Raw genomic sequence first — 56,798 nt, forward strand, 5'->3', positions numbered from 1 at the left:
TACTCGACAGCGCCTACATGACCGGCATTACCGGTCATTGATCATCAAAATACCGCTCATGCCAATCCACCAGCGGCTGCGGTGAATTGAGCTTCTGCCCGTAGATCACCGAATAAGACAGCACGTTCTGCACATACTGGCGGGTTTCGTCGAACGGGATGCTTTCTACCCACACATCGAAGCTCAAGTGGTCGGCACCGCGCAGCCATCGACGCACACGGCCAGGGCCGGCGTTGTAGGCGGCGGAGGCGAGGACGCGGTTGCCGTTGAACTGGCTGTGCACCTGGCTCAGGTAGGCGGCGCCGAGCTGGATGTTTTTGTCCGGGTCCAACACCTGGGCCTGGGAGGCCAGGGGGATGCTGAACTTGCGCGCAGTTTCCTTGGCGGTGCCGGGCATCAGTTGCATTAGGCCGCTGGCGCCGACGCCGGAGCGGGCGTCATCCATGAAGGCGCTTTCCTGGCGAGTGATTGCGAATATCCAGCTCGAATGCAGGCCGCGTACCTTGGCCTCACGCACCAGGGTGTCGCGGTGGGCCATCGGGAAGCGGATGTCCAGGTCGTCCCAGTACTTCGCCTGGCTGATGGTACGGATGGCCGGGAAGTACCACTTCATGTCGTAGGCCAGCTTGGCCTGGGCGACCATCTCGTCACGGTTGAAGTGACGGGTGACGTGGTACCACTCGCGGCGGCCATCGACGATCTGGCCGCGCGCATAGAACTCCAACGCACGGCGCACGCCAGGCGTGTTGCGCACCTTGTTGACCAGCGCCTTGCTCATCACCAGTGGCTTGTTGTTCAGCTGGTAGGGCGCCTTGGAGCGGTCAGCGGCGAGAAAACCGTAGAAATCGCGCTCCCGCGACAGGTTCTTGTACAAGACCAGTGCTTGGGGGTTTTTCGGCTCGGCCAGCTCCAGGCTACGGGCCTGCCAGTAGCGCCAGCGGTTGGTGGTCGCCAGGTCTTGTGGGAGTTTGCGAGTCAACTGATAGGCATCTTCCCAGCGGGCCAGGCGCAACAGTAGGCGCAGGCGCCATTCGGAGACGGTGTTGTCGCGCAACTCAGGGTCGTACTTGGTCATTACTTCAAGCGCACGTGGGTCGAAGCGCTTGGCAAGGGTCAGGCCGATCTCTCGAGCGATCGACACTTTTTCGTCACGGGAGAAGTGCATGCTGCTGGCGTAGCCGTCGAGCAGGGCCATGGCCTTGTCCGGATCCTTGCGTGCCAGGCGTCGCAGGCCCAGCCCCACGGCGTCAGACATGGCCTCGGTGGCCGGCAGGAAGCGTGATGGGTCGCTGAGCATGTCGGGCTTTTGCGCCACATCCACCATCAAGCGGCCTTGGACGCCGAGGGTTGGCAGGGTTTTCACCAGGCTGTTGGCGAGTGCGTAGTTGCGCGCTTCGGCGGCGAGCTTGGCGCGGGCCCAGATTTTCTGTTCGGTAAGTTGGCCGTCAGCCGCCCATTGCCCGAAGGTGACATCGCAGGCCGCCGGTCGGGACTTGCCGGTCATCCAGAGTTTTTCGGCAGTCTTGTAGCCTTCTGCTTTCAGATTGTGAGTGAGCTGGTACTGGCCATGCAGGCAGTCCAGTTCGACAAAATTGAGCTTGGCGTCGTAATACTTTTCAAACGTCTGCCAGTCGTCACGTTCGGCCAGCCAACGCAACCAGCGCAGCTTCATCCAGTTGGCCTGGGGCAGGTCGCCGTTTTTGGCGAGGAACTGTTCGATCTCCTGGTTACTCGCGTTTTTCAGGCGGGCGGTCAGTTCGTCGTAGGCCAGGTAGGGCGTCAGCGGATAGTCCGCCAGGGCCTGGCTGTATTGCATGTAGGGTCCGGTATCGCCCTTGGCCAGGGCGCGTTTGGCTTCATCGTAATATTGACGTTGGGTGGTGAGGTCCACGGCCTGGGCGGATTGAGCGGCGGTGGCGGAAAGAAGCAGACAAGATAAAAAGTTGAAAAGGCGGCTGCGCATGAGACGTCCGTGCAGAGAAATCACGACTAGCACCGGCATCGCCGACACTGATTGCCCCTAGCTTAGCCTTTTGCCCGCGACCGGTGAAAGCTTTGCAGGCCGGTTGGTTCAAGTTCGTTGGAAATGTCCTACAGAACGTGTCGGCAGCGAAAATGCCAGCCGCATCCCACCCTCAACTCAGGTAGAATGCGCGCCCAGTTTTTGGAGAAGCGTATGACCCTGCTCAAATTCAGCGATGTGTCCCTTGCTTTCGGCGCTATGCCGTTGTTGGACAAGGTGTCCTGGCAGATCGCCCGTGGTGAGCGGGTGTGCATCATCGGCCGCAACGGCACCGGCAAATCCAGCATGATGAAGCTGGTAAAAGGCGACCAGAAGCCCGATGACGGCTCTGTTTGGCGCGCTCCGGGCCTCAAGATTGGCGAATTGCCGCAAGAATTGCCGGTGGCCGACGGACGGACAGTGTTCGACGTGGTTGCCGAAGGCCTGGATGGCGTGGGCGAGTTGCTCGCGCAATACCATCACCTGGCGCAGAACTGTGTCACCGAAGAAGACCTGGACAAGCTGATGCACGTCCAGCAAGACCTCGAAGCCCGTGACGGCTGGCGCTTGCAGCAACTGGTCGACAGCACCTTGAGCCGCCTGCAACTGCCGGCCGACAAGACCCTCGCCGAGTTGTCCGGCGGCTGGCGTCGTCGCGTGTTGCTGGCCCAGGCTCTGGTGTCCGAGCCGGACCTGCTACTGCTCGACGAACCGACCAACCACCTGGACATCGGCGCCATCGCCTGGCTGGAAGAAGCCATCAAGGATTTCCAGGGCGCTGTGCTGTTTATCACGCACGACCGTGCCTTCCTGCAAAGTCTGGCCACGCGCATCCTCGAACTGGACCGTGGCGGCCTGATCGACTGGAACGGCGACTACGCCAGCTTCCTGGTGCACAAAGAGGCCTCTCTGGCGGCTGAAGAAACCGCCAACGCGCTGTTCGACAAAAAACTGGCCCAGGAAGAAGTCTGGATCCGCCAAGGCATCAAGGCGCGGCGCACCCGTAACGAAGGCCGCGTACGCGCCCTCAAAGCCCTGCGCGTTGAGCGCAGCGAGCGTCGTGAGCGCACCGGCAAGGCCAACATCCAGCTGGACACCGCCGACAAGTCGGGCAAGCAGGTAATGGTCCTCGATAACGTGAGCTTCGCGCACCCGGGCGGCCCGTTCCTGATCAAGGACTTCTCGATGGTCCTGGCGCGCGGCGACCGTATCGGTCTGCTGGGTGCCAACGGTACCGGCAAGACCACCTTGCTCAAGCTGATGCTCAATGGTCTGCAGCCGACCAGCGGCAGCGTGGAAGAAGGCACGCGCATCGACGTGGCCTACTTCGACCAGTTGCGCCATCAGTTGGACCTGGAAAAGACCGTGATCGACAACGTCGCCGAAGGTCGCGACTTTATTGACATCGACGGCCAGAGCCGGCACGTACTCAGTTACCTGGGCGACTTCCTGTTCAGCCCGCAACGTGCGCGTACACCCGTGAAAGCCTTGTCCGGTGGCGAGCGTGCGCGCCTGCTGCTGGCCAAGCTGTTCAGCAAGCCGGCCAACCTGCTGGTACTCGACGAACCGACCAACGACCTCGACGTGGAGACCCTCGAGCTGTTGGAAGAAGTCCTGCTGACCTTCAACGGCACTGTGCTGATGGTGAGCCACGACCGGGCATTCCTCGACAACGTGGTCACCAGCACCCTGGTCTTCGAAGGTGAAGGCAAGGTGCGTGAATACGTCGGGGGTTACCAGGATTGGCTGCGCCAGGGCGGCTCGCCGCGTCTGTTGGGCGTGACCGAGAGCAAGTCCGGCAAGGCCGACTTGACCTCTGCCGTCGTTGCCCCGGTGGCCGCTGCTGCACCCGCTCAGGAAGCCGCACCGGCTGCCAAGAAAAAACTCAGCTACAAACTGCAGCGTGAGTTGGAAGCCTTGCCAGCGGATATCGAAGCCAAGGAAAAGCAGATTGCGGCAGTAGAAGCAGACATGGCTGACGCGGGTTTCTACCTGCGTCCGGCGGCGGAAACTGCCAAGGTCATCGCTTCCCTGGAAACCTTGAACCAAGAGCTGGAAGTGTTGGTTGAGCGTTGGGCTGAGCTGGATGCCTGAGTGATTCCAATGCATTAAAAAACCCGGTGTTCACTTAGGTGAGCACCGGGTTTTTTATAGGGGAATACAGTTAAATGTGGACGCTGGCTTGCCTGCGATAGCAGTCTGTCAGTTGATACACCTGGCGACTGACACACCGCTATCGCAGGCAAGCCAGCTCCCACAGTTGATTTTCAGTGGTATTAGGAGCTCTTCACCAGTTTCACCGCCAATACATCGCACGGCGCGCCGTGCAGGACATCATTGGCAGTAGAACCCAGCAACAACGCCAAACCGTGCCGGCCATGGCTGCCCACCACGATCAAGTCGCAAGCCTTTTCCTTGGCCAAGTGGTGGATTTCCTGGCGCGGTTGGCCGTATGTCAGGTGGCAGTCTTCCTTTTTCAGGTGCGGGTATTTGAGAATCAAACGGTCCAGGCGCTCCTTGGCCTGGTCAAATTGTTGTTGCTGCAACTGGGAAAGGTCCATCGGCACGTCACCGCCAAAGGCCATGGCCATGGGCTCGACGATATGCACCAGCGACAGTATGGCGCCATTGGCCAACGCAGATTCCTGCGCGCGCTTGATCACCGGATCGCACTCTTCGGTCAGATCGACAGCGACCAGAATATGTTTGTAGGGCATGAGGCGTTCCTCCAAGGGGCTGCAATAAATTCAGTATGGCTGCTTTCAAGCGGATGCGGTTGCGTCAGGTCAAATCCGCTCATCGAAATTCGGGAGTACACATATGACGGTCTGGATAGTGGTGTCAATCCTTGTGGTGGTTCTGAGCCCTCTGGCATGGCTGCGCCCGTCGCGCCATCAGAGCGGGCGCATGGCCCTGCGCATGGAGGCGCGCCGCATCGGCCTGGCCATGCAACTGTCGCCCCAGGCGTGGCCGCACTGGCTCAAGCATGAGCCGCCGAGCCCGTGCGCGCAGTATTGCCGGCCACGGCGCGGCAGCACGCCGGCGCTCTGGAGCTATTGGCAGTTGGAACCAGGGGTATGGGTGAATCAGTGGCGTGAAGTGTGCGTCGATGAAAAGTTGTTGCCGTATTTTGCGAAGCTGCCGGACAACGTCTACAAGATCGAGGCCGACAAGCAAATGATCGCCCTGTATTGGGGCGAGAAGGGCGACGCGAGCGTCCTGAAGGAGATTGATACGCTGCTTAAAGCCCTGGCCTGATAAACAGCCGGCCATAAAAAGCCCGACATCTCATCGGGCTGGAGTTGGCCAGGCAGGCCGGTAATCTGTGTTTTCCGCGTCGGATGTTCATCCAGGCGCGTTACGGTTGTCGCTAGCCTAGCGGCATATCCCATTCTGTGCAGCCTTTTCCCGTATGTTTTCTATTATTGATTGAGTGAATAGCTGAATATTGACGGGTTGCGGGTCTATGACTCGGGTTCTGAAATGACTGGAAAGTCGCGTTTTTCCTAGCCTTTCGAGCGATTGACAATTGCCCGGAATTGGATGAAGGTGGCATACCCAAATCAAACGGGCGTATGAATTGAGCGTTTGTCTGTCAGACGACTCATACAGAATCCCGACTATCGCATTGGCGGGTGTGCCTGGCGGATGGGCTTTAACATTGACGAAATCATCAATGCTCACGCCGTTTCGCCAGCGTTCAATGTGTACTGTTCAGCTTCCATATCGTGGAGATCAGTTGATGATTTACGAAGGTAAAGCCATCACGGTTAAGGCTCTTGAAAGTGGCATCGTCGAATTGAAATTCGACCTCAAGGGTGAGTCCGTCAACAAGTTCAACCGTCTAACCCTGAATGAACTGCGTCAGGCCGTAGACGCCATCAAGGCTGATGCATCGATCAAAGGTGTGATCGTCTCCAGCGGCAAGGACGTGTTTATCGTCGGCGCTGACATCACCGAATTCGTCGAGAACTTCAAGCTGCCCGATGCCGAGCTGGTGGCTGGCAACCTCGAAGCCAACAAGATTTTCAGTGATTTCGAAGACCTCAACGTACCGACCGTCGCCGCGATCAATGGCATCGCGTTGGGCGGTGGCCTGGAAATGTGCCTGGCAGCGGACTTCCGCGTCATGTCGGCCACTGCCAAAATCGGCCTGCCTGAAGTCAAACTGGGCATCTACCCAGGTTTCGGCGGCACCGTACGCTTGCCGCGCCTGATCGGTGCCGACAACGCCATCGAGTGGATCGCTGCCGGCAAGGAAAACCGTGCTGAAGACGCGCTGAAAGTCGGTGCCGTCGACGCCGTGGTTGCCCCGGACAAACTGGCCGAAGCGGCACTGAGCCTGATCAAGGGCGCCATCAGTGGCGAGTTTGACTACAAGGCCAAGCGTCAGCCGAAGCTGGAAAAGCTCAAGCTCAACGCCATCGAACAAATGATGTCGTTCGAAACCGCCAAAGGTTTTGTGGCTGGCCAGGCCGGCCCGAACTACCCGGCGCCGGTTGAAGCGATCAAGACCATCCAGAAGGCCGCGAACTTCGGTCGCGACAAAGCCCTGGAAGTGGAAGCGGCAGGCTTCGTCAAACTGGCGAAAACCTCGGCGGCCCAGAGCCTGATCGGCCTGTTCCTGAACGACCAGGAGTTGAAGAAAAAGGCCAAGGCCTACGACGAAATCGCCAAGGACGTGAACCAGGCTGCCGTACTCGGCGCCGGTATCATGGGCGGCGGTATCGCCTATCAATCGGCGTCCAAAGGCACGCCGATCCTGATGAAAGACATCAACGAACATGGCATCGAGCAAGGCCTGGCGGAAGCCGCCAAGCTGCTGGTCGGCCGCGTGGACAAAGGTCGCATGACCGCCGCGAAGATGGCTGAAGTGCTTAACGGCATTCGTCCTACGCTGTCCTATGGCGATTTCGGCCACGTCGACCTGGTGGTTGAAGCGGTTGTCGAGAACCCGAAGGTCAAGCAAGCCGTACTGGCAGAAGTGGAAGCCCAGGTTAAGGACGACACCATCCTGGCCTCGAACACCTCGACTATTTCCATCAGCTTGTTGGCCAAGGCCCTCAAGCGTCCGGAAAACTTCGTGGGCATGCACTTCTTCAACCCGGTGCACATGATGCCGCTGGTGGAAGTGATCCGTGGCGAGAAATCCAGCGAGCAGGCTGTTGCCACCACCGTTGCCTACGCCAAGAAAATGGGTAAGAACCCGATCGTAGTCAATGACTGCCCGGGCTTCCTGGTCAACCGCGTGCTGTTCCCGTACTTCGGCGGTTTCGCCAAGTTGGTCAGCGCCGGTGTGGACTTTGTGCGCATTGACAAAGTCATGGAAAAATTCGGCTGGCCAATGGGCCCGGCGTACCTGATGGACGTGGTCGGCATCGACACTGGCCACCACGGTCGTGACGTAATGGCTGAAGGCTTCCCGGACCGCATGAAAGACGACCGCCGTTCGGCGATCGACGCGCTCTACGACGCCAAGCGCCTGGGCCAGAAGAACGGCAAGGGCTTCTACGCCTACGAGGCCGACAAGAAGGGCAAGCAGAAGAAAGTGGCCGACCCGTCGGTGCACGAAGTGCTGGCTCCGGTCATCTACGAACAGCGTGAGGTGTCGGACGAAGACATTATCAACTGGATGATGATCGCCCTGTGCCTGGAAACCGTGCGCTGCCTGGAAGATGGCATCGTCGAAACCGCCGCCGAAGCCGATATGGGCCTGGTGTACGGTATTGGTTTCCCTCCATTCCGTGGTGGTGCGCTGCGTTACATCGACTCGATCGGTGTGGCCGAGTTCGTTGCCCTGGCTGATCAGTACGCTGATTTGGGCCCGCTGTACCACCCGACCGAGAAGCTGCGTGAAATGGCCAAAAATGGCCAGAGCTTCTTCGGTTAAGCGCCCAGACGACTAGAGCGAGAATATTTATGAGCTTGAATCCAAGAGACGTGGTGATTGTCGACTTCGGTCGCACGCCGATGGGCCGCTCCAAGGGCGGCATGCACCGCAATACCCGTGCCGAAGACATGTCGGCGCACCTGATCAGCAAATTGCTGGAACGTAACGTCAAGGTTGACCCGAACGAAGTCGAAGACGTGATCTGGGGCTGTGTCAACCAGACGCTGGAGCAGGGCTGGAACATCGCGCGCATGGCGTCGCTGATGACCCAGATCCCGCACACCGCGGCCGGCCAGACCGTGAGCCGCCTGTGTGGCTCGTCGATGAGCGCGCTGCACACTGCCGCCCAGGCAATCATGACCGGCAACGGTGATGTGTTCGTGGTCGGTGGCGTGGAGCATATGGGCCACGTCAGCATGATGCACGGCGTCGACCCTAACCCGCACATGTCGCTGTACGCAGCCAAAGCCTCGGGCATGATGGGTTTGACTGCGGAAATGCTTGGCAAAATGCACGGCATTACCCGTGAAGCCCAGGACGCGTTCGGCGTGCGCTCCCACCAACTCGCTCACAAGGCGACCGTGGAAGGCAAGTTCAAGGATGAAATCATCCCGATGAACGGCTACGACGAGAACGGTTTCCTGAAATTGTTCGACTATGACGAAACCATTCGTCCGGACACCACCCTGGAAAGCCTGGCGGCCCTCAAGCCTGCCTTCAATCCAAAGGGCGGCACCGTGACAGCCGGTACGTCGTCGCAAATCACCGACGGTGCTTCGTGCATGATCGTGATGTCGGCGCAGCGTGCCCAGGACCTGGGTATTCAGCCGCTGGCCGTGATCCGTTCGATGGCCGTGGCGGGTGTGGACCCGGCGATCATGGGCTATGGTCCAGTACCGGCCACACAAAAAGCCTTGAAGCGCGCAGGCCTGACTATCTCCGATATCGACTTCTTCGAGCTCAACGAAGCTTTCGCCGCACAGGCCCTGCCAGTGCTGAAAGATTTGAAAGTGCTCGACAAGATGAACGAGAAGGTTAACCTGCATGGCGGTGCGATTGCCCTGGGCCACCCGTTCGGTTGCTCCGGTGCGCGTATCTCCGGCACTTTGCTTAACGTGATGAAGCAAAATGGCGGCAACCTCGGGGTTGCAACCATGTGCATTGGTCTCGGCCAAGGCATTTCGACCGTCTTCGAACGCGTTTAAGCGTTGGGTTGACGGAAGCCGGGGCCCAGTGCCCCGGTTTTTGTTTTTTGGAATTTTTAATATTTTTTTTCAACACATTTTGTAAGAGGGCCAGAGCATGAAAGTCGAACCAGGGCTCTACCAACATTATAAAGGTCCGCAGTACCGTGTTTTTAATGTGGCACGGCATTCCGAGACTGAAGAAGAAGTGGTGTTTTACCAAGCACTGTATGGCGATTACGGCTTTTGGGTGCGCCCATTGAGCATGTTCCTGGAGAGCGTCGAAGTTGACGGCGAGCAGGTCCCGCGCTTTGCTCTGGTCCAGGCCGAACCGAGTCTTTTTTTCGGGCAATAACGGCAGGTCGCGCAGAATGCTGCGCTTGACCTCACCTTGTTGCCACTATATATAGCGTTGCCGCGACAGGCGCCAACTGCCTTTCTCTTCTCGAATTCAGGAATTTTCCGATCCATGGGCAAATCGCTGGTCATTGTGGAATCCCCGGCTAAGGCCAAGACCATCAACAAGTACTTGGGCAACGAGTACGTGGTGAAGTCGAGTATCGGCCATATCCGAGACCTGCCCACCAGCGGTTCGGCTAGCGCCAGCAAGGAGCCTGCCGCCAAGCGCGGCAAGGCGGCCGCGGGCGAAGGTCCGGTGCTCACGCCTAAAGAGAAAGCGCGCAAGCAACTGGTCTCGCGCATGGGTGTGGACCCGGATCATGGCTGGAAGGCCAAGTACGAAATCCTTCCAGGCAAGGAAAAGGTCATTGAGGAGCTGCGCCGGCTCGCCAAGGATGCTGACACCATCTATCTCGCGACGGACTTGGACCGCGAAGGGGAAGCCATTGCCTGGCACCTGCGGGAAGCCATCGGCGGTGATGACAGCCGCTACAAGCGTGTGGTGTTCAACGAAATCACCAAGAAAGCCATCCAGGAAGCCTTCTCCAAGCCGGGCGAGCTGGATATCGACCGCGTCAACGCCCAGCAGGCCCGGCGTTTCCTCGACCGCGTCGTGGGCTATATGGTCTCGCCGCTGCTGTGGGCGAAGATCGCCCGTGGCTTGTCCGCTGGCCGTGTGCAATCGGTTGCGGTAAAGCTGGTGGTGGAGCGTGAGCGCGAAATCCGTGCGTTCAACCCCGAAGAATATTGGGAAGTCCACGCCGACCTCGGCACTGCCAAGGGCGCCAATGTGCGCTTTGAAGTGGCCCGTGAGAAAGGCGAGGCCTTCAAGCCGCTGAACGAAGCCCAGGCCATGGCCGCGCTGGAAAAGCTCAATGCTTCCAGCTACAGCATCGTCAAGCGTGAAGACAAACCGACCAGCAGCAAGCCGTCGGCACCGTTCATCACCTCCACCCTGCAGCAGGCCGCGAGCAACCGCCTGGGCTTTGGTGTGAAGAAAACCATGATGATGGCCCAGCGTCTTTACGAGGCCGGCTACATCACTTATATGCGTACTGACTCCACCAACCTGTCGCAAGACGCGGTGGCGATGGCGCGTACTTATATTGAAACCGAGTTCGGCGAGAAGTACCTGCCGGAGAAGCCGAACGTCTACAGCAGCAAGGAAGGCGCACAGGAGGCTCACGAAGCGATTCGTCCTTCCGACGCCAACACTGAGCCGAGCAAGCTGAGCGGCATGGAGCGCGACGCTGAGCGCCTCTACGAGCTGATCTGGCGCCAGTTCCTGGCGTGCCAGATGCTGCCGGCGCAATACCTGTCCACCACCGTGAGCGTGGGCGCTGGTGACTTCGAGCTGCGTGCCAAGGGGCGTATCCTCAAGTTCGACGGCTATACCCGTGTGATGCCGCAGATCGCCAAGCCTGGCGATGACGACGTGCTGCCGGATATGGCTCAGGGCGATACGCTGAAGCTGATCAAGCTCGACCCGTCCCAGCATTTCACCAAACCGCCGGCGCGTTATTCTGAAGCCAGCCTGGTGAAAGAGATGGAGAAGCGCGGTATCGGTCGTCCTTCGACCTATGCAGCGATCATCTCGACCATCCAGGATCGTGGCTACGTTGCGCTGCATAACCGTCGTTTCTACTCGGAAAAGATGGGCGATATCGTCACTGAGCGCCTGTCCGAGAGCTTCTCTAACCTCATGGACTACGGCTTCACCGCCGGCATGGAAGAGAACCTCGATGACGTGGCCCAGGGCGAACGCGACTGGAAAAATGTGCTGGACGAGTTTTACGGCGACTTCAAGAAGAAGCTCGAAGTAGCAGAAAGCCCTGAGAGCGGCATGCGCGCCAACCAGCCTGTGATGACCGACATCCCGTGCCTGACCTGCGGCCGCCCGATGCAAATTCGTACGGCGTCCACTGGCGTGTTCCTCGGTTGCTCGGGCTACAGCCTGCCGCCGAAAGAACGCTGCAAGGCCACCGTTAACCTGGTGCCAGGTGATGAAATCGCGGCCGACGATGAGGGTGAATCCGAGTCGCTGGTACTGCGTGGCAAGCACCGCTGCCCGATCTGCAGCACGGCGATGGACGCCTACCTGCTGGATGAGAAACACAAGCTGCACATCTGCGGTAACAACCCGGATTGCAACGGCTACGAGATCGAAGAGGGCACTTATCGCATCAAGGGCTACGAGGGTCCGAGCCTGGAATGCGATAAGTGCGGCAGTGAAATGCAGCTCAAGACCGGCCGTTTCGGCAAGTTCTTCGGTTGCACTAACCCGACCTGTAAGAACACCCGCAAACTGCTGAAAAGCGGTGACGCGGCGCCGCCGAAGATGGACCCGGTGAAGATGCCTGAACTCAAGTGCGAGAAGGTCAACGACACCTACATCCTGCGTGACGGCGCTTCGGGGCTGTTCCTGGCTGCCAGCCAGTTCCCGAAAAACCGCGAGACCCGTGCGCCGCTGGTGCTTGAGATCGTGCCGCACAAGGATGAGATCGACCCTAAGTACCACTTCCTGTGTGAAGCGCCGAAGAAGGACCCGGATGGTCGCCCAGCCGTGATCCGCTATAGCCGCAAGACCAAGGAGCAGTACGTGCAGTCGGAAGTGGACGGCAAGCCTACCGGCTGGAAAGCGTTCTACGACGGCGGCAAGTGGAAGGTCGAAGACAAGCGCCAGGGCGCTTGATCGACTGATCCGCTAAATACAAAGGCCGCCTGCACAGGCGGCCTTTTTTTGCGCTTGCAGTGCGCTCGGCTGATCCGTAACACTGTTAAGCCAGCATCACGCTTATTCGTTGTGGAGACTGCCGCATGGCCAACGAACTCTATACCCGTACCAATCAGAAAATTTACTTCGCGGGTTTGTCCCTGGAAGCCCTTGGCCGCGCCGAGGAAGGGAAAGAGATGAATGCCATTGCGCTCGTCCAGGCGGGGCGTGAAGCCGCGTTGTTCCACCTGTACGGTGCCTTGTTGGGTCTGTGCCATGAAATCGCCGGGTTTTACCGTCTGCCGCAGGCCGGTTCGCCGCGCGCAGAAATGATCATTAGCCGCGACGTGCTCGACACAATGGCGATCCCGGAACTGGCCGAGCTGGTGGAAATGGCGCAAAGCCCCGACAGCTGGATCGCGCGCTTGCTCAAGGCGCATGCCGACATGTTCCAGCCGCCGCGTGTTCCCCACGTGCCCAAGGGTGACGTGACCCAGCCGCTGATCGTGGCGGTGGCAGTTGAAGAGGACGAACCCAAGCCGTTGAGCCGGGAAGAGTTGGAAGGCTGGCGCCAGGAGCTGAAAAAACTGGCGCTGCGCTATCGCGAAGGTCTGAGCGAGTGCTGAGAGGGCTCGATTAAAATATGGGAGGGTTGAACTGCCGCTCCCACATTCGAATCGAGTCAGCTCTGCACCGTTCATCAAGCCGTAAAGAAACCTGTCCAGATCGTCAGCGGGGTTGGGTGGATGACTGATATAATTCCCGTCTTTCGTGGAGAACAGACTTTTATGCCGACGTCCTTTCTGGAAATTGTTGAGTTGCCTGACGGCCGAATCGAGCTGCGCCGGGCTGAGGACGAAGGTTCTCTGGTTATTCTGGATTTTTCCGAGGACGCCAAGGTGTTCCTGCAGGGCCAGCACGTGGAAGTGGCTAAAGCCATGTTGAGCGTGGGTGTACAGATGGCAGGTCGCTTGGCTGAAGGCGAACCGGAGAAAGAAGATGGGCCGCGGGTGCTTCACTGAGTCCCGGCGTTGTAGTGAGCGAGCTTGCTCACGCAGGGCTGCGAAGCGGTCCAAAAACCGACCACCGTAGAATATCTGATATATCGCATCAATCTATTCAGGGCCGCTTCGCAGCCGATCGCGGGCGGTGCGACGATTCGACAAGCCCGCTCACTACACACGCCCTTCTATCAAAGGGCTGCGCAACATTTATCCCAATCGAATATTCAAGCTCTGCGCATCGCCAACGCGTGCCGCACTGATCAACTGTTGCTTGGCGGTAGCGTTCAACGGATTCAACCAGCTCACCACCGTATGGCTACGGCCCAGGCGCAAGGCTTCGCAGGTCAACTGCTGGGCACTTTGCGCACCGCGCGGTTGCAGTAACAGGATGCGCTCGCGGTTGAGGCCGGCGTCCCGCAACCAGGTCTGGGTCAGGCTGGCCGGCGGAGCGATCAGCGTCAGCCAGCGGGCGTCCTGCTCTTCGCTCAATTCGCGCAGGATCGGCGCCAGCAGGCTCAGGCAACTCCCCGCCGCACCGCGCAACGACAATTCACTGAACGCCTCAGGCTCGGCGCTCCAAGGCGCCTCGACCGTTTCCTTGAGGATGGGCGCAAGGGGTTGGGCCATGAAGGCCTCGAACAGCGACAGTTGTGTGTGTTGTGGGGTATGGGTGAGCTGCATGATGCCTCCTTTAGCGGCGAATGACGCCGACGCTCAAGCCTTCAATCACCAGGTCCTGATCTTTCAGGTTCACTTCAATCGGGGCGAACTCAGGGTTCTCGGCCAGGAGCCAGACCTTGCTGCCTTCGCGCTTGAAGCGTTTGACGGTGACTTCATCGCCGATACGGGCGACGACGATCTGGCCATTACGGGCTTCGCGGGTGGTGTGAACGGCCAGCAGGTCGCCGTCGAAGATGCCCACGTCCTTCATGCTCATGCCATGGACCCGCAACAAGTAATCGGCGCGAGGATGGAAGAAGGTCGGGTTGATGTTGCAAGATTCCTCGACGTGCTGCTGCGCCAGGATTGGCGCGCCGGCGGCGACGCGACCGATGATCGGCAGGGTCGATTCGTCGGCCTTGGCTTCGAAGCCAGGGATGCGAATACCGCGTGATGCACCTGGGGTCATCTCGATCGCGCCTTTGCGAGCGAGGGCCTTAAGGTGTTCTTCGGCGGCGTTGGGGGACTTGAACCCCAGTTCCAGCGCAATTTCCGCTCGCGTCGGCGGGTAGCCGTTGTCATCGAGGCAGCGCTTGATAAAAGCCAGAATCTCAGCTTGGCGTGGCGTCAGTTTTAGCATGTTGATCGCTCTGTCTTTTTATACAGTGACTGGGATTATATACAGTGGACTGCGCTTGGCAATCATCCTTTTCTACCACTCCGCTGGACGGTCATCGGGCATGCTTCCCACAAGGCAGAGATAGCGCTGCCTACAGACCGTTAGGGATGTGATTAAATAGCGATGAACTACATAACTGCCCGGCCGGAAAGCGAACCCGCAGGCTTGACAAGACACAGTCTGAAACGTATGTTTCAAACAAGTGTTTGTCAGGCGGAGTAGCCATGGCCCAGTCGGAAACCGTTGAACGCATTCTCGATGCTGCCGAGCAATTGTTCGCGGAAAAAGGATTTGCTGAAACTTCATTGCGGCTGATCACCAGCAAGGCTGGGGTCAACCTTGCTGCAGTGAACTACCATTTCGGCTCGAAAAAGGCCCTGATCCAGGCGGTGTTCTCGCGCTTTCTGGGGCCGTTCTGCGCCAGCCTCGACCGTGAGTTGGAGCGCCGCCAGGCCAAGGCTGATCACAAGCCTACCCTCGAAGACCTGCTGGAAATCCTGGTTGAACAAGCCCTGGTGGTTCAACCGCGCAGCGGCAACGACCTGTCGATCTTCATGCGGCTGCTGGGCCTGGCGTTCAGCCAGAGCCAGGGTCACTTGCGACGTTATCTGGAAGACATGTACGGCAAGGTATTTCGTCGCTATATGTTGCTGGTCAACGAAGCCGCCCCGCGCATTCCGCCCATCGAACTGTTCTGGCGCGTGCACTTCATGCTCGGTGCCGCAGCGTTCAGCATGTCCGGGATCAAGGCATTGCGGGCTATTGCCGAGACCGATTTCGGCGTCAACACCTCCATCGAACAGGTCATGCGCCTCATGGTGCCATTCCTCGCCGCCGGCATGCGTGCCGAAACCGGCGTGGCCGACCCGACCATGGCCGCCGCCCAATTGCGTCCGCGCAGTAAAACCACGCCGGCTGTCGCCAAGGTTTGACCGCCCCGGGTGTGCGAGGCCACTTGCATCCGCTAAGCTAGCCGCCATGCCGATTTCAGCTATTTATTCGCAACCCGTTGTGCTCACCGCGCCATTCGCGCCGCGTGAGGGCAACGGGTTGCGTGCGTTATTTAAGGAAGGTTTATGACTGCTGCCCTGCAAGGTTCTTTGATGGTCGACGTTGCCGGTACCTGGCTGACGGCCGAGGACCGCCATCTGCTGCGCCAGCCTGAAGTGGGCGGCCTGATCATTTTCGCACGCAATATCGAGCACCCGCGCCAGGTGCGTGAATTGAGCGCGGCAATTCGTGCCGTACGCCCGGATCTGCTGCTGGCTGTCGATCAGGAAGGCGGTCGTGTACAGCGCCTGCGCCAGGGTTTTGTGCGCCTGCCGGCCATGCGTGCGCTGGCGGATAACCCGAATGCCGAGTACTTGGCCGAGCAGTGCGGTTGGGTCATGGCGACTGAAGTGCTGGCCGTGGGCCTCGACCTGAGCTTCGCCCCGGTGCTCGACCTGGACTATCAACGCAGCGCAGTCGTCGGCACCCGTTCCTTCGAAGGCGACCCCGAGCGCGCCGCCGTGCTGGCCGGTGCCTTTATCCGTGGCATGAACAGCGCCGGCATGGCTGCTACAGGCAAACACTTCCCGGGCCACGGTTGGGCTGAGGCTGATTCCCACGTGGCGATTCCCAATGACGAACGTAGCCTGGAAGAGATTCGCACGAATGACCTGGTGCCGTTCGCGCGCCTGAGCAAGCAGTTGGCGGCGGTGATGCCGGCGCATGTTATTTACCCGCAGGTTGACGCTCAGCCAGCTGGCTTTTCGCGTCGATGGTTGCAGGATATTTTGCGCGGCGAATTGCAGTTTGATGGGGTGATTTTCAGCGATGACCTGTCGATGGCCGGTGCACATGTGGTCGGTGACGCGGCCAGCCGGATTGAAGCCGCGTTGACGGCTGGTTGTGATATGGGGCTGGTGTGCAATGATCGGGCGGCGGCTGAGTTGGCACTGACGGCCGCTCAGCGGATGAAGGTCACCCCATCGGCGCGCATTGCGCGGATGCGGGGGCAGGCGATTGCTTCGACGGATTACAAGCAGGATCCGCGGTGGTTGGCGGCGCTTACCGCGTTGCGGGATGCTCAGTTGATCGGCTGAGAACCGCGTCGTGGCTATCGCAGGCAAGCCAGCTCCCACATGGGATTGCATTCCAAAGGTGGGAGCTGGCTTGCCTGCGATAGCGGTCTAACCGTCAACGCTTCTCTTGCTTGTGGGGCAACGGCGCAAACAACGCTTCAATATCCTCATTGCCCAACTGCCAATCCCCGGTCGTGCGCCCATCCAGCACACCCGCCGCCAAGTCTGACTTTTCCTTCTGCAGGTGCTGGATTTTTTCCTCCACCGTACCCCGCGCAATCATCTTGTAGACGAACACCGGCTTTTCCTGCCCGATCCGGTACGCCCTGTCAGTCGCCTGATTCTCCGTAGCGGGGTTCCACCAAGGGTCGTAATGGATCACCGTGTCGGCTTCGGTCAGGTTCAGGCCTACACCGCCGGCCTTCAGGCTGATCAGAAAAACCTGCAGCTTGCCACTCTGAAAGTCCTTCACCGGCGTACGCCGATCGCGGGTCTGGCCGGTCAACAGCGCGTAGGCCACGCCACGCTTTTTAAGCTCCGCTTCGATCAGGCTCAGCATCGAGGTGAACTGGGAGAACAGCAAAATTCGCCGTCCTTCGGCAAACAGTTCTTCGAGCATGTCCATCAAGCTATCGAGCTTGCCCGAGCTACTGCCCCGTGCGGGCAGGGCGGCGTCGTTGACCAAGCGTAAATCGCAGCACACCTGACGCAACTTCAACAGCGCTTCAAGAATGATGATCTGGCTGCGCGCCACGCCCTTGCGGGTAATCTCGTCTCGCACCTTCTTGTCCATGGCCAGGCGCATGGTTTCGTACACATCGCGCTGCGCCTCGTTGAGGTCGACCCAGTGGATGATCTCGGTCTTGGGCGGCAACTCCGTGGCCACCTGTTCCTTGGTGCGTCGCAGCAAGAAGGGTTTGATCCGACCGTTCAGGTGCTGCAATCGCACATCGCTGGCGCGCTTTTCGATGGGCACGCGGTAATCGCGGTTGAAACTTTTTACTTCGCCCAGCCAGCCCGGCAACAGGAAGTGGAACAGCGACCACAGTTCACCCAAGTGGTTTTCCAGCGGCGTACCACTCAGGCACAAGCGCTGCCGCGCATTCAGCTCGCGCGCCGCCTGGGCGGCTTTGCTATTAGGGTTCTTGATGTACTGCGCTTCATCGAGGATCAGTACATGCAGGGGCAGGGCGGCGAGCTGTTCGATGTCCTTGGGCAGCAGCGCGTAGGTGGTCAGCAGCAGGTCATAGTCCTGCAGGTTGGCGAAGTGTTTCTTGCGCGTTGCGCCATACAGCGCCAACACCTTGAGCTGTGGCGTGAAGTGCGCTGCTTCATCAAGCCAGTTGGGAATCAGGCTGGTGGGCATCACGACCATGCACGGCCGGTCCAGGCGCCCGGCGGCTTTCTCAGTGAGAATATGCGCCAGGGTCTGCAGGGTTTTGCCCAGGCCCATGTCATCCGCAAGTATCCCGCCAACGTCCAGCTGACGCAGCGACTGCATCCAACTCAAGCCTTCCAGTTGATACGGGCGCAAGGTCGCGTTCAGCCCTTCGGGCGCCACGCTGGTGAAATCCTTGATATCCCGCAGGCGTTGGGCGAAGTTGCGGATCTTCTCGCCACCTTCCCATTGCAGTGGCAGGTCTTCCAGCGGGTTCAGGCGAATCGCATCAGCCTTGGCCAGGCGCAGCGTGGTGCTGCCGGCTTCTTGCAGGTAGAACTCGCCGAGGGTGGCCAGCACGGGTTTAAGCCGGCCGTAAGGCAAGGCCACTTGCAGCGGACCATGGCCATTGGGCAAGCCGGGAATGTTCACCAGGATCAGCTCATCATCGCGGCGTCGCGCGAGTTTTTCCGGATTCAGGATCTCGGTGTGTGAGCGCATCAGGTTCAGCAGGATCGGCAGCAGGCTCAGCCGTTCGCCATTGACGATAATCCCCAGCTCCAGGTCGAACCAGTCACGTTCCGGCCCTTCATCGACGGTGGCGTACCAGTCATCGACGGCGCTCAGATCGAACCCGAAATCTTCTTCGATCTGCAACTCCCAACCCTCGGCCCGCAAGGTCGGCGAGGCATTGAGGGTAAAGTTCAGCCAGGCGCTGTCATTGACCAGCTCGAACAGCTCGCCGGCGCTTTCCGGCAGGGCTTTGCTCTGACGCGTGGCGATCTTGAAACCGAGCAACCGAAGTTGCTCGCGATAGGGTTGCTCCAGCTCGGGATGCCGCTTGATGCGCAGGCTCTGGGTGTCCTGGCGCACGATGATGTCGGCGTTTTTCTGCCCGCTGACGTAATTGCCCAAGTAGTTGAAGGACAGTGCCGCGCGGTGCTGGATGTAGCGCTGCATCTTGCCGTTGCGCGGTTCAAATGCACTGAACTCGACACTGGCCAACCACAAACGCGGTACGGGCAGCACGTCTTCCATCACCACCTGCGGCAACGCCACGCGGTTTTCCAGCACGGCCTGGAGTTTTTCCAGCAACTCGGCATCCTGTGCGGCGGCCGGGTAGGCCAGGGTTTCCTGGACTTTAAGCAGCACCGCCGCGATGTGTTTGCAGTTGGTGTGCACCGGGCAGGTACAGCGGCTGTCCACCAGTATCAGCGTGCCTTTGGCCGATTCGCGCAGCGAGATGGTTTGCCGATAAACGTTGCTGCCCGAGCCTTCGCAGCTGGCGATGATGGTGCTGTCGCCGGACTCAACGATGCGCACCCGGTTCTCCAAGGCATAACGTCGCCCGCGCTCCAGGCTCTGCTCTTTGAAGCGATTGGCCCACGAAGGGGCCAGGGGTTTGGTCAGCGACGACGTCAGGGCCATGGCGCTGGATCAGTCCTGAATGTCAGGCGGTGGCGCGCTGGGTGGCTTGGCGGTGAGCGAGGTGATCTTGATCAGAAGCGCCAGGTGGCCGCCATCCAGGTAGTTGAGTTGGTTGTTCTTGGTGCGCACGTCGGTCTGGCTCAAGTGTTCGCTGGCGATCACACTGCCGTTGCTGTCGAACTGGTTGATCCAGAAGTTCGTATCGATATCGGTAAATCGGCCCAGTTGCAGGCTCAATACGCCTTCGATAGGAAACTGACCAAACTGCTCCTGGCCGTCGGAGATGGCGACGTTGACCGGCTGCTCCCCCAGGTTCTGTTCCCACGCCTTGTGTAGCAGCACCGTGTAGGAGGAGTCGGCGCGCAGCTTATCGACAATGTTGGACAAGCGCGGCGGGCTCAGTTTATCGCCCAGGCGGGCCGCCCCGGCATCCCAGTTTTCCGGGGCGGCGCGGCTGTTGAGCGGCGGCTCTGCGTTCTGGCGCACCAGGATCATTTCCACCAGGTACGGGCTATCGGCAAACGCCGCAGGTGCCACTGCCACCAACAACAAGCTCAAAATGCGGAACAGGCGCATTGGGCGTCCTTCAAGCAGATTTCGGGATGAGGCGCTCGAACAACGCCTCCAGTGTATTAAAGCGTTCTTCAGCGCGTTCCATCGGCACCATGAACTTGAACAGCGTAGCCCCTTCGAACTTGTAGCGGTTCGGCTGGCCCTGGATCAGCTTGATCAGCACCAATGGGTCCACCGGGGTCTGTGCTTCAAATTCGATGCGCCCTCCCTGCGGCCCGGCGTCGACTTTCTTGATGCCCAACTGCTCGGCCTGCAATTTGAGCAAGGTCAGGCGCACCAGGTTCTTGGTCGGTTCCGGCAGCAGGCCGAAGCGGTCGATCATCTCCACCTGCAGGTCCTTGAGGCCTTCTTCGTCGGTGGCCGAGGCGATGCGTTTGTACAGGATCAACCGCGCATGCACGTCCGGCAGGTAGTCTTCGGGAATCAACGCCGGCAAGCGCAGGTTGATTTCCGGACCGCCGCCCAAGGGTTGATCGAGGTTCGGTTGCTCGCCTTTGCGGATGGCTTTCACCGCGCGTTCAAGCATCTCCATATACAGGGTGAAACCCACCGCCTGGATCTGCCCGCTCTGGCCGTCGCCCAGCAGCTCGCCGGCGCCACGGATTTCCAGGTCGTTGGTGGCCAGTACAAAACCGGCGCCCAGGTCCTGAGTGTTGGCGATGGCTTCCAGGCGCTTTTCCGCGTCGGAAGTGATTTGCTGGCGCGGCGGCGTGAGCAAATAGGCATACGCCTGGTGGTGACTGCGACCCACCCGGCCGCGCAGCTGGTGCAGCTGCGCCAGGCCGAATTTGTCGGCGCGCTCGATGATGATGGTGTTAGCGCTCGGCACGTCGATACCGGTCTCGATGATGGTCGAGGCGATCAGCACGTTGAAGCGCTTGTGGTAGAAGTCGCTCATCACCTGTTCGAGTTCGCGTTCGCGCATCTGCCCGTGGCCGATGGCGATGCGCGCTTCCGGTACCAATTCGGCGAGGTCGGCAGCACATTTCTCGATGGTCTTCACATCGTTGTGCAAGTAGTAAACCTGCCCGCCGCGCAGCAATTCCCGTAGCAGCGCTTCCTTGACCGTGCTTTTGTTCTGCTCCATCACAAAGGTGCGTACCGACAAGCGCCGCGCCGGTGGCGTGGCGATGATCGACAGGTCGCGCATGCCCGACACCGCCATGTTCAGCGTGCGCGGAATCGGCGTGGCGGTGAGGGTGAGGATGTCGACTTCGCTGCGCAGGGCCTTGAGTTGTTCCTTCTGACGCACCCCAAAACGGTGTTCTTCGTCGATGATCACCAGGCCGAGGTTCTTGATCTTCACATCGTCCGACAACAGCTTGTGGGTGCCGATCACGATGTCGATCTTGCCTTCCGCCAGGTCAGCGATGGCGGCGTTCACTTCCTTGGCCGACTTGAAGCGGCTCATCACTTCCACGGTCACCGGCCAGTCGGCAAAGCGATCGCGGAAGCTGTTGTAGTGCTGCTGGGCGAGCAGGGTGGTCGGCACCAGGATCGCTACCTGGCGGCCGCCGTGCACGGCGATGAAGGCGGCGCGCATCGCCACTTCGGTCTTGCCGAAGCCCACGTCGCCACACACCAGGCGGTCCATCGGCTTGGGCGCGAGCATGTCGGCGCGCACCGCTTCGATGGTGGTTTGCTGGTCCGGGGTTTCTTCGAAAGCAAAGCCGGCGCTGAAGGTGGCGTAGTCGGCTTTCGGGTCGGCGAACGCGTAACCTTCGCGCGCTGCACGGCGGGCATAGATGTCGAGCAGTTCGGCGGCGACGTCGCGGACTTGTTCGGCGGCCTTGCGCTTGGCCTTCTGCCAGGTCTCGGAACCCAGGCGATGCAACGGCGCCAGGGCGTCGTCGCTGCCGGTGTAGCGGGCGATCAGGTGCAGGCTGGCCACCGGCACGTAGAGCTTGGCGCCCTCGGCGTATTCCATGGTGAGGAATTCGGCGGCCTGGTTGTCGATTTCCAGGGTTTGCAGGCCGAGGTAGCGGCCAACGCCGTGGTCGATATGCACCACCGGCGCGCCTTCGCGCAGCTCGGTGAGGTTTTTGATCACCGCGTCGTTGTTGGCGTCGGCGCGTTTTTCGCGGCGTCGACGTTGCATCACGCGCTGGCCGAACAGCGGGCTCTCGGCGATCAGCGCCAAGGCCGGGTCGTCCAGCAACAGGCCTTCGTCCAGCGGTGCGATGGTGATCGCCAGGCGTTCTTTGCTTTTTACAAAGTCCGGCCAGCTGTCGACGGTTTTCGGTCGCAGCTTCAGGCGTTCCAGCAGCTCCAGCAGGACTTCTCGACGCCCGGCGGACTCAGCGGTAAACAGCACTCGGCCAGGGAAGTCGCCCAGGAAGTTGGACAGCGCTTCCAGCGGTTGTGTGGCTTTAGCCTGGATCGCCAGATCCGGCAGTGTCCCCGCCGGGAAGCGCTCGCGGCCACTACCCGCGTCCACATCTTGTTGGCTGGCAACTACGCGTGGCCAGTTTTTCAAGCGCGCGAAGCAATCTTCTACCGGCAGGAACAGCTCGGCGGGCGGCAATAAAGGCCGGGACGGATCAACGCGGCGCTCTTCATAGCGGTTACGCACGTCGTTCCAGAAGTTTTCTGCCGCCTGCTCGATACCCGGCAGCGAGAATACTTGCGTGTCCTGGGGCAAGTAATCGAACAAGGTAGACGTTTCGTCGAAGAACAGCGGCAGGTAGTACTCGATCCCCGCGGGTGTAATCCCGCTGCTCAAGTCCTGAAAGATCGGGCAACGACGGAAGTCGACGTCGAAACGCTCACGGAAGCGCGCCTTGAAGCGCGTGACCGCGTCTTTTTGCAGCGGGAATTCCCGGGCCGGCAGCAGCTTGATCGAGTCGACTTTGTCGATGGAACGCTGGTTTTCCGGATCGAAGGTGCGCAGGGTCTCGATTTCGTCATCGAACAGGTCGATGCGATAGGGCAGTTTACTGCCCATCGGGAACAGGTCGATCAGCGCACCGCGCACCGCAAATTCACCGTGCTCGTACACCGTGTCGACGCAGCGGTAGCCGCTGGCCTCCAGGCGCGTGCGCATCTGTTCCACATCGAGCTTCTGGCCGATATCCAGGACCAGGCTGCTGCCCAGCAGGAACTTGGTCGGTGCCAGGCGATGCAGTGCCGTGGTGATCGGCACCACCAGCACACCGTGGGCCAGTTCCGGCAAGCGGTACAGGCTGGCGATGCGCTGCGAGATGATGTCCTGATGCGGCGAGAACAGGTCGTAGGGCAGGGTTTCCCAATCGGGAAAATGCAGCACCGGCAAATCAGGGGCGAAGAAGCTCAGCTCCTGCTCCAACCGTTCGGCACTTTGGCTGTCGGCGGTGAGCAGCAGGGTAAAGCGCTTGGCTGCGCTGGCAGCCTCGGCGATGGCCAGGCTAAGGGCGGCACCGGGCAGGTTGCCCCAGTGCTGTTTACCTGCCGCGGCAGGGAGAAGCGGTAGACGCAGAACGGGCACGGAAGGTTGAGCTCCAAGCGTTGCGACAAAGTCGGTAATTGTAACGGCCAGAGGTGCCGCCTGTCAGTTTCTGACTGAGCCTATTACGGTTTGTAGGAAATGTAGTGGCTAAGACAAACAATGGCGTGTTTTGACTCAATATGTAGTGCCGAAATACGCGATTGTTTTGGAGGGTTACGGACAAGTCGGCGTTGTTGCCCAAAGAGAGGTCTTCTGTAACCCGCGTATTTACTGGGCTCCAGCGGGGTGGCTTTTTTGCGCAAAGCTTTTTTGTTGTAGGACGCGCATTGCTCCAAGGGCAGTCGGGCGGCATAATGTAGCCCCTTTTTTCAGCCCCTACATGTGGAAGGTTCCCGTGACTCAGAAGCCCGACCAGTGTCTTGGTGAATGGATCGACCGTGAAGCACTCGCAGAAGCGATGATCCCGCTTATCGGTCAGCTGTACCGCAATAACAATGTGGTGAGCTCGATCTATGGCCGCAGCCTGATCAACCAGTCTGTCATCGCGATTCTCAAAGCTCACCGCTTTGCGCGTCACCGTTCCGCCGACGACAGCGAACTCTCCGTCCACGAAACATTCCCACTGCTCAAAGCCATGAGCGAGCTCAAGCTCGGCGCGGCTTCGGTAGACCTGGGCAAGCTGGCCTATAAATTCCGCAAAGAAGGCGCAGGCCGCAGCGCCGAGCAGTTCGTGCGTGAAGAAATGGCCGATGTGGTTGGCCAGCAGAGCGCCGCAGCCCGCAAAGGCACCGACGTTGTGCTGTACGGCTTTGGTCGTATCGGCCGCCTGTTGGCGCGCATCCTGATCGAAAAAACCGGTGGTGGCGACGGCCTGCGCCTGCGGGCCATCGTGGTGCGCAAAGGCGCCGAGAACGACCTGACCAAACGCGCCAGCCTGCTGCGCCGCGATTCGGTACACGGTTCGTTCAACGGCACCATCACCATCGACGAAGAAAACAACACCATCACCGCCAACGGTAACCTGATCCAGGTGATCTACGCGAAGAACCCGTCCGAGGTGGATTACACCCAGTACGGCATCAAGGACGCTCTTCTGGTGGACAACACCGGCGTATGGCGTGACGCCGAAGGCCTGGGCCAGCACCTGGCCTGCCCAGGTATCGACCGCGTTGTCCTGACCGCGCCTGGCAAGGGCAAGCTGAAGAACATCGTGCACGGCATCAACCACGCTGAAATCACGGCTGACGACAAGGTCGTGTCCGCCGCTTCCTGCACCACCAACGCCATCGTGCCGGTGCTGAAGGCGGTGAATGACAAGTTCGGTATCGTCAATGGCCACGTTGAGACGGTTCACTCGTACACCAACGACCAGAACCTGATCGACAACTTCCACAAGGGCGATCGCCGTGGCCGCAGCGCCGCGTTGAACATGGTGATCACCGAGACCGGTGCTGCCACTGCTGCTGCCAAGGCCCTGCCTGAGCTGGCCGGCAAGCTGACCGGTAACGCGATCCGTGTGCCGACGCCGAACGTGTCGATGGCGATTCTCAATCTGAACCTTGAGAAAGCCGCTACCCGTGAAGAGATGAACGAGTACCTGCGCTACATGGCGCTGCACTCCGACCTGCACAAGCAAATCGACTACGTCAACTCGCAGGAAGTGGTCTCCACTGACTTCGTTGGCTCGCGCCACGCCGGAGTGGTGGACGCTGAGGCGACCATTACCCAGGACAACCGCGTTGTACTGTATGTCTGGTACGACAACGAGTTCGGTTACAGCTGCCAAGTGGTTCGCGTGATGGAAGACATGGCTGGGGTCAACCCGCCTGCGTTTCCACGCTAAGCATTAGCGGTAAGTGAAAAAGCCCCGACTGGTTCGGGGCTTTTTCATGGCTGGGGGTTTTGTGTTGTCTGTGGGGCCGCTTCGTAGGCAAGCCAGGTCCCGCATTTGGACCGTGTACTCCCTGAAAAAACGCGGTCAAAATGTGGGCGCGGCGGTGCGGCGATTCGACGTGCCTCGCGAAGGCGGCAGTTCAGTCGGCGCAAATCCTCAATTCAGCAATTTGTTGCGCAACTCCTCGGACAACCCCTTGGGCGCCAACCAGATCCCCAGGTAGGCCCTCGCCAGCGCGTCATCGCGACTGCTGAACAGCACTTGCCCATTGATCTCCAGGTTCAAGCCACGCCCTGGTCGATAATCCAGGGCATATCGATCACCGGCTTGAATGTCACGAAAGCGGGCATGCAGTTTTTCCAGCTCAGGCTTCAAGCTCGCGCTTGCTTGTTGGCGTTCCAGGGTCGTATTGGCCGCCTTGATCACGTCATTGCGGTCGATGTCGCGAAAGTAATACAGCGTCAGGCGCAGCGCCTTTTTCTGCTCCCAGGCCTGTTTGGCGCTCAATTCCGAAGGGGTATACAGCGCGGCCGCGTACACGTCGGCCCAGAGGTAGGTGAGCACAGCCTGGTTTTTCAGGGGCAGTTCCTGTGACTGTGCCGGGAAGTTGGCCTGCTTTAGCCGTTCCGCCTCATTGGCGTGTGCTGTGATCGACAGCATCAGTAATAAACAGAAAACTATATGCCGCATAATGGCCCGTCCCGAAAAGATGCGTGACTACAGGGTAATTCATTTTCCGGCAGCGGCAGGGTTCAGGGATAATCTGCGCTGTGTAGTAAAGGCAATACTGGCCTACGACGCGACCAAGGGTTAATGTGCGCGGCGTTACGCCTTATATAGACTGTGCCCCGGTTCACACACTTGAGCCAAATTGTCCTTCATGACCGCTGGCCGCGGCATGATTTAGCCCGGCGTCCAACCGTACGCCTGGCCTGTTCTGAGGAGTACGCATGGCTGTCTACAACTACGACGTGGTGGTACTGGGTTCCGGCCCAGCTGGAGAAGGTGCGGCGATGAACGCCGCGAAGGCCGGGCGCAAGGTGGCGATGGTCGATAGCCGTCGCCAAGTCGGCGGTAACTGCACCCACCTGGGCACCATCCCGTCCAAGGCCTTGCGTCACTCGGTGCGCCAGATCATGCAGTTCAACACCAACCCGATGTTCCGGGCCATTGGTGAGCCGCGCTGGTTCTCGTTCCCGGACGTGCTGAAAAGCGCCGAGAAAGTCATCTCCAAGCAGGTTGCTTCGCGTACGGGCTACTACGCCCGTAACCGTGTCGACCTGTTCTTCGGCACTGGCAGCTTCGCCGACGAGCAAACCGTCGAAGTGGTCTGCCCCAACGGCGTGGTCGAGAAGCTAGTGGCCAAGCACATCATCATCGCCACCGGTTCACGCCCGTATCGTCCGGCGGATATCGATTTCCACCACCCGCGTATCTACGATAGCGACACCATCCTGAGCCTGGGCCACACCCCGCGCAAACTGATCATCTACGGTGCCGGCGTGATCGGCTGTGAATACGCCTCGATCTTCAGCGGCCTGGGTGTGCTGGTGGAGCTGGTCGACAACCGTGACCAGTTGCTGAGCTTCCTCGACTCGGAAATTTCCCAGGCGTTGAGCTACCACTTCAGCAACAACAACATTACCGTGCGCCATAACGAAGAGTATGAGCGGGTCGAAGGCCTGGATAACGGTGTGATCCTGCACCTCAAGTCCGGCAAGAAGATCAAGGCCGACGCCTTGCTGTGGTGCAACGGCCGTACCGGCAACACTGACAAGCTCGGCATGGAAAACATCGGGGTCAAGGTCAACAGTCGTGGTCAGATCGAGGTCGACGAAAACTACCGTACCTGCGTGACCAACATCTACGGCGCCGGTGACGTGATCGGCTGGCCGAGCCTGGCCAGTGCCGCCCATGACCAAGGCCGTTCGGCGGCGGGCAGCATCGTCGACAATGGCAGCTGGCGCTACGTGAACGACGTGCCGACCGGGATCTACACGATTCCCGAGATCAGCTCGATCGGCAAGAACGAGCACGAACTGACCAAGGCCAAGGTGCCCTACGAAGTGGGCAAGGCGTTCTTCAAGAGCATGGCGCGTGCGCAGATCGCCGGTGAGCCGCAAGGCATGCTGAAGATCCTGTTCCACCGTGAAACCCTGGAGGTGCTCGGCGTGCACTGCTTCGGCTACCAGGCTTCGGAGATCGTGCACATCGGCCAGGCGATCATGAACCAGCCGTGTGAACTCAATACCCTCAAGTATTTCGTCAACACCACGTTCAACTACCCGACCATGGCTGAAGCCTATCGGGTAGCTGCCTACGACGGCCTCAACCGGCTTTTTTGAGCGGCTCCGGCCGGTGGCCTGAGCCGGCCGGGGAGACCGATTTCAGTAATTCCCGAGGGTGGCAGTGGCCAAACCGGGAAAGTCTGTAATCAGGCTATCTACGCCGAAGTCGGCGAGCCTGCGCATCAGCGCAGGTTCGTTGACTGTCCACACGGATACGTGCAAACCCTGGCGCTGGGCTTTTTCCAGACGTTCAGGGGTGCACAGCGTCCAGTTCAACGCCAGATACTCACAGCCGTAGTTTTGCGCGACCTTCAGCGGGTCGAGCCAGGCGTACTCGGCCACCAGGCCGCGTGACAGGTCGGGGGTGAGGTCAACCGCTGCTTTTAATACTTCCCTTGAGCTTGAGGTGACGGTGACTTTGTCCATCAGGCCAAAGCGCACGGCCATCTCGCGGATCGCCAGCACCGTGGTGGCGGCGCGGGTGCGTGAGGCGCTTTTGACTTCCAGTTGCCAGTGATCGAAGTCGCACTTTTCGAACAGCTCCTCCAGGCGCGGGATCGGGCACGGCTGGATCCAGCCCGGGCCGCCTTTGCGCGCATCCATCTTCACCAGGTCCGCCGCCGAATACTCGACGACCTTGCCACGCCGGTCGGCGGTGCGTTTGAGGGTCGGGTCGTGCATGACCATCAGCTCCCCGTCCATGGACAGGTGCAAGTCCAGTTCGCAACGGCGTACGCCGTGCTTGAGGCACTCCTGAAAGCTGGTCAGGGTGTTTTCCGGTGCTTCGCCTTTGGCACCGCGATGGCCGTAGATCAGGGTCACAGTTGCTCCTTCGCGCCAGGATGACTGGCGTAGTGAATACACATTCAGATGTCGTCGCTTTGTTCCCGCGCCAGGCGACGTTCCTGGGCCTGTTTCTGCAGGATGTAGCGCGCGAGCAGTTGGCGTTGGGCATCGGTCATGGATTCGAATTCCGTGCCGACGTCAAAGCCATCGCCTTTGGGATCGCAATGGGTGACGCGCGCGCGCAGCAGCAGGCCGAGCGCCTGGGGCATCAGCACCAGTTTGACCGCGAGGTGTGCGCCAGTCGCCAGGGGAGTAGGGTGTTGGAAGTCGATACCGCCTTCGGAAATGATCACCGGTTGCGGTGCGCCGACCTCATCCAGCAGGCCGCGCGCCATGATCTGGCTGAGCAGGTCCACGCGTTTGTTCTGCACGCGGAGGAAGGCGGCGAGGGTGCGATCCTTCTCGCTGAGCTGACGCAACAGGTGCTGGGCTTCGAATTCACTCAGGTGCAACTCGCTGAGCAGGTTGAACAGCGGCGAATCATCCAGCAACACTTCCTTGCTCGCCGCTTCGGGGGCAGACAGGCTTTTGATTTGGAGTGCGATCATGTCGTCGATACGGTAGTATTCGCGGCGCTCTTCTTCATCTAATGTCGACATGGCGAACCCCAGGTAACGGTAATGGTCTGAGTGTAAAGCTGCTTACCAGACCCCGCCACCGGGACGTCTTCTTTTCCTCCGAACAAGCCCCGACATGTTCAGACCTCTCTTCGTATTTATCGGCACGCGTTATACCCGTGCAAAGCGTCGCAATCATTTTGTGTCGTTCATTTCCCTGACCTCGATGATCGGGCTCGCCTTGGGCGTGGTCGTGATGATCGTGGTGCTCTCGGTGATGAACGGCTTCGATCATGAGATGCGCACCCGCGTGCTGGGCATGGTGCCCCACGCGACTATTGAGGGCGATGCGCCCATCAGTGACTGGCAAAGCCTCGCCGACAAGGTCAAGCAGAACCCCAAGGTACTGGCCGTTGCGCCGTTTACCCAGATGCAGGGGTTGCTGACCAACGACGGCAAGGTGCAGAAGATCCTGCTCAATGCCATCGACCCGGCCCAGGAACGTAAAGTCTCGATCATCGACAAGTTCATGTTGCAGGGCAAACTCGATGACTTGGCGCCGGGCAGCTTCGGCATCGTGATCGGCGACAAGGCTGCGGCCAAGCTCGGCGTGGGCCTCGGCGACAAGCTGACCTTCGTCGCGCCGGAAGTCACTGTGACCCCGGCCGGTATGTTTCCGCGCATGAAGCGCTTTACCGTGGTGGGCACCTTCCACGTGGGTGCCGGCGAGATCGACGGCTACCTCGGCCTGACCAACCTCACCGACCTGGCCCGCCTGCATCGCTGGCAGCCGGACCAGGTGCAGGGCTTGCGCCTGAAGTTCAACGACCTGTTCGACGCGCCGCGCGGTGCCTGGGAAATCGCCCAGCATTTGGGTGAGAGCCAATACTACGCCCGCGACTGGACCCGTACCCACGGCAACCTGTACCAGGCCATCCGCATGGAAAAAGCCATGATCGGCCTGCTGTTGCTGCTGATCGTCGCCGTGGCGGCTTTCAATATCATCTCCACGCTGGTGATGGTGGTGAATGACAAGAAGGGCGATATCGCCATCCTGCGCACGCTTGGCGCCACGCCGGGGCAGATCATGGCGATCTTTATGGTGCAAGGCACGGTGATTGGCGTGGTCGGCACCTTGATCGGCACCGCCGTCGGGATCCTGGCTGCGTTGAATGTCAGCGCCGCCATTGCCGCACTGGAAAACGTGCTCGGCCATAAGTTTCTCAACGCTGACGTCTACTTCATCGACTACTTGCCGTCCCAGGTGCAAACCCAGGACGTGTTGATGGTGGGCGGCGCTGCGTTGGTCCTGAGTTTCCTTGCCACCCTGTATCCAGCCTGGCGCGCGGCACGTACCCAGCCAGCACAGGCCTTACGTTATGAGTGAATCGGGCATGAGTGAAAAAGCAATCCTGAGCTGCCGCAACCTGGGCAAATCCTACGAGGAAGGCCCGGAGTCAGTGGTGGTGCTGTCCAACCTGCAACTTGAGCTGCACCCCGGCGAGCGCGTGGCGATCGTTGGCAGTTCCGGTTCCGGCAAAAGTACCTTGCTGAACCTGCTGGGCGGGCTTGATACGCCGTCCCAGGGCAGCGTATGGCTGGCCGGTGAAGAACTGTCGGCCCTGGGCGAAAAGGCCCGTGGCCAATTGCGCAACCGTTCTTTGGGCTTTGTGTACCAGTTCCACCACCTGTTGCCGGAATTCACGGCGCTGGAAAACGTGTGCATGCCGCTGTTGATCGGCAAGACCGCGATCCCGCAAGCCCGCCAGCGCGCCAAGGCCTTGCTGGAACGCGTCGGCCTCGGCCATCGCCTGGAACACAAGCCGGCCGAACTGTCCGGCGGCGAGCGTCAGCGTGTGGCGATTGCCCGCGCCCTGGTGAACAACCCGGGCCTGGTGATGCTCGACGAGCCCACCGGCAACCTCGACTCCCACACTGCCCAGGGCATCAAGGACTTGATGCTGGAACTGAGCACCCAGATGCGCACCGCGTTCCTGGTGGTGACCCATGACATGAGCATGGCCCGGCAGATGGACCGCGTGTTGCACCTGCAGGAAGGTCATCTGGTCGCCATCTGACCCGTTTCAAGCCCGGTGCTTTAAGCGCCGGGCTTTTTCATTTTTTCAGGCGGTGCACGCGAATGTTCAGACCGTTATCGATTTTCATCGGCACGCGCTATACCCGCGCCAAGCGCCGCAACCGTTTTGTATCGTTTATCTCGATGACCTCGATGATCGGCCTCGCCTTGGGCGTATTGGCGATGATCGTGGTGCTGTCGGTGATGAACGGCTTCCAGCGCGAAATGAGCTCGCGCATCCTCGGCATGGTGCCCCACGCCACCATCGTCGGCGTGAACCCGATTGACGATTGGCAGCCCGTGGCCGCCGCCGCGATGAAGAATCCGGAAGTGACTGCCGCAGTACCTTTCACGCAGATGGACGGCATGTTTTCCTACAAGGGCGCGATGCAGCCGATCGAGATCAGCGGCGTCGACCCAGCGCAGGAAGGCAAGGTGTCGATCGTGGCCCAGCACATCGTGCGCGGCAAACTGGATGACCTGAAACCCGGCGAGTTCGGCGTGGTGGTCGGCGAAATCACTGCCCGGCGTTTTCGCCTGAATGTGGGCGACAAGCTGACCCTGATCGTGCCGGAAATCAGCACCGCACCGGGGGGGATCACCCCGCGCATGCAGCGCTTGAACGTGGTCGGGATCTTCAAGGTTGGCGCCGAGCTGGATGGTTCGATGGCCTTGATCCACATGGCCGACGCGGCCGAGATACAGCATTGGCAGCCGAACCAGGTGCAAAGCGTGCGCCTGGCGGTGAAAGACCTGTATGCGGCGCCCAAGGTCTCGGCGGATATCGCCGCCAGCCTGGGCGCGGCCTATAAGCCTGATGATTGGACGCACACTCAAGGCAGCCTGTTCAGCGCAATGAAAATGGAAAAGACCATGATCGGCCTGCTGTTGCTGATGATCGTCGCTGTGGCGGCGTTCAACATCATTGCTACCTTGATCATGGTAGTGAACGACAAAGGCGCAGACATTGCGATCCTGCGCACCATCGGCGCCACGCCACGGCAGATCATGGCGATCTTCATGGTGCAGGGCACGGTGATCGGTATCGTCGGTACCCTGATTGGCGGTGTACTGGGCGTGATAGCGGCGCTGAACGTGAGTGAGCTGGTGGCTTGGGTGGAGCGAGTCACCGGGCAGCACATCTTCAGTTCGGATGTGTACTTTGTCAGCAACCTGCCTTCGGAGCTGCAAGGCGGGGATGTGGTGCTGATCTGCGCGGCGGGGTTTGTGTTGAGCTTTTTGGCGACGCTGTATCCGGCGTATCGGGCGGCGAAGATAGAGCCGGCGCATGCCCTCAGGTATTCGTAGGATGTAAGACCGCTTTCGCGAGCAAGCCCGCTCCCACATTTTGACCGCATTTCACAGGATGTACTCGGTCGAATGTGGGAGCGGGCTTGCTCGCGAAAGGGCCGGCACAGCTGCATCAATCTACTGTTGGCAACTCAATCACAAACCGCGTCAACCCCACTTCAGACTCACAAAAAATCCTCCCCCCATGCGCCCGCACAATCGACTGGGCAATCGCCAACCCCAGCCCCGCGTGCTCGCTGCTGCCCTCGTGCCGCGCTGGATCAGCCCGATAGAAGCGGTCAAACAACTTCGGTAACAGCTCGGGTGGAATGCCTTCCCCTGTGTTCTCAAGCGTCAACCTCACGCCATCCGTCATCTGCACCCTTACTTCGCCGCCCGCTGGCGTAAACCGCAGCGCGTTATCCAGCAAGTTCGACAGGGCCCGGCGCAACATGCTGCGATCACCCCGCGTATGGGCAGTACCTTCGCGAATCAGGCTGACTTGGGCGTCTTCCGCCAGCAACGCGAAAAACTCCAGCAAAGCATCCACTTCATCTGCCAGCGCCAAAGGCTCGCGCTTGGGCATGAGCAAGCCATGATCCGCTTTGGCCAGGTACAACATGTCGTTTACCAGCTGCGCCATCCATTGCAGCTCTTCCAGGTTGCTGTGCAGCGCCTCGCGGTAATCCTCCAGCGGGCGTGGCTGGGTCAGGATCACTTGAGTATGGGTCAGCAGGTTCGACAGCGGCGTGCGCAGTTCATGGGCGATATCGGCGGAGAACGCTGAGAGGCGCTGGAACGCGTCGTCCAGGCGACCCAGCATGGCGTTGAAGGCCTGGGCCAGCTCGGCCAGTTCCACCGGCATGTGTTTCTGGGGCAGGCGTTGGGTCAGGGAGTGCGCGGACACACTGGCAGCCACTTCACCCATGCGTCGCAACGGCCGTAACCCACTGCGCGCGGCCCAGGCGCCGAGCAGGGCGGTGGTCAGGGCCGACAGGCCGACGGTGAGCCAGATCAGGTGCTGCATGCGCTGCAGGAAATGTTGGTGGTGGGTGATGTCGAGCATCAGCGTCAGTTGGGGTGAGTCGGGTTGGTTTGCCCTCAGCGGCGCGTTGTACACCCGATAGTCGGTGCCGGCATTTTGCAGGCTGTGCAGGCCGGGTGCGTCTGGCAAGTTCACGCTTGGCGCATCGTCCAGCCAGCGCTGGCCGGCGGCGGTGATGCGCAGCCTGAGCTCGGGTTGGCGATTGAGTTCGGCGCGCAGTTGCGCTTCACGTCTGGCGAATGCGTCTGGCGAATCGACACCCTGCAAGGTGCTGCGCAGCGCCACCAGTTGGCTGTCGAGCTGTTGCTGGTCCAACTCAATGAAGTGCGCCTCGCTGGCGTGGTTGAACAGCACGCCGGCGATCAACGACACCACTGCGGTGCAGGCGGCAAACAGCAGCGCCAGGCGGCTGGCCAGGGACAGGCGCTTGATCAATTGACGCGCTCCTCCAGCACGTAACCCATGCCGCGTACGGTGTGGATCAGTTTGGTAGGGAAGTTATCGTCGACTTTCAGGCGCAAGCGGCGGATCGCGACTTCGATGATGTTGGTGTCGCTGTCGAAGTTCATGTCCCAGACCTGGGAGGCGATCAGCGATTTGGGCAGCACTTCGCCCTGGCGGCGCAGCAGCAATTCCAGCAGGGAGAATTCCTTGGCGGTCAGGTCGATACGCTGGCCGTCCCGTTCGACGCGGCGGCGGATCAGGTCAAGGCGCAGGTCGGCCAGGTGCAGTGCGGTTTCCTGAGGCGAGCTGCTGCCACGGCGCAACAGGCTGCGTACGCGGGCCAGCAGTTCGGAAAAGGCGAAGGGTTTGACCAGGTAATCGTCTGCGCCCAGTTCAAGACCGTGCACACGGTCTTCCACCGCGTCGCGGGCGGTGAGGAACAGTACCGGGATGTCCAGGCCTGCACTGCGCACGGCTTGGAGGATTTGCCAGCCATCACGGCCGGGCAGCATCACGTCGAGGATCAGCAAGTCGTAGTCCCCGGTCAGTGCCAGGTGCTGGCCGCTGGTACCGTCGGCCACCAATTCGGTTGTAAAGCCCGCCTCGGCCAGTCCCTGGCGCAGATAATGGCCGGTTTTGGGTTGGTCTTCGACGATCAGCAGTTTCATGGGCGGCTCTTGGCAACGGTTCACGACGGCTTTATACCTTGGGTGCCAGGGCAGGGGGCCAAGCTGACAAAGTTGTAATCTAGCAGTCAGCTGGCTGGCAGCGACGTCATCTTAGAGTGCTGCCCAAGCTCGTTACACATTTTTGGAGAATAGACATGGCGTTACGTACACCCCTGTTGTTGGCGGGTTGCCTGCTGGCGTTGAGTTTCGATGCGGTGGCTGATGCGGCGCACGCCTATGCCTTCGGCCAGCCAGCCCCTGCGAGCAAAGCCACGCGCACCGTGGAAGTGACGCTGCAGGACATTTCCTTTTCGCCAAAGTCCCTGGACGTAAAAGCTGGTGAGACGGTGCGCTTTGTACTGGTCAACAAGGGCCGGTTGCTCCACGAATTCAACCTGGGTGATGCGGCCATGCATGCCGAGCACCAGAAGGAAATGTTACAGATGCAGGCCAGTGGCATGCTCACCGCCACCGGTATGGGCGAAATGGACCACAGCGCCATGGGCCATGGCGCGATGAAGCACGATGACCCCAATAGCGTATTGGTCGAGCCTGGTAAAACTGCCGAGTTGACCTGGACTTTTACTAAGGCCACGGGCCTGGAGTTTGCCTGCAACCTTCCGGGGCATTACCAGGCGGGCATGGTCGGCAAGCTTAACGTCAACTAATTCGCAGATGGCGTCTTGAAGCGAGTCCGGTGAGGCGCTTGCCTGAGCTTCTACGGGGTGGGGCGGCGCTGTGTTTTTTAAGGGTAGGCGCAAAGGCTGGTAGACTGGCGCGGTTTATTTAGCCAGGTTTCCGCCATGCATCCCGCAGCCGAACATTCGCCGCTGGGCAAGTCCAGTGAATACATCTCCACCTACACCCCTTCCTTGCTGTTCCCGATCCCGCGTGCCGCCAAATGGGCCGAGCTGGGCCTGAGTGCCGAGACCTTGCCTTATAAGGGCGTGGATTTCTGGAACTGCTTCGAACTGTCCTGGCTGCTACCGTCGGGCAAGCCGGTGGTGGCCATCGGTGAATTCAGTATCCCGGCCGACTCGCCGAACATCATCGAGTCCAAGTCGTTCAAGCTGTACCTCAACTCGTTTAACCAGACCGCGTTTGCCGATACGGCCAGCCTTGAGGCGACTCTGCGTACCGACCTCAGCGCCGCTGCCGGCAAACCGGTGAGCGTGCGCATCCGCAGCCTGGCCGAGATTGAGGCCGAAGGCGTGATGGCGTTGCCCGGCGTGTGCATTGATGAGCTGGATATCAACGTCAGCAGCTACGAGCATCCGCGCCCGGAATTACTGCGTTGCGATGAATCGCGCATCGTAGAGGAGAGCGTGCACAGCCACCTGCTCAAATCCAACTGCCCGGTGACCAGCCAGCCGGACTGGGGCAGTGTGGTGGTGGAGTACCGTGGCTCGGCGCTGGATCACGCCAGTCTGCTGGAATACCTCGTGAGCTTTCGCCAGCACTCGGACTTTCACGAGCAATGTGTAGAGCGCATTTTTCTCGACCTGCAGCGTTTACTCAAGCCTGAGAAGTTGACGGTGTATGCGCGGTACGTGCGGCGTGGCGGGTTGGATATCAACCCGTATCGCAGCACCGAAGAAGTGGCGTTCCAGAACGTGCGCCTGGCCCGTCAGTAGCCTTCATATAAAGCCAATGTGGGAGCTGGCTTGCCTGCGATGGCGGTGTATCAGTCGACTGAAGAATGACTGAAAGATCGCTATCGCAGGCAAGCCAGCTCCCACATTGGGTTCTGCGTTTGGCTTGGGGCAGGAATCAGATCCCGATGTTGCCCAAAGTGACCATGATATTGCGCAAAGTCCCGGAAATGACCGGGTGTTCGGCGTCGAACTCGATAGCAGCTTGATTCACATCGTCAGAAATACTGGGTGTCTGGGTGGCCGGTTCCAGTTCGAGTTGTAATTCAAACTTGGCAATCAAGGCCTCCAGCGCTTCACGTTTCTCTTCCGACAGCGGCGGTTCCTGTTCCAACTGCCCGCGCAGGATCTCGACCTGTTCTTCCAGTTTTTTGCGATCAGGCATGACATGTTTCCTTTTATCGATAGGCACTGGCATAGACCGCGGCACGCCGAGAAAGGTCTACGGGCTGACCTGTAGATTAATCCACCGGCGGCGACTGTGCATGATCCGTGTCAGGGCTTTTCGCCTTTGAGCTGGCGCAGGCTGATGTCGGCCAGGCAGGTGCCGAGTTCGCCCAGGTGATCAATGACCGAGTGCACGCCCAACCCGTACAGGGCGACGGTGGCCTTGCCGCGCTTGTGTTCGCGTTCCTGTTCGGTCAGCGCTTGCCATTGTTCGGGTGCCATGCCGCACAGCGAGCCGCAGGAGGCCAGGCCGATGGTCCACAACCCGGCATTGAGCCCGGATTGCAATAGGCGCGGTTCGCCGCTGACCAACACGCAGCCTCCCAGGCGTTCGATGTTCAGCGCCATCAAGGCTTGCCAGCAGGCATGCGGCGCCGGCCAGCGGATCGAGGAAGGTGGCGTCGCCTTGACCCAGTCTGGCAGCGTGACGGCCAGGGGCGTAGTGACAGAGGGAGGGAGTTCATCCAGCCAGGCGCAGGGGACGCCTTGTTCCTTGAGGCTGCGCAGGATTTTCAGCGCGCCAGGTGTGGCTTGGGAATCGGGGGCGGTCGAATCGGTGCGCGCCCGGGAACCGAAGTCCACCAGGCAGCCACTCAAACCAAACAAAACGGCAGTCAAGGCGGGAGCACTGGCGATAGCTATTTCGGCGTGAGGCATGTCGACATCCCTGAAATAGCTCTGACGCTATCGAGGCTAGATGACAAGTCGATGACAAGATTGTTAATTGTAGGAATTTTGTCCATTTTGCGTGCGACAGCTTCCCGGAAGCTGCCTAATTGGACACTTCCGTCATATACTGAACGCCTTATTCAGGGCATAGCGCCCATGACAGACCATTCAAGGAGCAAAAGCTATGCGCTGGAGCCACTACTTCGCTCAGCTGTCGGTGTGTGCCACTGTCTTGCTGGCCCCGTTCGCCGCACACGCAGCGTCGGAAGATGATCCATGGGAAAGCGTCAACCGCCCCATCTTCACCTTCAACGACACCGTTGATACCTATGCCCTCAAGCCATTGGCCCAAGGCTATGAGTGGATTACCCCGCAATTTGTCGAAGACGGTATCCACAACTTCTTCCGCAACATCGGCGACGTCGGCAACCTGGCCAACAACGTGCTGCAGCTCAAGCCTCACAATGCCGGTGTCGACACTGCCCGTTTGCTGGTCAACACCACCTTCGGCGTGCTCGGCTTTATTGACGTGGGCACCAAAATGGGGCTGCAGCGCAGCGATGAAGACTTCGGCCAGACCCTCGGCTACTGGGGTGTTGGCAGCGGTCCATACGTGATGATCCCGCTGCTGGGCCCAAGCACACTGCGCGATGCGCCGTCCAAGTACGTGGACAGCTACACGCAGCCGTACCGCTACATGGATGATGTTTCCCTGCGCAACAGTGTCATGGGGTTGGGCATTGTTGACGCCCGCGCCAGTTTGCTCGACAGCGAAAAACTGATCACAGGTGACAAGTACACCTTCATCCGCAACGCCTACCTGCAGAACCGTGAGTTCAAGGTCAAGGATGGCAAGGTTGTGGACGACTTCTAAGCTGTGACGTTTTGAAATGAAAAAAGGCGACCCCAGCGGTCGCCTTTTTTGTGCGCGTCTTTCAGCGCATCTTCAGGATTTTGAGGCCAAGGTGCTGGTCTTCCCCTTTGGCTTTGGCCCACACCACCTCGGTGTCCGCCTCCAGTCCTTTCAGTGCGGCGTGCTCCGAATCGATGCGCACCGTCAGCAGGTCGCCGACGTTGAACTCGCGAGTCGCCTTTACCTGCATACCAGAGCTGGAAAGGTCCACGCAAACCCCGGCAATCTCCTGCCCCGCATGGATCAGAGACACATCGGCATCCACACGCATGCGGATGAAATCGCGTTTTTCAGCGTAGTCGCGCTCATGCTCGCTCATAGGTTTCATCCTTACTTTGTGTTGTGGTCGTGCCTGTTCTTATAACTCCCGGTGATTTGCGGTGTAAAGACGTCCGGCGACCATCGGCATGAGCTTGAAACCCCTGTCGGATGGGAGTACCGTCTGCGCCTTAGAAGGGCACCTCTGCTTTACCTTTGTGCATGGGCAAAATCCCAATGCTTTGTAGGACAGAGAGGCTAGAAAGCGAATCCAGTACGTGAGCCCGGCCATTGCCGAGCCGCCTACGCCAACCTAATTCTGGCGCCGTTTGCCCACATGCAAAAAACCAGTGCCACGCTGCTGATAATCGATGACGACGAAGTAGTGCGCGCGAGCCTCGCGGCCTATTTGGAAGACAGTGGCTTCAGCGTCCTGCAGGCCAGTAATGGCCAACAGGGTCTCCAGGTATTCGAGCGCGACCAGCCCGACCTCGTGATCTGCGATCTGCGCATGCCCCAGATGGGCGGCCTCGAGCTGATTCGGCAGGTGACTGAGCTCGCCCCGCAGACGCCGGTGATTGTCGTGTCCGGCGCCGGCGTGATGAATGATGCGGTCGAAGCCCTGCGCCTGGGTGCTGCCGACTACCTGATCAAGCCCCTGGAAGACCTGGCGGTGCTGGAGCACTCGGTGCGCCGTGCCCTGGATCGTGCACGCCTTCTGGTGGAAAACCAGCGCTACCGTGAAAAGCTCGAAACCGCCAACCGCGAACTCGAAGCCAGCCTTAACCTGCTTCAGGAAGACCAGAACGCCGGTCGCCAAGTGCAGATGAACATGCTGCCAGTCAGCCCCTGGACCATCGACGAATTCCAGTTTGCACACCAGATCATCCCTTCTCTGTACCTGTCGGGTGATTTTGTCGATTACTTCCGCGTTGATGAGCGGCGTGTCGCGTTCTACCTGGCCGACGTCTCCGGCCATGGTGCTTCCTCGGCTTTTGTCACCGTGTTGTTGAAGTTCATGACCACACGGCTGCTGTTCGAATCCAAACGCAATGGCACCTTGCCGGAGTTCACCCCCTCCGCGGTGCTGGGCCACATCAACCGGGGCTTGATCAGCTGCAAGCTGGGCAAGCACGTGACGATGGTCGGCGGCGTTATTGACGAAGAAACCGGTCTTTTGACCTACAGCATCGGCGGTCACCTGCCGATGCCAGTGTTATACACTCCAGACAGTGTGCGTTACCTGGAAGGGCGTGGTCTGCCCGTAGGCTTATTCAATGAAGCCACCTACGAAGACCACATCCTGGAACTGCCGCCGACGTTCAGCCTTACGCTGATGTCCGACGGCATCCTGGACCTCCTTCCAGAGCCTACACTCAAAGAGAAAGAAGCCGCTTTGCCCCAAAAGGTCAAGTCGGCGGGCGGCAGCCTGGATGGCCTGCGGCAGGTTTTTGGATTGGCCACGCTAGGGGAGATGCCGGATGATATCGCCCTATTGGTGTTGAGCAGGAATCTTTGATGAGTACCGGAAGAATCCAATTCGCCGAGCAAGACGGGACCTTCGTCCTGAAATTTGTCGGTGAAGTGCGCCTGACCTTGTGTTCGGCGCTGGATGCGACGATTGAGCGGATCTTCACAGCACTGAATTTCTCGGCGATCGTGATCGATCTGACCGAAACCCGCAGCATCGATAGCACCACCCTTGGGCTGTTGGCCAAGTTGTCCATTCTGTCTCGGCAGAAGGTCGGCCTGTTGCCTACGGTCGTCACCACCCACGAAGACATTACCCGGCTGCTGCAGTCCATGGGCTTCGACCAGGTGTTCAACATCGTTGACCGCCCCATCCCCTGCCCGGAATGCCTGACTGACCTGCCGTCGCAGGACCAGTCCGAGGAAGTGGTGCGTTTGAAGGTGCTGGAGGCACACAAGATCCTGATGGGCCTCAACGAGTCCAATCGCGAAGCCTTTCACGACCTCGTGAATGCCCTTGAACGCCACTGATCCCCAACTGCTGAAACACAGTTGAACCGAGGCCGGCTTGAGCCCGTGGGCACTAAAAAGGGCGGTACCCGCGAGGGTACCGCCCTTCTTGCAGCTGCCCGCCTTACAACTTGGCAGTCAACAGCGCCTCCAGCTTTTCCTGATCTCGCGCAAACTGACGAATCCCTTCCGCCAACTTCTCAGTCGCCATCGCATCCTCGTTGGACTCCCAACGGAACTGCGCTTCAGTCAGATGCACACGGGCTTCACCGGCATGGCCCGGCGACAGCTTACGCGCCAGCGTGCCCTCATCCGCCGCCAGCTTCTCCAGCAGGTCCGGGCTGATGGTCAGGCGATCACACCCAGCCAACTCTTCAATCTGGCTCAGGTTACGGAAGCTCGCACCCATCACCACAGTCTTGTAGCCATTGGCCTTGTAGTAGTTGTAGATACGTGTCACCGACTGCACGCCTGGGTCTTCGGCGCCGGTGTAGTCGTTGCCGTTGGCCTTCTTGTACCAGTCGTAGATACGGCCGACGAACGGCGAAATCAGGAACACACCAGCCTCTGCGCACGCCACGGCCTGGGCGAACGAGAACAGCAGGGTCAGGTTGGTCTGGATGCCTTCTTTTTCCAGCTGTTCGGCGGCGCGGATGCCTTCCCAAGTTGAAGCGATCTTGATCAGCACGCGGTCGCGGCCAACGCCGGCTTTGTCGTACAGGTCGATCAGACGGTGCGCACGCTTGAGTACGGCGTCAGTGTCGAACGACAGACGGGCATCCACCTCGGTGGAAATGCGGCCCGGTACCACTTTGAGGATCTCTTGACCCACCGCCACCGCAAAACGGTCGCTGGCCAAGCCCACGTCGCCGTTGCAGTCCTTGACGCACTCATCCAGCAGCTTGGCATAGCCTGGGATCGAAGCGGCCTTGAGCAGCAGGGAAGGGTTGGTGGTGGCGTCTTGCGGCTTGAGTTTGGCGAGGGTAGAAAAATCGCCGGTATCGGCTACGACGGTGGTGAACTGCTTGAGTTGTTCCAGCTTGGAAGTCATGGGCGTGCTCTGTCCTATGGGTCTGATGACATTACCCGAGCGCCGGCAGGCACTCAAGGGCGCAAATGCGTTCGATCGTTTGCGAGGGCAACAACCTGAAAACAGCCGTTTGAATCGCAGGTCTGGCTGCTAAATAGGAGGCCAAAACGGCCAGCAGGTTCAACCGAAGTAGCGCATGAACACCACGATAAAATGTCGGAGCCGGCTTGCCTGCGATAGCGGCACCACAGCCGCCGATATCTACCAGAGGTAAGCTAATCCAACTGTGGGGGAGGGCTTGCTCGCGAAAGCGTCAGTCCAGTCACCTCCTGCCCCGACTGCTACACCCTCATCACCGTCCTTCCAACAGCTCTGCGGCCTGATCCAACAACGCCAACGGATCACTCGCCTTATGAATATCCACCGACAGCAACTGCCTGAACCTGCGAGCCCCCGGGAAACCCGTGCCCAACCCCAACACATGCCGCGTAATGTGATGCATCGTCCCGCCGGTCGCCAAATGCTCATCGATATAAGGCCGCAACTGCGCCAACGCCTGCGCCCGGCTAATCACCGGCGCTTCACTGCCAAACAACTGCTGATCCACCTCCGCCAGCAGATAAGGATTGTGATAAGCCTCCCGCCCCAGCATCACGCCATCAAACGTCTGTAAATGCTCATGGCACTGCTCCAACGTCTTGATCCCGCCGTTGAGAATAATCTCCAACTCCGGAAAGTCCCGTTTCAACTGCGCCGCTACGTCATAGCGCAACGGCGGAATGTCGCGATTCTCTTTCGGCGACAACCCCTCCAGAATCGCAATCCGCGCATGCACGGTAAAACTGGTGCAGCCCGCCTCTTTCACCTGGCCGACGAAATCACACAGCTCGGCATAACTGTCCCGTCCGTTGATCCCGATGCGGTGCTTCACCGTTACCGGGATCGACACCGCATCGCGCATTGCCTTCACGCAATCGGCTACCAGGGCAGGGTGCGCCATCAGAATTGCGCCGATCATATTGTTCTGCACCCGGTCGCTGGGGCAGCCGACGTTCAGGTTTACTTCGTCATACCCCGCAGCCTCGGCCATGCGCGCGCACGCCGCCAGATCGGCAGGCACGCTGCCACCCAATTGCAGCGCAAGTGGGTGCTCCGCTTCGTTGTGACGCAGGAAGCGCTCGTGATCGCCGTGCAGGATCGCGCCGGTGGTGACCATTTCGGTGTAGAGCAGCGCGTGTTTGGAGAGCAGGCGCAGGAAGTACCGGCAATGGTGGTCCGTCCAATCCATCATGGGGGCAACGGAGAAGCGGCGGGAGAGGGGAGCTGTTTGTAGTGGCATTGGGAATCTGAGTCAACGAGGCGAATGGGGCGCAGTTTATCAGGGATGGGTCTAGGGTGTGGGAGGGGCTTGTGCGCTTCTCACCAACTCGCGTTGCACAGTGCTTCGTGTGGAATGTGTCGGGACCGGAGGGAGGCCAGTACGTTAGATATCGTGGTCTGACCCCGATATCCAATGTTAGATATCGTGGTCTGACCCCGATATCCATTCTGCCGAATAAAAAACCTGCCGAGTACAAAGACGCTTCCGAGTATCAGCCCTAAAAAGGCACCTCGGAATGCGTACTTTTTGGTGTTCTTAGTGGGGGACGTTTTGATTTCATCCAGGGTATTGAATGCCTTTAGCGTGTTACCCGCAGCCAGCGCTGCCGTGGTCGCAGTGGTGCGAGCGATATAAAGAACAGGGTCACTTCCACCTGGCTTGGGAGGAGTGTCTTTCAGGACAACGGAATGGGCTGCCATGACACCCATGGCGGAATAGAAAATATCCTTTTGTAGGATGCTGTACGGCTCAGTGCCCACCCTGCATGCGCCGAGCGACCAGGTAGATTCCCAGTCCGACCAACGCTGTGACCGCGCCGATATACCCGGTGCTCGTCCACCCCAACCCAGCCGTAATCGCCATCCCACCCAACCACGGCCCCAGTGCATTCGCCAGGTTGAACGCCGCATGGTTGGACGCCGCCGCCAGGCTCGGGGCTTCGTGCGCGATGTCCATCAGGCGGATTTGCAGCGGCGCAGCCAGGGCCACCATGGTGCCGATGAGGCCCATGCTCAGCAGGACGCCCCATAGCGAGGACGCCGCGAAGGGGAAGAACAGCAGCACGGCCATCGACCAAACCAATATCAAACCCACCGCCCGAAACTGCATGCGGTCGAACAGCTTGCCGCCGGCGATGTTGCCGATGATGCCGCCCACGCCAAATGCGGCGAGGCCGAAGGGGATCCACTGCGGCGATACTTTGGTCACTTCGAGCATGGTTGGCGCCAGGTAGCTGAATACGCAGAACATCCCGGCAAAACCAATGGCGCCAATGGACAAGGCCATCCACACCTGGGGTTTGGTAAACGCGCGCAATTCTTTGCGCGGGTCGCTGCGTTGTTCGTCGTGGCGGTGGGGGACGAATTGCCAGACCAGCGCGATGGTGCATAGGGCGATCACGCTGACCAGCGCGAACGCGGAGCGCCAGCCCAGGTGTTGGCCGAGAAAGGTGGCGATGGGGTTGCCCAGCAGCATGGCGAGGGTCAGGCCCATCATTACGCGGGCGACTGCGCCGGCGCGTTTGTCGTTGGGCACCATGCTTGAAGCCACCACGGCGGCAATGCCGAAGTAGGCGCCGTGGGGCAGGCCGCTGATAAAGCGGAAGGCGATCAGTGAGCCGAAGGTCGGGGTGAAGGCCGTGGCGAGGTTGCCCAAGGCGTACAGGCCCATCAGCAACAGCAACATGTGTTTGCGCAGCAATTTAGCGCCGAGGATGGCGAGGAGTGGCGCGCCGACCATCACGCCGAGGGCGTAGGCGCTGATGGCGTGACCGACTTGCGGTTCGCTGAGGTTCAGGTTGTGGGCGATGTCCGGCATCAGGCCCATGATGGCGAATTCGCCAGTACCGATAGCGAAAGCGCCCACGGCCATGGCAGCTTCCATTTTGGCGGCGCTGCGCGCGGGTAGCACGTGCCCGTGTGTTTGCTGGATAGTCATGGGTAACTCTGTTTGGATGGAACGCACGAAGGACAGCCGCCGATGCTACGCAAGCAGCGACAAAGGTGTCTAGAACAGCCGTTTGCGTGAGAGTTCCTGCCCTGTGACTCCACGTCGCGCCTGCCACGCTTGACACCGCTGCGTTAAAACCCTCGATTTAGAGCTGTCAATTGGCCAAACGGCGCATAAACGCTGTTTGCCGTGATATTCTGCGCGCCGTCCTGGTCTAGCCTTTCCTGGGTACGTACATCCGTATACGTCCCAGTGATTGGCTGTCGCCCAGGTAGCTGAAGCCAATAATGATAAGAAGTCAGCGCAGAAGGGACTAAAAGTGAGGTCGATACGTCGGCCTTGTGTGCCCACCCTGCGACCTTGAAGACTCAGGGGCGGTAGGGCGGATGGCGTTTTATCATAGGTGCTACTGATGTTTAAAAAAGTAAACACTGCCCTGCTGGGGCTGGCTTTGTCGATGGGGATCACGTCCGTTCACGCGGAAGAGGCAAAGAAAGTCGATGTGCTGCTGATCGGCGGCGGCATCATGAGTGCGACCCTGGGTGTATGGCTCAATGAGCTGGAGCCGGGCTGGTCGATGGAAATGGTCGAGCGCCTTGATGGCGTTGCCGAAGAAAGCTCCAACGGCTGGAACAACGCCGGTACCGGTCACTCGGCCCTGGCTGAGCTGAACTACACCCCGGAAGACAGCAGCGGCGTCGTTCAGATCCCGAAAGCGGTCGAGATCAACGAAGCGTTCCAGATCTCCCGTCAGTTCTGGTCCTGGCAGGTCCAGCAGGGCGTGCTGAAGAACCCGCGTTCGTTCATCAACTCCACACCGCACATGAGCTTTGTGTGGGGCGATGACAACATCAAGTTCCTGAAAAAACGCTACGAAGCCCTGCAAGCGAGCCCGCTGTTCGCCGGTATGCAGTACTCCGAAGACCCGGCGCAGATCGCCAAGTGGGTTCCGTTGATGATGGAAGGGCGTGACCCGAACCAGAAAATCGCGGCCACCTGGAGCCCGCTGGGTACCGACATGAACTTCGGCGAGATCACCCGCCAGTTCGTCGCCCACCTGCAAACCACGCCGAAGTTTGACTTGAAACTGTCGAGCGAAGTGCAGGACATCACCAAGAACGCCGACGGTTCGTGGCGTGTGAGCTACAAAAACCTGAAAGACGGCACCAAGACTGAAACCGACGCCAAGTTCGTGTTCATCGGCGCCGGCGGCGGTGCACTGCACCTGCTGCAAAAGTCGGGCATTCCTGAAGCCAAGGAATACGCGGGCTTTCCGGTGGGCGGCTCGTTCCTGGTGACCGATAACACGGCCATCGCCGAGCAGCACATGGCCAAGGCCTACGGTAAGGCTTCGGTTGGCGCGCCACCGATGTCGGTTCCGCACTTGGACACCCGCGTGCTGGATGGCAAGCGCGTCATCCTGTTTGGCCCATTCGCGACCTTCTCCACCAAGTTCCTCAAAGAAGGCTCGTACCTGGACCTGCTGACCAGCACCACCACCCACAACATCTGGCCCATGACCAAAGTCGGTATTCGTGAATACCCGCTGGTCGAGTACCTCGCTGGTCAACTGATGCTGTCGGATGACGACCGCTTCAAGGCGCTGCAAGAGTACTTCCCGAACGCCAAGCAATCCGACTGGCGCCTGTGGCAGGCCGGCCAGCGCGTGCAGATCATCAAGCGTGACGAAGAGCTGGGCGGCGTCCTGAAACTCGGAACCGAAGTGGTCAGCTCTGCCGACAACACCATCGCGGGCCTGTTGGGCGCATCGCCAGGCGCGTCGACCGCGGCTCCGATCATGCTGACCGTGCTGCAGAAAGTGTTCAAGGACAAGGTTGCGACCCCTGAGTGGCAGGCCAAACTGCACCAGATCGTACCGAGCTACGGCACCAAGCTGAACGACAGCCCAGAAGCGGTTGCCAAGGAATGGGCCTACACCGCCGGTGTCCTGCAACTGCCTACACCGCCTGTGATTCCGCAAGCGGCTGCTCCAAAGGCGACCGAGGCTGCCAAGCCTGCGGCTGAGCCGAGCAAGCCAGCGTCTGACCTGGCGCTGTAAGTAACGGCTAAGAAAAAGCCCGCTGAACCGGTTACGGTCAGCGGGCTTTTTTGTGGTCGGGTGTTTATGGGTGGCGCTGGGTTCGCTCGACCGCAGGCAGTTCAACCGTACGTTCGGCCGCCGCTAACGCTGCCTTTAAACCAGCCTGGTCCAGCGGGATGCAATAAGCAGGCTTGGCTCGCTCAAACCGCCAGCTTTCGTCCAGCCCACCTGCGTCTATGGCATCGAAACCCAGCTCATCGAGCAACGTGATCACGCGTGCCTTGGCCGTCGCGTCATCCGCTGCCACCGGCAGTGCGCGGCGGTCAGGTGCACCGTGAGGGCGGGCATCTTGCGTCAGGTCCGGCGCAAAGATCGCATTGAACACTTTCACTACATGTGAGTGCGGCAAATGGTCAGCAAGCAGCCGGCTGGTGGTGGTTTCAAAACGGTCCAGTTCCGGGATATGCCCGTCGCGGTCGGGATAGTAATTGTTGGCGTCCATCACCGTTTTACCCTCTAACCACTGCGCAGGTACGCTGCGGTAATGTTCCAGGGGAATCGCCACGAGTACCACATCGCCAAATTGTGCGGCATCGTCTGCACTGCCCACTTTTACGCCAAGTATGCCGCTCAGCACACTGCTCATGGTTTGTGGGCCACGGGAATTGCTCAACATCACTTCGTGCCCGGCCGCCAGTGCCAACTGCGCCAGGGCACGCCCGATAAAACCTGCTCCAATCACGCCAATCTTCATGTGCTTGCTCCAGTGAAGGTATGAAGTGGCTAAATGGGTGTTTTACGAAGGCGCGGTGCCGCACAACGTGCAGGTAAGCAGCCGCTTGCAGATCAACGAAAGCAGGGCGTTGATGTCGGCCGCCCTGGATGGTTTCGGCATTGTGCTCGGTCCGGAAGACTTCCTGCGTACGGCGTTAGCGAGGGGCGACTTGGTGCGGGTGCTGCCGGACTTTGACGCGCCCAGCCGGGCCATGCATTTGGTCTACACCGCGAATCGGCAACGTACTGCTAAGTTGCGAGGTTTTGTCGAGGCTGTGCTGGGGCGTTTTGGCCCGACTTCAGGGGGGTAAATGCGCACTGTGCCTTTCGTCTGCGCTGATAAGCGCAACATCCTCAGGTTCAGCAACCTGACAGACACTACCTGTTAAAAAATACCCATGGCCGATCAGGAGAGCGGCTGGAAAAGGGGGCATTTTCAATTTTGCAGGTGTTTGGGCGTCAGCGCCCGAGGGGTATATATGTTGCTACGTTATGCCGCATTGGCGGCCATGGTTGTCGCCGCATCCGGGTGTGTGCAAGAGCGCGTGGTGCATGAGCGCAGGCCGGTTCAACGTGAGTATGTGGAAGTCGTTGCGCCGCAACCGCCGCCGGTGCAGGTGGTCGAGGTCGAACCGCCCGTGCGCTACGGCTATGTATGGTCACGTGGTTACTGGCGCTGGGAAGGTGGGCGCTACGTCGCGGTACATGGTCATTGGGAGCCGGTACGCGAGGGTTACCGCTATGTGCATCCACACTGGGTGCAACGTAATGATGGGTATCACTGGCAGGGCGGTGGTTGGGTTCGCTGAGCCTTGGCTGGATCGGCGTCCTGGTGCCTGGCAGCCGAACCTCGCGCAACAGCGCCGAGCTTAGTTGTTCGGTGCCCGGCTCTTTATAGCGTTCGCTTTGACCTGAGTGCCGCTGCAACGGCAAGCCTCAGGTCAGTCGCTTCATGCCTGCCGCCTTCGCAGCCTTCAGATCAAAGGTGGCGGTATATTCGCAGCCAGCGGCATGGGCACAGCGTTCTATCAGGCAGTCCGCAAAATCGGCCTTGCTCGCCGTGAAACGTCGCACGGCCTGCCAGATGATCTCAGCGTGCTCAATGGTCAACTCACGGGTGCGCAACAGCGTTTCCAGAACAGTTACCACATCACTCTTGGCTGACGGGTAACAACTTTGTAAAACCCACACCAGTTCCACCACGGACACCAAACTGACAAAACCTGGTGAAAAGGTGGTGAGCGATTAGATCAGCTCGGATGCCTTGGGCGATTGGACGGGATCATTCTGGGTGACGTAGCGCACCAGCTCATTGGTATCCAGCGCGATCATCCAGCTTTCGCTCCTTGTGCCGCGATGGCGCGGTTCATTTCATCCAGTGAGACGGCGTTGACGGGTTTTCGGATCAGGCCTTTGAGGTCGTGTACGGTGTTGCTCGCTGCCATGATGGAAAATTTACCGTCCTCCATTTCAACGAATTCAACGCGGTCTCCTGTTTCCAGACCCAGGGCGGTTCTGACCTGAACGGGAATGGTGATTTGCCCTTTCGAAGTAAGTGTGGCGGTGGCCATGTTGAAGATCTCCATCGTGATGCTCCTCACCTTAGGTTAAGGATTGATGGTGGACAAGATCCGTTGGTCCATAGGTTGCTCCCTGGTGTGTGTGAGTCGGGACACGTAAAAACCTTAGCCCGACTCACGCCACCTGCACGCTCCAAAAAGCCCTTAAAGCGCTACAACTTATGACTGAAACCGGCGGTTTACTGCGCCACGCGATAGCACGGCACATACGCCGCACCGCCTGGTAGCTTCATACGGTGTTGGGCTACAAACGCCTTCAACAATTCGTCCAGCGGTTTCATGATGGCCGGGTCGCCATGGATCTCATAAGGGCCGTTCTGCTCGATCAGACGGATGCCCTTGTCTTTCACGTTACCCGCCACGATTCCCGAGAAAGCACGGCGCAAATTGGCGGCGAGTTCGTGGGGTGGCAGCGAGTGGCTCAACTGAAGGCTGGCCATGTTTTCGTGGGTCGGGTCGAACGGGCGCTGGAAGCCCTCATCGATTTTCAGCAGCCAGTTGAAGTGGAAGGCGTCGTTACGTTCGCGACGGAACTGCTTCACCGCCTTGAGGCCAATGGTCATCTGGCGGGCCACTTCGGCCGGGTCGTCGATGATGATCTGGTAGTGCGCCTGGGCGGCCTCGCCCAGGGTGGCGCCGACAAATGCGTGCAGTTGTTGCAGGTACGGGGCCGCGTCTTTTGGCCCGGTGAGGATGACCGGGAACGGCAGGTCGCGGTTGTCCGGGTGCATCAGGATGCCCAGCAGGTACAGGAACTCTTCGGCCGTGCCGGCGCCGCCCGGGAAGATGATGATGCCGTGGCCTACACGGACGAAGGCTTCCAGGCGCTTTTCGATATCCGGCAGGATCACCAGCTCATTGACGATCGGGTTCGGCGCTTCGGCGGCGATGATGCCCGGCTCGGTCAGCCCCAGATAGCGCCCGCCGGTGATGCGTTGCTTGGCATGGGCAATGGTCGCGCCTTTCATCGGGCCTTTCATCACGCCAGGGCCGCAGCCGGTGCACACGTCGAGGCTGCGCAGGCCCAGCTCGTGGCCGACCTTCTTGGTGTATTTGTATTCTTCGGTATTGATCGAGTGCCCGCCCCAGCACACTACAATTTTCGGCTCGACACCCGGGCGCAGCGTACGGGCGTTGCGCAGCAGGTGGAATACGTAATCGGTGATGCCCTGGGAATTGCTCAGGTCGATGCGCTGGCTGTCCAGTTCATTCTCGGTATAGACGATGTCACGCAGGGCGCTGAACAGCATTTCGCGGGTGCTGGCGATCATTTCGCCATCGACGAATGCGTCGGCAGGGGCATTCAGCAATTCCAGGCGAACACCGCGGTCCTGCTGGTGGATACGAACCTCAAAATCCTTGTAGGCGTCGAGAATGGTCTTGGCGTTGTCGATGTGCGCGCCAGTGTTGAGGATAGCCAGGGCGCACTGTCGGAACAGGGTGTAGATGCTACCGGAACCGGCTTCGCTCAGTTGCTGCACTTCACGTTGGGACAGGGTTTCGAGGCTGCCCTTGGGGCTGACGGAAGCATTGATGACTTGACGTTGGGGCATTCTTAATCCTTGAAAGCACAGCCACCGCACCCGCACAGGGCCGCGATGGCTTGAGAATGGTGGGCGCCGAATTCGAACGCACGAGACGGATGTTTACCTCAGGCGCGAGGCCAAGCGCAAACACCGTCCAGCACCATAATGCCGCAGAACTTACTGAATCAGCTTCCAGTTTTTGTAGAAAACCCGACGCAGGGTAAAGACCATCCCGGCAAATCCAGCGATTACCGCATTGAGAACCAAGGGCAGCGGGGTCGGCCGCAGAATATCGATAAGCAGGCAGTAACGCTTTGCATCGTTTTTGTTGAAAGACGCATGCATTACCGTGTCATCGAGGGCGCGTCATACAAGCCATTACGCAGTAAATCGTAAAGGCCGCAGATCACTACCAGGCCGAGAAATACCAGGGTGGTCTCGGGGAAAATATCAATAATCAGCAGCACGCCGAATACCCAGGCGACCGATACTGCCTTTTTACGCAAAGCAGGCTTGTTCATCTAACTCAGATCCAGCACGACGCCATTCGACAGGTCCGGATCCGTGGCCGCGAGTGGTGGGTGTTTGACACATATCGAAACAGCTGCGTCATGATAAGGCGTTCGGCGTCTGTTGGCGTTTTAAATAGTGCGAAATTGTTAAGGCTCTACACAGTTTTTAACCCTGGCTGCACTGTGTGGATTGGATTTTGTAAACGGAAGATTTGCGACTATCGTGACGCTTCGGTTTTTCGGACGTCATAGACCGGTACGATTGAAGTTGAATGGCCACCACTGGCCTTCGGCACCTTGGAAGAGGCAGAAATTTTATGATCATCAAACCGCGGGTTCGTGGCTTTATCTGTGTGACCGCTCACCCTGTAGGCTGTGAAGCGAACGTCAAGGAACAGATTGACTACGTCACTGAGCACGGCGCCATCGAAGGCGGCCCGAAGAAGGTGCTGGTTCTCGGCGCATCCACCGGCTATGGCCTGGCCGCGCGTATCAGTGCTGCGTTTGGCTGCGGCGCCGACACCCTGGGCGTGTTTTTTGAAAAAGAAGGCGAAGAAGGCAAGCTGAGCTCCGCTGGCTGGTACAACAGTGCCGCGTTTGAGAAGTTCGCTGTCGAAAAAGGCCTGTACGCCAAGAGCATCAACGGCGACGCGTTCTCCAACGAGATCAAGCGCCTGACCATCGAAACCATCAAGAAAGACCTCGGTAAGATCGACCTGGTCGTCTACAGCCTGGCCGCGCCACGCCGTACCGACCCGCAAGGCGTGGTGCACACTTCCACCCTCAAGCCGATTGGCAAGGCCGTGACCCTGCGCGGTATCAACACCGACAAGGGCGTCGTGGTCGACACCACCCTGGAGCCTGCGACCCAGGAAGAAATCGACGGCACCGTCAAAGTGATGGGTGGCGAAGACTGGCAGCTGTGGATCGACGCCCTGCGTGACGCCGACGTCCTTGCCGAAGGCGCCAAGACCACCGCGTTCACCTACCTCGGCGAGAAGCTGACCCAGGATATCTACTGGAACGGCTCCATCGGCGAAGCCAAGAAAGACCTGGATAAAAAAGTCCTGACCCTGCGCGACAACCTTGCGGCACTCAAGGGCGACGCCCGTGTGTCGGTGCTCAAGGCTGTGGTGACCCAGGCCAGCTCGGCAATCCCGATCATGCCGCTGTACCTGTCGTTACTGTTCAAAGTGATGAAAGAGCAGGGCACCCACGAAGGTTGCATCGAACAAGTATACGGTCTGTTCAAGGACAGCCTGTACGGCAGCCAGCCGAAACTCGACGCAGACGGCCGCCTGCGTGCCGACCTTGCCGAGCTCGAACCTAAAGTCCAGGACGCCGTCGCTGCACTGTGGAACCAGGTCACCGACGACAACGTTAACGAGATCAGCGATTTTGCCGGCTACAAGGCTGAATTCCTGCGCTTGTTCGGCTTTGAAATCGACGGTGTGGACTACGACGCTGACGTCAATCCGACCGTGAAGATCAACGGTCTCATCTCGGCATAAGACGGCTTAGACAGTAGCCTCGATAACCCTGTTATGAGGCTGCTGTTTGTAAGCGCACAGAGCGTCAGCCTTGGCGAAAGGCTGACGCCAGCCGCTCTTGGGCATGGGTGAAACCAGAGCGCTTGATACCGACCACTTCTCTCTCCCAAAGTGGATTGAGTGGCACGTGATAGCCACTGTCCTTGGCCGTTTTTATCAGTTCCGCCATTTTTTTGCTGTGCGCGACCCGTGAAATTATCAGAGCTGTCCTACGCTTGTTTACGTGCGGCGTGGTTTCGCTGGCATGCGAGACTGGCGCATCACACTCAGGGGAGGGACGTATGACAATTCGCGCAGTGGTTTTTGATTTCGGCGGTGTCCTGTTCGATTGGAGCCCGCAGCACCTGTACCGCAAGTTGATTACCGACGATTACGAACGGCAATGGTTTCTCGAGCACATTTGCACCCAGGCCTGGAACACCGAGCAAGATGCCGGTCGCACACTGGCTGAAGGCACCCGCAGCCTGATCGAGCAGTACCCGCATCATGAGCGTTTGATCCAAGCCTATTACGACCGTTGGCACGAGATGCTGCGCGGCCCGCTACCGGAAGGCGTGGCGATCCTCAAGGCGTTGCACCATGTTGATATGCCGCTGTTCGGACTCACCAATTGGTCCGCCGAGACGTTCCCCTATGCACGGGCCAATTACCCGTTCCTGCAGTACTTTCGCGACATTGTGGTGTCCGGCGAACTGAAGATGATCAAGCCTGACGCAGCGATCTACCATGCCAGCCTTAGCCAGGTACGGGCCCACCTACCGAATATCCAGCCGGCTGAAGTGGTGTTTATCGATGATGTCGCCGGCAATATCGACGCGGCCGTCGCCCTCGGTTGGCAAGGTATCCACCACGTATCGGCTGAGCGCACTGCCGCGCGATTGCGTGAGTTGGGCGTGGGCTTCTAGCGTGCCCACTTTTCCATAGCGAAATCGACGAAGGCGCGTAACTTGGGCAAGCGATAACGGTCCTGACCGTAGAGCAGGTGCATCGGGCGGCTGGGCAGTCGATAAGTGGTTAACAAGGCCACCAGCTTGCCACTCTCCAGATCCGGCTGCACCAGTGCATCGGCCAGCATGATGATGCCCATGCCGTTGACAGCCGCCTGGCGCAAGCCTTGCGAGCTGTTGATGGTCAACGAGCCGGACACCGGAACCTCCACCTCCACGCCATCGCCGGTCATGCGCCACAGTTTGTCGGTGTCGCGCCAGTTGTCACTTGCCGGGTAGGCGAACGCCAGGCAGTCGTGCTGGCGCAGGTCATCGGGCGTCTGCGGCGTGCCACGTCGCGCCAGGTAGGCCGGTGACGCGCAGAGCGTTAGGGTGTAGGCCTGCATCGGCCTGGCGATCAGGCTGGAGGCTTCCAGTTCGCCAAGTCGGATCGCGACATCGAAGCCGCTGTCGACCAGGTCCATCCGCTCATTGCTCAGCACCACGTACAGGTTGATCAGCGGGTAGCGTCGGGAAAATTCGCTCAAGGCCGGTGTAAGTTGTTCGGTGCCGAACACGGGTGGGGCGGTGATGCGCAGGGTGCCTTTGGGGATGTCGCTGTTGGCTTGCTCGGCGAGCTGCTCGGAGTCGGCCACCAGCCCCAACACTTCCAGACAGCGCTGATAATACTGCCCGCCAAATTCCGTAAGGCTTTGTTTGCGCGTGGTGCGCTTTAGCAGGCTGACGCCCAGTCGCTGTTCCAGGGCTCGCAGGTGGTTGCCGACCATGGTGGTCGACATGCTGCAGGCCTGGGCCGCTGCGGTCATGCTGCCGGTCTCGACCACCTTAACGTACACCGACATCGCCTGGAACAGGTCCATTATCAAGCCTTGGTTTAAAGTCATTGCAGGAATGCACAGTTTATCCAGTCCAGGTGGCTAACGATACTGCAGCCATCACAACGAAGTACTGGAGCCCGCACCATGACCGCCGCCTGCCTGATGACCACTTACCAACCCTTGGCCCTGAGTTTTACCCGTGGCCTGGGCACACGCTTGTGGGACCAGCAGGGCCGCGAATACCTCGATGCGGTGGCCGGAGTGGCGGTGACCAATGTCGGTCACTCGCACCCCAGGCTGGTGAAGGCGATCAGCGAACAAGCGGGTTTGCTGTTGCATACATCCAACCTCTACAGCATTGGCTGGCAACAGAAGCTGGCCCAGCGCCTCACCCAGTTGTCTGGCCTGGACCGTGCCTTTTTCAACAATTCCGGGGCCGAGGCTAACGAAACAGCGCTGAAGTTGGCGCGGCTGCATGGCTGGAAAAAAGGCATCGAAGCGCCGTTGGTGGTGGTGATGGAAAATGCCTTTCATGGCCGTACGCTGGGCACGATGGCCGCCAGCGATGGGCCATCGCTGCGCTTGGGCTTCCAGCGTTTGCCGGGGGACTTTCTCAAGGTGAGCTTTGGTGATATCGCCGCGATCGAGGCGGTCACAAAAGCGTTTGGCACGCGCATCGCGGCGGTCCTGCTGGAGCCGATCCAGGGCGAAAGTGGCGTACTGCCGCCGCCGCCTGGCTACCTCAAAGCCCTGCGCGATCACTGCACACGCCACGGCTGGCTGATGATGCTGGATGAGATCCAGACCGGCATCGGCCGCACGGGCACCTGGTTTGCCTTCCAGCATGAAGGCATTTTCCCGGACGTGATGACCCTGGCCAAAGGTCTCGGCAATGGCGTACCCATCGGCGCCTGCCTGGCACGGTCCGCCGTGGCGCAATTGTTTACACCGGGCAGTCACGGCAGCACCTTCGGCGGCAACCCATTGGCGTGTCGGGTGGGTTGCACGGTGCTGGACATTATCGAGGAGCAAGGCTTGCTGCAGAACGCGGCGCAGCAGGGTGAGCGTTTGCTCGCGCGGTTGCGGGTGGAGTTGAGTGAGCACTCGCACGTGCTGGCGATTCGCGGGCTGGGTTTGATGATCGGTATAGAGCTGGCCAGTCCTTACCGCGACTTGGCTCTGCGTGCGGCCCAGGAACACGGCCTGCTGATCAACGTGACGCGGGGCAAGGTCATTCGCCTGCTGCCGCCGTTGACCCTGGATGCCAAGGAAGTCGAGATGATCGTGCGCGCCATCACCCGGTTACTGGGTCAGGCCCATTGAGCCATTCCTGATTCATGGTTTCAGTATCTCCCAGGTACTCCAACAACCACGCCATGGCCGGGGACAGTTTGCTCTGCGCCCAAGCCACACACGACGGGCTGGCCGGAAACGGCCGGCTCAATTGCAGCGCCACCAACTCGCCCCGTTCGATCCACGGCAGCACTTGATGCGCCGGCGCCATGCCAACGCACAGGCCATCGCGCAGGCAATCGATCGCCGAGGCCCAGTTCGGCACCACCAGACGCCGCTGGTTATCCAGGGTCCACGTGTCGCGCTTGGGCAGGTTGCGTGAGGTGTCGGTCATGCACAGCGAGGCGAAGGGGCGCAGTTGGTCGTCACTCAGCAACCCTTCGACGCTCGCCAACGGGTGCCGCGCGCTGACCACGCACAGCCAGTTCAACAAGCCCATGTCGCGGAAAGTGAAGTGACTGGCCACTGGCACTGCACTGGTGGCACCGATCACGATGTCAGTGCGCTCATCCGCCAGGGCATCCCACACACCGTTGTACACCTCGTATTCCAGCAGCAATTCCACCTCGGGAAACTGCCGATAGAAATCCAATACCAACTGTCGGCAACGCTGGGGTTTGACGATGGAATCCACCGCCACCTTCAGTTGGCCGCTCCAGCCGTTGGCCACCTGCTGGCACAGCCGCCGCGTGCCGAGCATTTTTTTCATCACGCTCCGGGCCTCGTCTATAAATAAACGGCCGGCAGGTGTCAGTTCTACATCCCGATGGCGTCGCACGAACAGTGGCACCGCCAGCCACTCCTCGAGCTGACGCACGGTGTAGCTGATGGCCGACGGCACCCGGTGTAACTCCTGGGCCGCGGCGCTGAAGCTGCCATGGCGCGCCACGGCATCCACAACATCCAGGGAGTATTCGGACCACATAGCGGCTGCCTTCAAATTTATTGATAAGAATGTCCAATTATTATCGCTTCACACAGAAACTGTCAGCTTCATAATGGGTGCCAGTCAGCAAATAGTTTGATGGCAAGATTAACAAGGCTTCAATGAAAAATTCTTTTGGTTTCATTTGGTATCTGGCGGGGCTGAGCATGCTCGGTTATCTCGCCATGGACATGTATTTGCCAGCGTTCGGCGCGATGGGCGAGCAGTTGCAGATTGGCGCCGGTGCAGTGGGCGCCAGCTTGAGTATTTTCCTCGCCGGCTTTGCGGTGGGGCAGTTGCTGTGGGGGCCGCTGTCGGACCGGTT

The 56,798-nt window shown here is 59.7% G+C and carries 50 protein-coding genes and 3 pseudogenes (1 of these 53 only partly in view); 27 read left to right on the forward strand and 26 right to left on the reverse strand.

What is annotated here, in order from left to right; translation table 11 throughout:
* Positions 1 to 34: 34 nt before the first annotated feature.
* Positions 35 to 1,963, reverse strand: a complete 1,929-nt coding sequence (locus AACY44_RS00530; protein WP_339414874.1) for a transglycosylase SLT domain-containing protein — start codon at positions 1,961 to 1,963, stop codon at positions 35 to 37.
* Positions 1,964 to 2,176: 213 nt separating this feature from the next.
* Here AACY44_RS00530 and AACY44_RS00535 point away from each other — a divergent pair, with 213 nt between their 5' ends.
* Positions 2,177 to 4,096, forward strand: a complete 1,920-nt coding sequence (locus AACY44_RS00535; protein ID WP_314563559.1) for an ATP-binding cassette domain-containing protein — start codon at positions 2,177 to 2,179, stop codon at positions 4,094 to 4,096.
* Positions 4,097 to 4,278: 182 nt separating this feature from the next.
* On the opposite strand, the gene AACY44_RS00540 is transcribed toward AACY44_RS00535, so the two are convergent.
* Positions 4,279 to 4,719, reverse strand: coding sequence for a universal stress protein (locus AACY44_RS00540; protein WP_049709433.1), 441 nt, complete (start codon positions 4,717 to 4,719; stop codon positions 4,279 to 4,281).
* A 103-nt stretch (positions 4,720 to 4,822) separates the two neighbouring features.
* On the opposite strand from AACY44_RS00540, the gene AACY44_RS00545 reads away from it, so the two are divergent.
* The 7 genes from AACY44_RS00545 (at position 4,823) to AACY44_RS00575 (ending at position 13,210) form a co-directional block, all read left to right on the forward strand.
* On the forward strand, positions 4,823 to 5,260 hold the full coding sequence (locus AACY44_RS00545; protein ID WP_339414873.1) for a hypothetical protein: 438 nt from the start codon (positions 4,823 to 4,825) through the stop codon (positions 5,258 to 5,260).
* A gap of 484 nt (positions 5,261 to 5,744) precedes the next feature.
* On the forward strand, positions 5,745 to 7,892 hold the full coding sequence (gene fadB, locus AACY44_RS00550) for a fatty acid oxidation complex subunit alpha FadB (protein ID WP_339414872.1): 2,148 nt from the start codon (positions 5,745 to 5,747) through the stop codon (positions 7,890 to 7,892).
* A gap of 29 nt (positions 7,893 to 7,921) precedes the next feature.
* Positions 7,922 to 9,097, forward strand: coding sequence for an acetyl-CoA C-acyltransferase FadA (gene fadA / locus AACY44_RS00555; RefSeq protein WP_026136849.1), 1,176 nt, complete (start codon positions 7,922 to 7,924; stop codon positions 9,095 to 9,097).
* A 97-nt stretch (positions 9,098 to 9,194) separates the two neighbouring features.
* A complete protein-coding gene (locus tag AACY44_RS00560) occupies positions 9,195 to 9,431 on the forward strand; it encodes a DUF1653 domain-containing protein (protein WP_339414871.1) in 237 nt (78 codons plus the stop codon).
* Positions 9,432 to 9,545: 114 nt separating this feature from the next.
* A complete protein-coding gene (gene topA, locus AACY44_RS00565; RefSeq protein ID WP_339529612.1) occupies positions 9,546 to 12,167 on the forward strand; it encodes a type I DNA topoisomerase in 2,622 nt (873 codons plus the stop codon).
* 125 nt (positions 12,168 to 12,292) lie between these two features.
* Positions 12,293 to 12,814 carry a DUF6586 family protein gene (locus AACY44_RS00570; protein ID WP_339414870.1) on the forward strand — a complete coding sequence of 174 codons (522 nt, stop codon included), beginning with the start codon at positions 12,293 to 12,295 and terminating at the stop codon, positions 12,812 to 12,814.
* A 162-nt stretch (positions 12,815 to 12,976) separates the two neighbouring features.
* On the forward strand, positions 12,977 to 13,210 hold the full coding sequence (locus AACY44_RS00575) for a hypothetical protein (protein WP_010212068.1): 234 nt from the start codon (positions 12,977 to 12,979) through the stop codon (positions 13,208 to 13,210).
* A gap of 189 nt (positions 13,211 to 13,399) precedes the next feature.
* On the opposite strand, the gene sulA is transcribed toward AACY44_RS00575, so the two are convergent.
* Together sulA and lexA are read right to left on the reverse strand one after the other, a co-directional pair.
* On the reverse strand, positions 13,400 to 13,873 hold the full coding sequence (gene sulA / locus AACY44_RS00580) for an SOS-induced cell division inhibitor SulA (protein ID WP_339414869.1): 474 nt from the start codon (positions 13,871 to 13,873) through the stop codon (positions 13,400 to 13,402).
* A 10-nt stretch (positions 13,874 to 13,883) separates the two neighbouring features.
* Entirely contained in the window at positions 13,884 to 14,492 is a 609-nt protein-coding gene (lexA, locus tag AACY44_RS00585; RefSeq protein WP_003172575.1) for a transcriptional repressor LexA, read from the reverse strand.
* Positions 14,493 to 14,755: 263 nt separating this feature from the next.
* Between lexA and AACY44_RS00590 the strand changes: the two genes are divergently transcribed.
* Together AACY44_RS00590 and nagZ are read left to right on the forward strand one after the other, a co-directional pair.
* Positions 14,756 to 15,463 carry a TetR/AcrR family transcriptional regulator gene (locus tag AACY44_RS00590; protein ID WP_339414868.1) on the forward strand — a complete coding sequence of 236 codons (708 nt, stop codon included), beginning with the start codon at positions 14,756 to 14,758 and terminating at the stop codon, positions 15,461 to 15,463.
* 156 nt (positions 15,464 to 15,619) lie between these two features.
* Complete coding sequence (gene nagZ / locus AACY44_RS00595; RefSeq protein ID WP_339438739.1) at positions 15,620 to 16,618, forward strand: beta-N-acetylhexosaminidase; 999 nt, start codon at positions 15,620 to 15,622, stop codon at positions 16,616 to 16,618.
* A gap of 94 nt (positions 16,619 to 16,712) precedes the next feature.
* Here nagZ and AACY44_RS00600 read toward each other — a convergent pair whose 3' ends face one another.
* The 3 genes from AACY44_RS00600 to mfd are packed head-to-tail and all read right to left on the reverse strand — an operon-like array spanning position 16,713 to position 23,439.
* A complete protein-coding gene (locus AACY44_RS00600) occupies positions 16,713 to 19,403 on the reverse strand; it encodes a DEAD/DEAH box helicase (protein WP_339529614.1) in 2,691 nt (896 codons plus the stop codon).
* 9 nt (positions 19,404 to 19,412) lie between these two features.
* Positions 19,413 to 19,979 carry a CsiV family protein gene (locus tag AACY44_RS00605; RefSeq protein WP_339414866.1) on the reverse strand — a complete coding sequence of 189 codons (567 nt, stop codon included), beginning with the start codon at positions 19,977 to 19,979 and terminating at the stop codon, positions 19,413 to 19,415.
* 10 nt (positions 19,980 to 19,989) lie between these two features.
* The gene (gene mfd / locus AACY44_RS00610; RefSeq protein WP_339414865.1) at positions 19,990 to 23,439 is read right to left on the reverse strand and encodes a transcription-repair coupling factor; all 3,450 of its coding nucleotides are present in this window, start codon (positions 23,437 to 23,439) and stop codon (positions 19,990 to 19,992) included.
* A 340-nt stretch (positions 23,440 to 23,779) separates the two neighbouring features.
* Between mfd and AACY44_RS00615 the strand changes: the two genes are divergently transcribed.
* Positions 23,780 to 25,243, forward strand: coding sequence for a glyceraldehyde-3-phosphate dehydrogenase (locus AACY44_RS00615; protein WP_339529616.1), 1,464 nt, complete (start codon positions 23,780 to 23,782; stop codon positions 25,241 to 25,243).
* A gap of 207 nt (positions 25,244 to 25,450) precedes the next feature.
* Here the strand turns inward: AACY44_RS00615 and AACY44_RS00620 are convergent, their stop codons facing one another.
* A complete protein-coding gene (locus AACY44_RS00620) occupies positions 25,451 to 25,984 on the reverse strand; it encodes a chalcone isomerase family protein (RefSeq protein WP_339414863.1) in 534 nt (177 codons plus the stop codon).
* A 260-nt stretch (positions 25,985 to 26,244) separates the two neighbouring features.
* Between AACY44_RS00620 and sthA the strand changes: the two genes are divergently transcribed.
* Positions 26,245 to 27,639, forward strand: a complete 1,395-nt coding sequence (gene sthA, locus AACY44_RS00625) for a Si-specific NAD(P)(+) transhydrogenase (RefSeq protein ID WP_339529618.1) — start codon at positions 26,245 to 26,247, stop codon at positions 27,637 to 27,639.
* Between the two features lie 42 nt (positions 27,640 to 27,681).
* On the opposite strand, the gene AACY44_RS00630 is transcribed toward sthA, so the two are convergent.
* Entirely contained in the window at positions 27,682 to 28,404 is a 723-nt protein-coding gene (locus AACY44_RS00630) for a glycerophosphodiester phosphodiesterase (RefSeq protein ID WP_339414862.1), read from the reverse strand.
* A gap of 44 nt (positions 28,405 to 28,448) precedes the next feature.
* Complete coding sequence (locus AACY44_RS00635; RefSeq protein WP_065889487.1) at positions 28,449 to 29,027, reverse strand: PilZ domain-containing protein; 579 nt, start codon at positions 29,025 to 29,027, stop codon at positions 28,449 to 28,451.
* Between the two features lie 94 nt (positions 29,028 to 29,121).
* Between AACY44_RS00635 and AACY44_RS00640 the strand changes: the two genes are divergently transcribed.
* The 3 genes from AACY44_RS00640 (at position 29,122) to AACY44_RS00650 (ending at position 32,370) form a co-directional block, all read left to right on the forward strand.
* Complete coding sequence (locus AACY44_RS00640; RefSeq protein WP_339414861.1) at positions 29,122 to 30,372, forward strand: lipoprotein-releasing ABC transporter permease subunit; 1,251 nt, start codon at positions 29,122 to 29,124, stop codon at positions 30,370 to 30,372.
* Positions 30,373 to 30,379: 7 nt separating this feature from the next.
* Positions 30,380 to 31,063 carry a lipoprotein-releasing ABC transporter ATP-binding protein LolD gene (lolD, locus tag AACY44_RS00645; RefSeq protein WP_164487915.1) on the forward strand — a complete coding sequence of 228 codons (684 nt, stop codon included), beginning with the start codon at positions 30,380 to 30,382 and terminating at the stop codon, positions 31,061 to 31,063.
* A 62-nt stretch (positions 31,064 to 31,125) separates the two neighbouring features.
* Positions 31,126 to 32,370, forward strand: coding sequence for a lipoprotein-releasing ABC transporter permease subunit (locus tag AACY44_RS00650; protein ID WP_339414860.1), 1,245 nt, complete (start codon positions 31,126 to 31,128; stop codon positions 32,368 to 32,370).
* 115 nt (positions 32,371 to 32,485) lie between these two features.
* On the opposite strand, the gene AACY44_RS00655 is transcribed toward AACY44_RS00650, so the two are convergent.
* Both AACY44_RS00655 and AACY44_RS00660 read right to left on the reverse strand, forming a co-directional pair.
* Complete coding sequence (locus AACY44_RS00655) at positions 32,486 to 33,832, reverse strand: heavy metal sensor histidine kinase (RefSeq protein ID WP_339529620.1); 1,347 nt, start codon at positions 33,830 to 33,832, stop codon at positions 32,486 to 32,488.
* The gene (locus tag AACY44_RS00660) at positions 33,829 to 34,509 is read right to left on the reverse strand and encodes a heavy metal response regulator transcription factor (protein ID WP_339471137.1); all 681 of its coding nucleotides are present in this window, start codon (positions 34,507 to 34,509) and stop codon (positions 33,829 to 33,831) included. Before AACY44_RS00660 ends, AACY44_RS00655 begins: the two co-directional genes overlap by 4 nt.
* 155 nt (positions 34,510 to 34,664) lie before the next feature.
* On the opposite strand from AACY44_RS00660, the gene copI reads away from it, so the two are divergent.
* Positions 34,665 to 35,177 carry a copper-resistant cuproprotein CopI gene (copI, locus tag AACY44_RS00665; protein WP_339414857.1) on the forward strand — a complete coding sequence of 171 codons (513 nt, stop codon included), beginning with the start codon at positions 34,665 to 34,667 and terminating at the stop codon, positions 35,175 to 35,177.
* A 135-nt stretch (positions 35,178 to 35,312) separates the two neighbouring features.
* Complete coding sequence (queF, locus tag AACY44_RS00670; protein WP_339414856.1) at positions 35,313 to 36,143, forward strand: NADPH-dependent 7-cyano-7-deazaguanine reductase QueF; 831 nt, start codon at positions 35,313 to 35,315, stop codon at positions 36,141 to 36,143.
* 136 nt (positions 36,144 to 36,279) lie between these two features.
* Here the strand turns inward: queF and AACY44_RS00675 are convergent, their stop codons facing one another.
* Together AACY44_RS00675 and AACY44_RS00680 are read right to left on the reverse strand one after the other, a co-directional pair.
* The gene (locus tag AACY44_RS00675) at positions 36,280 to 36,546 is read right to left on the reverse strand and encodes a DUF4404 family protein (protein WP_339414855.1); all 267 of its coding nucleotides are present in this window, start codon (positions 36,544 to 36,546) and stop codon (positions 36,280 to 36,282) included.
* Between the two features lie 110 nt (positions 36,547 to 36,656).
* Positions 36,657 to 37,265 (reverse strand): HAD family phosphatase, encoded by a 609-nt coding sequence (locus AACY44_RS00680; protein ID WP_339414854.1) that lies wholly within the window; start codon positions 37,263 to 37,265, stop codon positions 36,657 to 36,659.
* 196 nt (positions 37,266 to 37,461) lie between these two features.
* Here AACY44_RS00680 and AACY44_RS00685 point away from each other — a divergent pair, with 196 nt between their 5' ends.
* The gene (locus tag AACY44_RS00685; RefSeq protein ID WP_049709410.1) at positions 37,462 to 38,151 is read left to right on the forward strand and encodes an MlaA family lipoprotein; all 690 of its coding nucleotides are present in this window, start codon (positions 37,462 to 37,464) and stop codon (positions 38,149 to 38,151) included.
* Positions 38,152 to 38,212: 61 nt separating this feature from the next.
* Here the strand turns inward: AACY44_RS00685 and AACY44_RS00690 are convergent, their stop codons facing one another.
* The gene (locus AACY44_RS00690; protein WP_339414853.1) at positions 38,213 to 38,509 is read right to left on the reverse strand and encodes a PilZ domain-containing protein; all 297 of its coding nucleotides are present in this window, start codon (positions 38,507 to 38,509) and stop codon (positions 38,213 to 38,215) included.
* 276 nt (positions 38,510 to 38,785) lie between these two features.
* Here AACY44_RS00690 and rssB point away from each other — a divergent pair, with 276 nt between their 5' ends.
* Positions 38,786 to 39,967, forward strand: coding sequence for a two-component system response regulator RssB (gene rssB / locus AACY44_RS00695; protein WP_339414852.1), 1,182 nt, complete (start codon positions 38,786 to 38,788; stop codon positions 39,965 to 39,967).
* Positions 39,967 to 40,449, forward strand: a complete 483-nt coding sequence (rssC, locus tag AACY44_RS00700; RefSeq protein ID WP_029293846.1) for an anti-sigma factor antagonist RssC — start codon at positions 39,967 to 39,969, stop codon at positions 40,447 to 40,449. The genes rssB and rssC overlap by 1 nt, the downstream gene beginning before the upstream one ends.
* Positions 40,450 to 40,552: 103 nt before the next feature.
* Here the strand turns inward: rssC and tal are convergent, their stop codons facing one another.
* The 3 genes from tal to AACY44_RS00715 all read right to left on the reverse strand — a co-directional run bounded on the left by tal (position 40,553) and on the right by AACY44_RS00715 (position 44,495).
* Positions 40,553 to 41,479 (reverse strand): transaldolase, encoded by a 927-nt coding sequence (tal, locus tag AACY44_RS00705; RefSeq protein ID WP_339414851.1) that lies wholly within the window; start codon positions 41,477 to 41,479, stop codon positions 40,553 to 40,555.
* 331 nt (positions 41,480 to 41,810) lie between these two features.
* A complete protein-coding gene (dusA, locus tag AACY44_RS00710; RefSeq protein WP_339529623.1) occupies positions 41,811 to 42,797 on the reverse strand; it encodes a tRNA dihydrouridine(20/20a) synthase DusA in 987 nt (328 codons plus the stop codon).
* A gap of 510 nt (positions 42,798 to 43,307) precedes the next feature.
* Entirely contained in the window at positions 43,308 to 44,495 is a 1,188-nt protein-coding gene (locus AACY44_RS00715; RefSeq protein WP_339529624.1) for an MFS transporter, read from the reverse strand.
* Between the two features lie 424 nt (positions 44,496 to 44,919).
* Here AACY44_RS00715 and mqo point away from each other — a divergent pair, with 424 nt between their 5' ends.
* The gene (mqo, locus tag AACY44_RS00720; protein ID WP_339414848.1) at positions 44,920 to 46,566 is read left to right on the forward strand and encodes a malate dehydrogenase (quinone); all 1,647 of its coding nucleotides are present in this window, start codon (positions 44,920 to 44,922) and stop codon (positions 46,564 to 46,566) included.
* Positions 46,567 to 46,630: 64 nt separating this feature from the next.
* On the opposite strand, the gene AACY44_RS00725 is transcribed toward mqo, so the two are convergent.
* Entirely contained in the window at positions 46,631 to 47,302 is a 672-nt protein-coding gene (locus AACY44_RS00725; protein ID WP_339428393.1) for an NADPH-dependent F420 reductase, read from the reverse strand.
* A 31-nt stretch (positions 47,303 to 47,333) separates the two neighbouring features.
* Here AACY44_RS00725 and AACY44_RS00730 point away from each other — a divergent pair.
* Positions 47,334 to 47,633: pseudogene (locus tag AACY44_RS00730) on the forward strand (LysR substrate-binding domain-containing protein); the annotation flags it as partial.
* A gap of 168 nt (positions 47,634 to 47,801) precedes the next feature.
* A complete protein-coding gene (locus AACY44_RS00735; protein ID WP_339414846.1) occupies positions 47,802 to 48,131 on the forward strand; it encodes a hypothetical protein in 330 nt (109 codons plus the stop codon).
* A 127-nt stretch (positions 48,132 to 48,258) separates the two neighbouring features.
* Here AACY44_RS00735 and AACY44_RS00740 read toward each other — a convergent pair.
* The 5 genes and pseudogenes from AACY44_RS00740 to AACY44_RS27585 form a co-directional block, all read right to left on the reverse strand.
* Positions 48,259 to 48,654, reverse strand: a pseudogene (locus AACY44_RS00740) (PIN domain-containing protein).
* Complete coding sequence (locus AACY44_RS00745) at positions 48,651 to 48,908, reverse strand: AbrB/MazE/SpoVT family DNA-binding domain-containing protein (protein ID WP_339529625.1); 258 nt, start codon at positions 48,906 to 48,908, stop codon at positions 48,651 to 48,653. The pseudogene AACY44_RS00740 and the gene AACY44_RS00745 overlap by 4 nt, the downstream one beginning before the upstream one ends.
* Positions 48,909 to 49,081: 173 nt before the next feature.
* Entirely contained in the window at positions 49,082 to 50,455 is a 1,374-nt protein-coding gene (ppnN, locus tag AACY44_RS00750; RefSeq protein ID WP_339414844.1) for a nucleotide 5'-monophosphate nucleosidase PpnN, read from the reverse strand.
* A gap of 150 nt (positions 50,456 to 50,605) precedes the next feature.
* Positions 50,606 to 50,785: pseudogene (locus AACY44_RS27580) on the reverse strand (aspartyl/asparaginyl beta-hydroxylase domain-containing protein); the annotation flags it as partial.
* Positions 50,773 to 50,949 (reverse strand): hypothetical protein, encoded by a 177-nt coding sequence (locus AACY44_RS27585; RefSeq protein WP_370467911.1) that lies wholly within the window; start codon positions 50,947 to 50,949, stop codon positions 50,773 to 50,775. The gene AACY44_RS27585 and the pseudogene AACY44_RS27580, both read right to left, overlap by 13 nt.
* A 308-nt stretch (positions 50,950 to 51,257) precedes the next feature.
* Here AACY44_RS27585 and fabV point away from each other — a divergent pair, with 308 nt between their 5' ends.
* On the forward strand, positions 51,258 to 52,451 hold the full coding sequence (gene fabV, locus AACY44_RS00760) for an enoyl-ACP reductase FabV (protein ID WP_065874890.1): 1,194 nt from the start codon (positions 51,258 to 51,260) through the stop codon (positions 52,449 to 52,451).
* A 320-nt stretch (positions 52,452 to 52,771) separates the two neighbouring features.
* A complete protein-coding gene (locus AACY44_RS00765) occupies positions 52,772 to 53,395 on the forward strand; it encodes an HAD family hydrolase (protein WP_339414842.1) in 624 nt (207 codons plus the stop codon).
* Here AACY44_RS00765 and AACY44_RS00770 read toward each other — a convergent pair.
* Positions 53,392 to 54,297, reverse strand: coding sequence for a LysR family transcriptional regulator (locus tag AACY44_RS00770; protein WP_339529627.1), 906 nt, complete (start codon positions 54,295 to 54,297; stop codon positions 53,392 to 53,394). The genes AACY44_RS00765 and AACY44_RS00770 overlap by 4 nt on opposite strands.
* Positions 54,298 to 54,399: 102 nt before the next feature.
* Here AACY44_RS00770 and AACY44_RS00775 point away from each other — a divergent pair, with 102 nt between their 5' ends.
* Complete coding sequence (locus tag AACY44_RS00775; protein ID WP_339529629.1) at positions 54,400 to 55,578, forward strand: aspartate aminotransferase family protein; 1,179 nt, start codon at positions 54,400 to 54,402, stop codon at positions 55,576 to 55,578.
* Here the strand turns inward: AACY44_RS00775 and punR are convergent.
* On the reverse strand, positions 55,550 to 56,473 hold the full coding sequence (punR, locus tag AACY44_RS00780; protein ID WP_339414839.1) for a DNA-binding transcriptional activator PunR: 924 nt from the start codon (positions 56,471 to 56,473) through the stop codon (positions 55,550 to 55,552). The genes AACY44_RS00775 and punR overlap by 29 nt on opposite strands.
* A 122-nt stretch (positions 56,474 to 56,595) precedes the next feature.
* Here punR and punC point away from each other — a divergent pair, with 122 nt between their 5' ends.
* On the forward strand, positions 56,596 to 56,798 hold the beginning of the coding sequence (gene punC, locus AACY44_RS00785; protein WP_339438672.1) for a purine nucleoside transporter PunC. Its footprint extends 982 nt past the window's final position; only the first 203 of its 1,185 coding nucleotides appear in the window; it begins with the start codon at positions 56,596 to 56,598; the stop codon falls past the right edge of the window.

Origin of the sequence: Pseudomonas sp. RA_15y_Pfl1_P11, assembly GCF_963970975.1 — a bacterium.
GTDB classification, from domain to species: domain Bacteria; phylum Pseudomonadota; class Gammaproteobacteria; order Pseudomonadales; family Pseudomonadaceae; genus Aquipseudomonas; species Aquipseudomonas tritici.

Coding starts and splice junctions, on each gene's coding strand:
- AACY44_RS00530 (WP_339414874.1), bottom strand. CDS start 1,963: ATGCGCAGCCGCCTTTTCAACTTTTTATCTTGTCTGCTTCTTTCCGCC.
- AACY44_RS00535 (WP_314563559.1), top strand. CDS start 2,177: ATGACCCTGCTCAAATTCAGCGATGTGTCCCTTGCTTTCGGCGCTATG.
- AACY44_RS00540 (WP_049709433.1), bottom strand. CDS start 4,719: ATGCCCTACAAACATATTCTGGTCGCTGTCGATCTGACCGAAGAGTGC.
- AACY44_RS00545 (WP_339414873.1), top strand. CDS start 4,823: ATGACGGTCTGGATAGTGGTGTCAATCCTTGTGGTGGTTCTGAGCCCT.
- fadB (WP_339414872.1), top strand. CDS start 5,745: ATGATTTACGAAGGTAAAGCCATCACGGTTAAGGCTCTTGAAAGTGGC.
- fadA (WP_026136849.1), top strand. CDS start 7,922: ATGAGCTTGAATCCAAGAGACGTGGTGATTGTCGACTTCGGTCGCACG.
- AACY44_RS00560 (WP_339414871.1), top strand. CDS start 9,195: ATGAAAGTCGAACCAGGGCTCTACCAACATTATAAAGGTCCGCAGTAC.
- topA (WP_339529612.1), top strand. CDS start 9,546: ATGGGCAAATCGCTGGTCATTGTGGAATCCCCGGCTAAGGCCAAGACC.
- AACY44_RS00570 (WP_339414870.1), top strand. CDS start 12,293: ATGGCCAACGAACTCTATACCCGTACCAATCAGAAAATTTACTTCGCG.
- AACY44_RS00575 (WP_010212068.1), top strand. CDS start 12,977: ATGCCGACGTCCTTTCTGGAAATTGTTGAGTTGCCTGACGGCCGAATC.
- sulA (WP_339414869.1), bottom strand. CDS start 13,873: ATGCAGCTCACCCATACCCCACAACACACACAACTGTCGCTGTTCGAG.
- lexA (WP_003172575.1), bottom strand. CDS start 14,492: ATGCTAAAACTGACGCCACGCCAAGCTGAGATTCTGGCTTTTATCAAG.
- AACY44_RS00590 (WP_339414868.1), top strand. CDS start 14,756: ATGGCCCAGTCGGAAACCGTTGAACGCATTCTCGATGCTGCCGAGCAA.
- AACY44_RS00600 (WP_339529614.1), bottom strand. CDS start 19,403: ATGGCCCTGACGTCGTCGCTGACCAAACCCCTGGCCCCTTCGTGGGCC.
- AACY44_RS00605 (WP_339414866.1), bottom strand. CDS start 19,979: ATGCGCCTGTTCCGCATTTTGAGCTTGTTGTTGGTGGCAGTGGCACCT.
- AACY44_RS00615 (WP_339529616.1), top strand. CDS start 23,780: ATGTGGAAGGTTCCCGTGACTCAGAAGCCCGACCAGTGTCTTGGTGAA.
- AACY44_RS00620 (WP_339414863.1), bottom strand. CDS start 25,984: ATGCGGCATATAGTTTTCTGTTTATTACTGATGCTGTCGATCACAGCA.
- sthA (WP_339529618.1), top strand. CDS start 26,245: ATGGCTGTCTACAACTACGACGTGGTGGTACTGGGTTCCGGCCCAGCT.
- AACY44_RS00635 (WP_065889487.1), bottom strand. CDS start 29,027: ATGTCGACATTAGATGAAGAAGAGCGCCGCGAATACTACCGTATCGAC.
- AACY44_RS00640 (WP_339414861.1), top strand. CDS start 29,122: ATGTTCAGACCTCTCTTCGTATTTATCGGCACGCGTTATACCCGTGCA.
- lolD (WP_164487915.1), top strand. CDS start 30,380: ATGAGTGAAAAAGCAATCCTGAGCTGCCGCAACCTGGGCAAATCCTAC.
- AACY44_RS00650 (WP_339414860.1), top strand. CDS start 31,126: ATGTTCAGACCGTTATCGATTTTCATCGGCACGCGCTATACCCGCGCC.
- AACY44_RS00660 (WP_339471137.1), bottom strand. CDS start 34,509: ATGAAACTGCTGATCGTCGAAGACCAACCCAAAACCGGCCATTATCTG.
- copI (WP_339414857.1), top strand. CDS start 34,665: ATGGCGTTACGTACACCCCTGTTGTTGGCGGGTTGCCTGCTGGCGTTG.
- queF (WP_339414856.1), top strand. CDS start 35,313: ATGCATCCCGCAGCCGAACATTCGCCGCTGGGCAAGTCCAGTGAATAC.
- AACY44_RS00675 (WP_339414855.1), bottom strand. CDS start 36,546: ATGCCTGATCGCAAAAAACTGGAAGAACAGGTCGAGATCCTGCGCGGG.
- AACY44_RS00680 (WP_339414854.1), bottom strand. CDS start 37,265: ATGCCTCACGCCGAAATAGCTATCGCCAGTGCTCCCGCCTTGACTGCC.
- AACY44_RS00685 (WP_049709410.1), top strand. CDS start 37,462: ATGCGCTGGAGCCACTACTTCGCTCAGCTGTCGGTGTGTGCCACTGTC.
- AACY44_RS00690 (WP_339414853.1), bottom strand. CDS start 38,509: ATGAGCGAGCATGAGCGCGACTACGCTGAAAAACGCGATTTCATCCGC.
- rssB (WP_339414852.1), top strand. CDS start 38,786: ATGCAAAAAACCAGTGCCACGCTGCTGATAATCGATGACGACGAAGTA.
- rssC (WP_029293846.1), top strand. CDS start 39,967: ATGAGTACCGGAAGAATCCAATTCGCCGAGCAAGACGGGACCTTCGTC.
- tal (WP_339414851.1), bottom strand. CDS start 41,479: ATGACTTCCAAGCTGGAACAACTCAAGCAGTTCACCACCGTCGTAGCC.
- dusA (WP_339529623.1), bottom strand. CDS start 42,797: ATGCCACTACAAACAGCTCCCCTCTCCCGCCGCTTCTCCGTTGCCCCC.
- AACY44_RS00715 (WP_339529624.1), bottom strand. CDS start 44,495: ATGACTATCCAGCAAACACACGGGCACGTGCTACCCGCGCGCAGCGCC.
- mqo (WP_339414848.1), top strand. CDS start 44,920: ATGTTTAAAAAAGTAAACACTGCCCTGCTGGGGCTGGCTTTGTCGATG.
- AACY44_RS00725 (WP_339428393.1), bottom strand. CDS start 47,302: ATGAAGATTGGCGTGATTGGAGCAGGTTTTATCGGGCGTGCCCTGGCG.
- AACY44_RS00735 (WP_339414846.1), top strand. CDS start 47,802: ATGTTGCTACGTTATGCCGCATTGGCGGCCATGGTTGTCGCCGCATCC.
- AACY44_RS00745 (WP_339529625.1), bottom strand. CDS start 48,908: ATGGAGATCTTCAACATGGCCACCGCCACACTTACTTCGAAAGGGCAA.
- ppnN (WP_339414844.1), bottom strand. CDS start 50,455: ATGCCCCAACGTCAAGTCATCAATGCTTCCGTCAGCCCCAAGGGCAGC.
- AACY44_RS27585 (WP_370467911.1), bottom strand. CDS start 50,949: ATGAACAAGCCTGCTTTGCGTAAAAAGGCAGTATCGGTCGCCTGGGTA.
- fabV (WP_065874890.1), top strand. CDS start 51,258: ATGATCATCAAACCGCGGGTTCGTGGCTTTATCTGTGTGACCGCTCAC.
- AACY44_RS00765 (WP_339414842.1), top strand. CDS start 52,772: ATGACAATTCGCGCAGTGGTTTTTGATTTCGGCGGTGTCCTGTTCGAT.
- AACY44_RS00770 (WP_339529627.1), bottom strand. CDS start 54,297: ATGGACCTGTTCCAGGCGATGTCGGTGTACGTTAAGGTGGTCGAGACC.
- AACY44_RS00775 (WP_339529629.1), top strand. CDS start 54,400: ATGACCGCCGCCTGCCTGATGACCACTTACCAACCCTTGGCCCTGAGT.
- punR (WP_339414839.1), bottom strand. CDS start 56,473: ATGTGGTCCGAATACTCCCTGGATGTTGTGGATGCCGTGGCGCGCCAT.